Genomic DNA, 57,494 nt, shown 5'->3' on the forward strand with positions numbered 1-57,494 from the left:
CCCCAGGGTATGCGCATTGGGCGCCAGTTTGCGAAAACGCTGACCAAAGGGGTAGATGAACAGAATCATCAGCGCGCCCCATAGCCCGTAGTGCAGCGGCCCGGAAACGCCGTAGGTATAGCCGGAGGTAGCAGCAGCGTAGAAGGAGGCGGCCCAGATCCAGGTGGCGGTCATGCTGGCCGCTCCCATGCCGAAGCCAATACGATGATTAGAGACCATGAAGCGTCGGTGTCCTCCTTGCCTTTCTTGATGGTCAAGGTCAACAGATAGGTACCGCCATAGAAGGCTGCCAGCAGGAGCAGTACCGTGAGGGTGGAAAATTGATAAAAGCCTGCGTCGTTCAAAAGAGTATCTCTCGGTTGGGCTGAATGCCGAATTCTTGGCCACGGCATTGCGGCGATCATCTCGATGGACGGCATCAGCGTTGATGGACGGACCAGCGCAGAAACGTTGACGCTATGGTCGTAGCGGAATGTGGCTTACAAAACGCAGACCGACGCTAATCGATCAGGCCTAGACCTTTAGAGCTTAGGGCGATGCCAGAACTCACGGGTTCAAATAAGCAAAAGGCGTTGGTAGAAGCGACATGAAAAGACTGGTCGCTAGGAGCCAGTATTGCGGGGGGTCGCTAAGGATCGCCTTTCTGACGAAAGGAGGCATATGCTCGGGGATTCATGCGTTTGGGAAAGATATCGCCAATCACGGCAACAGCAATGAATAGGTACCCGACTAGAACAGGACTTAGCGAATTGTACTTTGTCATGAACTTTCTCTCCGGCGATAGCGTCATGTCGGTTGACGTTCGTTAACGCTGGTGATGCAGTCATCGGCAAAGCGAGACCAGCGGTGGAGCGAAATAGGCGCCCCACGAGGGCATGACATACTAAAGACAGAGCAATCCCATGTCCAGTTTCCCGGGAAAACTCTCAGCTACGTTCAGCATCAGGCAGTTTCGGTTTGAGCAGGCGATACGGACGACAGCAATGGGCTGCTCGTAGGCAACAGCATACGGATAGCACGTGGTACCAGTGTCACCTCGAATTCGCGCAGAAAACGCGGTTCACCGTCAAGATTGATTGGAAACGCACCATCCGCACGAAAGGCAACACGTGAAGTCCGCACCGTGCGTACAAAATCCCCGCTCTCGGGAATACGCTCGAGCTCGCTCATCAACTGGCGCATTTCACCCAAGGATGAGAAATGGCGCACGATCAGTATGTCCAGCAAACCATCATCAATCTTGGCTTGAGGCGCCAGCTGTTGGCCCCCTCCAGCCTGAGATCCATTGGCGATGGCGAGTAGGAAAAGCGGGGCATCTATCTCCTTCTCCTCACCGTCCTCGTGCCAGCGTATAAGCCCACTGTAGGGCCGATAATGCCAAACCTTGAACATGCCCATCAGTGCGTAGGCGCCGCCACCCAGTACACGCTTGAGCGCTCTTGGTGTCGAGGTGGTCACCTGAGCGCCAAATCCTCCGGAAGCAATGTTGATAAAAAAATCTTCCCCCAGATGCGCTACGTCCACGGCTCTGGATGAGGCGCTGAGTGCTTCGCGCAGAGCGATCGCTGGCTCGAGAGAGAGACCAAGACCTTGAGCAAGATCGTTGGCACTCCCCAACGGCAATATGCCAAGGGATGCACGCTCTGCCTCGTCAAGACGCATCAAGCCATTGACGACCTCGCTGACAGTGCCATCGCCGCCGCCTACGACCAACCGGCCGATTCCTTCATGGCAGGCTTCCTGCGCGTAGTACAAGCCATCTCCTGCCTCCCAGGTAACGCGCACCTGTAGATCGTAGCCCTCTTTACGCAGTGCCTTCACGGCCTCGCGGACTTCGAGATTCTGGGACGACTTGCCATTGAGAATCAAACGCGCCGTACCTGCCATTGTATCGGCCATTCCTGCGTTCCTTACTTATGATGTTGTGCTCTTCAGCAATCATGTCGACGACACTAGCCGATACTCTTGAATGGTATTCGAGTCCCGCAGATAGGCCGCCAGTCTGGCCAAATTCTGCTGATTGTTGGTTTGCAATACCATATGGTAACGATAAAGGGTGCCGCGTTCCCCCAGACTATAGCTCATTGATTTGATGGTGCATCCATGCTCGGTAATCATCTTACGTACCTTCACCTCATCGTCTACCGCATCAATGGCGTAGCACAGCATATGATCGGCGAAGAACTTGCTAGGCAGACGGTTTTCCACCCAGCGAAAGGTCGAAAGCGTCACCAACGTTGCAATGGTTGACACCACCGCAAGATAGAAAAAGCCGATACCAAACAGGATGCCCAACGCCGAGGTAACCCAGATCGATGCTGCCGTAGTCAGACCACGTACCGTCAAGCCTTCCTTGAAAATCACTCCCGCGCCTAGAAACCCGATGCCGGTCATGATGCCTTGCGCCATGCGAGTGGGATCGGTCCGTATTGCCGTCTCCGCCAGGCTGCTGCCTGCCATCCATTCACCCTGGTGTACGGAAACCAGCATCAGCATCGCCGACGCGCCGCATACCAGGGCATGAGTACGAAACCCTGCCGGGCGACCGTGATAGCTGCGCTCCAGCCCAATCAGGCTACCCGCAAGCCAGGCGGTGCCTAGATTGATCATAATCGCTAGTGAAACGTCGGACATGTACCTTCCCTGCATCAATCAACCATGTTTATCTAAAATACAGCTTTCCAAGGAACATCGTTCAGAATTTGATCCTAGAACCTTTTGAATGCAGTTGATCCGCTGAATAAGCGATAAGACGTTGCGGTACTGAATCTTATCGCCCACATTCAAAGACACCTGCTTTCTCCATTGGAAGGAATCGCCCCTTTGTCCACGATCAACGACTCATCTAGCGTCTCCGATTCAGAAAACAACTCTCAACAAACCGAAGTAGCCGCCATACACAAGACGATCCGTACTCAAGGAGAAAAAGAGCTTGGTCGTACCGTTTCGGCGCTGCTGTGGTCGGCCATTGCTGCCGGCCTGTCAATGAGTTTCTCGATGCTGGCCATCGGTTTGATCAAATCGCATCTTCCGGAAAACGATATCGGCGTATTGATTTCCTCGCTGGGATACGCCGTCGGCTTCATCGTGGTCATTCTGGCGCATCAACAGCTCTTTACCGAAAACACCGTTACTGCGGTACTGCCCTTGGTGACCGATCCGGGATTCTACAAGCTTTTCTGTCTGCTGCGTTTATGGAGCGTGGTACTCATCGGCAATCTGATCGGTGTCGCGATCTCCGCCTATCTTCTTTTGGCCATGCCCTTGTTCGATACCCAGACCCACGGCGTTTTCATTGCCCTGGGAGAAAAGATCATGAAAAACGACGTTAGCCAAATGTTCGCCAAAGGCGCCATCGCCGGCTGGATGATTGCGACCATGGTATGGCTGCTACCCGCAGCCGGAGAGGCCAAGGTCTGGGTGATCTTGATCATTACTTCTCTGATCGGCCTTGGGGGATTCACTCACATCATCGTGGGTTCCACGGAGGTGCTGTATCTGGTTTTCGACGGCAAGGCCAGCATGAGCGACTACGCCTTCAAGTTTGCGCTACCGACACTACTGGGTAACGTCCTGGGAGGCACCTTCATCTTTGCATTGATCAGTCATGCCCAAGTTCGCAGCGACAACTGAACAGTCGCGAGCCGCAGCGTGGTGTTTCAAAAAAATCGGCCGCCCTGAAGGCGGCCGATTTCATTAAAAAAAGATAGGCTTCATGAATTTTCAAGCATTCGCGGCCTGAGCCTGTGAAGCGCCGAGTATGTCAGAGGCGGCACTGCTGCGATTGATCGCCGAGAGCACCGCCTTGAGGGAGGCGCTCACCGTATCGCCGTCCTCGGCCATGCCGCTGACCCTTACCCCGTCCACGTTGAGCTGCACGAAGGCGATGGCCACGGCATCGCTCCCTTCCCCCAGCGCGTGCTCGCCATAGTCCACCACGTTGATGTTCTGGCCGGTATGACACTGCCAGGCGTCCATGAAGGCGGAAATCGCTCCGTTTCCCTGGCCTTCGAGCGCAATGGTATCGCCATTATGCATCAAGGTTGCCGTCAATCTTTCAGCGCCTTCCCGATCCAAACGATAGCCCTTTAGGGTCAACGGAGCATCACGCAGGAAGGTATCGAGCAGGATATCCCGAATCATCTGGCTCGAGAGTTCGCCATTGGTTTTTTCGCTGGCAGCTTGAACATGAGGCGCCAGTTCCAAGGTCATCCAGCGCGGCAAGCTGATACCGAAATCCCGCTCGAGCAAGAAGGCCATGCCGCCCTTGCCAGACTGGCTGTTGACACGAATCACCGCCTGATAGTCACGGCCCAGGTCCTTGGGGTCGATGGGCAGATAGGCCACCTGCCAGGCCTCGCCCTCCTGCTGCTTGTGCAGGCACTTGCGAATGGCGTCCTGATGACTGCCGGAGAAGGCGGTGTAGACCAGCTCACCGATCCAGGGGTGACGTGGATGTACCTCCAGGCCAGTGCATTCGGTGCACACCTGAATGATCTCATCCGGGTTGGAAAGATCGAGCTTCGGATCGATGCCCTGGCTGTAGAGATTCATCGCTAAGGTGACGATGTCCATGTTGCCGGTGCGTTCGCCGTTACCCAAGAGCGTTCCCTCGACGCGATCGGCGCCGGCCAGCAGCCCCAGTTCCGCCGCTGCCGCAGCACCGCCTCGGTCATTGTGGGTATGCAGCGAGATGATCGCGCTTTCACGGTTGTTGAGATGAGTGACGAAGTACTCGATCTGATCGGCGAAATGATTGACCGGCCCCACTTCGACGGTGGCCGGCAGGTTGAGAATGCAGGGCTTTTCCGGCGTTGGCTGCCAGACGTCCATCACCGCCTCGCAAATCTCCACGGCGAAATCCAGCTCGGTGCTGGTGAAGCTTTCCGGGGAATACTGGAAGGTCCAGTGGGTGTCCGGATAGCGCGCCGCGTGTTCCATGACCCAGCGAGCGCCCTGCTCGGCGATACCGATGATGCCTTCACGCTCCTGCTCGAAGACCCGCTCACGCTGCACTTTGGAAGTGGAGTTGTAGACGTGAACGATAGCGCGTTTGGCACCCTCCAGTGCGGCAAAGGTCTTCTCGATCAGATGCTCCCGAGCCTGCACCAACACTTGGATGTTTACGCCTTCCGGAATCTGGTCTTCCTCGATCAGCCAGCGCACGAAATCGTAGTCGTGCTGACTGGCTGCAGGAAAACCGATCTCGATTTCCGTCAAACCGACCTTGACCAGCAAGGCCCAAAGTCGCTTCTTCTGCTCCACGCTCATAGGCTCGAGTAGCGCTTGGTTGCCGTCGCGCAGATCGACGCTGGCCCAGTAGGGTGCCTGGGTCAAGGTGCGGGAAGGCCATTGACGATTAATGAGCGGGACCGGCTCTGCCGGCGCGTATTTGCGATGATCAAAAGCAGTAGAAGCCATGGGTCGTGTCCTTGCCGGAGACTGATGCCGGATGTCAGCTTGGCCGGCGAATGTTTGAACGATGTGTCAGACCTTGTGAGTCTAGCGCCGACAAGGGCTCTTGTGGAGCCGCTGCCGGCACAACGGGATTATCGCGATAACGACAGTGTCCAGCTTACGCCATTTGACTACACAGAAGATTGCGAAATAAGATGAGATTTTAGCCTTAAATGGCATAAAATAGCGCTATAAATCAATTGAGCGACACGGAATTTCTCTCTTGCCAACAAACGAGACTTCTACTGCGCTAGATCGCTATGATCGCTACATTCTCGACATCCTGCAGCGCGAAGGCCGCATCAGTAACCAGGAACTGGCGGAGCGTATCGGGCTTTCGCCGTCGCCTTGTCTGCGTCGGGTTCGGGCACTTGAGGAAAACGGGCTGATTACCGGCTATCGCGCTCTGGTGGACGCAAAACGGCTCGGCTACAGCCTGATGGTGCTGCTGCACATCTCAATGGATCGTCACACCCCGGAGCGATTTGCTAATTTTGAGAAGGAAATAGGCGCCTTGCCTCAAGTCCTCGAATGCCTTCTGATTACCGGCCAGGAGGCCGACTATCAGCTCAAGGTGGTGGTACGGGACATGGATGACTACCAGAACCTGCTGCTCAATCGCATCACTCGAATCGAAGGCGTCAGCGGCGTGCATTCAAGCTTCGTGCTGCGCCGAGTGATCGACCATCCCCCGGCACCAACAAGCTGAAGCATATGCATTGATGTCTTCATCAAGAGATGGGAATGAGCAGCCTTGATCAGCAGGAATGTGACATTCTATTCCGATACTCCCGACACACTCCATGGATGATTCATGCAAACTGATGGTTTTTTCAACTGGCTCGGTGAGAGCATTGGCGATGCAATTCGCGCCTTGGTCGATCTTTTTTCGGACTTTTTTGCCAGCATTGGCATTTTCATTTACGAATTCATCGAAGGATTATCCGGCTCTCTAGGTATCAACACGTCGCTGTTCAACATGGTGATGCTGGTGATCGGTCTGCTATTGCTGCTCAAAGGCATTCGCAGCTTCCTGAGTCGTTCCCTCATCGGGGGCATCGTCTGGACGGTGATCGGCCTGCTGGTGCTGAGCTGGCTCATGGCGTGATGAAAACCTTTCCACGCCCATGACGAAGCCCATTCGGTCACGTAAAGTAGCGGGGGTGGACCACAACCAGGGACGACATATCCTATGCTTTCTCGTTTCAAACTACGGCTTGGACTCTTCGCGCTGCTGCTATGCGGCGGGCTTCTCCCTCCAGCCTTCGCACAGCAGGGTCAAGCAGGCCCCAACATGAGCGTCGAAAACTTCCAGGACTGGGAGGTGCGCTGCCCTCAAGATGGCGGCAGTGCAGAACTCTGTTCAATGATGCAGCTGGTCGACAATCCCCAGGGCGGCCAGCCCATCATGCAGGTCATCATGGCCTATCCCAAGGAGCTGGACGCACCAGCGATGGCGTTCATTTTACCTTTGGGTACGCGCCTGGCGCCGGGTCTGCAGCTGGTCGTCGATAGCAACGAGCCAATCAACTTCCCCTATCAAATGTGCCAGGAGCAGGGCTGCCGTGCGGACATCCCGGTCACGGAAACCCTGCGCCAGCAGATGCGAAATGGCACCCGTGCCACCGTCAGCATCATGGGGCCGCGGGGAGAACGCCTAGATCTGCCGGTGTCGCTGCAAGGTTTTACCGCCGCCAACGACCGTATTGCCCGCTGATCTTCATATCAGTAGGCGTAAATAAAACGGGCCGCTCATTCGAGCGGCCCGTTTTATTCGGCATTGGCGAGCTTTCAACGTCAGCCTGCCAAGGCTTTTTCCACCACTTCATAGACGTTCGGCGACAGATCCTCGGCGCGAATACGCTCCAGTTCTGCCTTCATCAGCGCTTGGCGCTGCTCATCGAAGCGCTGCCAGCGGGTGAGCGGGGTGATAATGCGGGCGGCGATCTCCGGGTTGAGCTTGTTGAGCTCGATCACCACGTCCGCCAGCAGCTTATACCCTTCCCCGTCCAGACGGTGGAAGTTGACCCGGTTCTGACCCACGAAGGCGCCGATCAACGCCCGTACCCGATTGGGGTTCTTTAGGGAGAACGCCGGATGCGCCATCAGGTACTTCACGCGATCCAGCGCATCGGATTGCGGCCGGGTGACCTGCAGGCTGAACCATTGATCCATGACCAGCGGGTCATGGGCCCATTTTTCGCCGAAGGCCTTGAGTGCCGGATCGGCGATATCGCCCCTAGAGCTATGCACCAGTAGCGTCAAGGCGGCCCGCACGTCAGTCATGTTGTGATCCGCCTCGAACTGCTGCTGAGCCAGGGCGACTCCCTGCTCGTCCTCGATGCTCATCAGATAGGACAGCGCGACGTTCTTGAGACTGCGCTGGGCGATCTGCCCCGCGCTGGGAGCGTACGCCGCCTCAATCTGGTTGGCTTGATAGATCGCCAGGAACTCGTCCCGCAATGCATAGGCCAGGGACTGCTTGACGAAGCTGCGGGCGGCATGAATGGCATCCACGTCCACCACCGGCTGCTGCTCGGCGATATAGGCTTCGGAGGGTAGTGTCAGCATTTCCGCCAGCACCGCCTTGTCTTCCGTCGGCGTGGTCAGGAGGCTGCGGAAAGCGTCGACGACACGCGAATCCATGACCTTCTCCACCCCGTTGCGGTGGGCGGCGATCAGATCGTCCAGCGCCAGCATGGCCAGTCGCTGCCCGGCGTCCCAGCGATTGAAGCCGTCGACATCATGCATGAGCAGAAAGGCCAACTCGTCGCGCCCATAGGGAAAGCGCAGCTTGGCCGGCGCGGAAAACCCTCTCAGCAGTGACGGGATCGGCGCTTCATCGAGTCCTGTAAAAATAAACGTCTGCTCTTCTTGGCGCAGATGCAGTACGCCGCCCTTGTCCAGATTCGCCTGATCCTCCGGATCTTCCAATGTCAGCCTTAGATCCTCGCCGGACTTGGTACCCACCAGGCCGACCTTCACGGGAAGGTGCAGCGGTTGCTTGTCGGGCTGATCTGCCGTGGCCGGGGTGCGCTGACGCAGGGTCAGATGATACTCACCCTTGGCGTAGTCGTAGTCGCCGCTGGCATCGATTTCCGGGGTGCCGGCCTGGGAATACCAGCGCATGAACTGATCGAGATCGAGCCCTGAGACCTCTGCCATGCAGCCGACGAAATCCTCGATGGTCACCGCCTGGCCGTCGAAACGTTCGAAATAGAGATCCGACCCCTTGCGAAAGGTCTCCCACCCCAGCAGATGGCGCAGCATACGCACGATCTCGGAGCCTTTCTCGTAGATGGTCAGGGTGTAGAAATTGGTGATCTCGATGTAGTGATCCGGGCGTACCGGGTGTGCGGTCGGGCCGGAATCCTCCGCGAACTGGGCGGTACGCAGGAACGAGACGTCCTGGATGCGCTTGACCGGCGCCGAGTTCATGTCCGCGGTAAAGCCTTGATCGCGAAAGACGGTAAAGCCCTCTTTCAGCGACAGCTGGAACCAGTCGCGACAGGTGACCCGGTTGCCGGACCAGTTGTGGAAATACTCGTGGGCCACGACCCCTTCCACTCGCTGAAAGGCGGCGTCCGTGGCGGTCTGGGGATGAGTCAGCACCGCGGCGCTGTTGAAGATGTTGAGACCCTTGTTCTCCATGGCGCCCATGTTGAAATCATCCACGGCGACGATCATGAAGCGGTCGAGATCGTACTCCCGGCCATAGGTCTCTTCGTCCCACTTCATGGATGCCTTGAGAGAACGCATGGCATGCTCGGTCTTGTCCAGGTTCTGCGGCTCGACCCAGATCTGCAGAAGTACTTCGCGCCCGCTCATGGTGGTGAAATGATCCTCAACCTTCTCGAGCTGCCCCGCCACCAGGGCAAACAGGTAGCTGGGCTTGGGATGAGGATCTTCCCAGGTAACGAAATGCTTACCGTTTGGCAGCTCGCCCCGTTCCACCGGGTTACCGTTTGAGAGCAGCACCGGTAGTTGCGTCTTGTCGCCTATCACCGTAGTCGCAAAGGTTGCCATCACGTCCGGACGATCCGGATAGAAGGTAATGCGGCGAAAACCTTCCGCCTCGCACTGGGTGCAGAACATGCCGTTGGACACATAGAGCCCTTGCAGGGCGGTGTTCGAGGCAGGGTCGACAACCACCTCGGTTTCCAGTCGCATCCGCTCCGGCGGGTTGTCGATGGTCAGGGATTTCTCATCGAGCCGGTACTCCCCTTCCTGAAGCTCTTGCCCATCGATGGCAATGCGCTGCAAGGAAAGCTTCTCGCCGTTGAGGGTCAGCGGGCGGCCTGGATCGCTATCCGGATGACGTTCGAGATGCAGCAGGGCAGTTACTCGCGTGTTCGAAGGATCGAGATCAAACTTGAGTTCGGTATGGGTCACTCGAAACGCAGGTGGCTGGTAATCACTCAAATAGGTGGGTTGTGGTTTCTCATTCGTCGGTGCTGCCTGGGACATGGTCATCAACTGAAACTCCTGAATCGAATTGCCGATCATTGTACGCCCCGGGCGTCCCGAGCCTCAAAGAGAGGCCGAAGCCCTGAAAGCAGTGATCAGCGACTCGAGCGTTGGGTGGACAGACGATCACGACAGGATGTCTGGTTATCGGTAGTAGAGGCTTTTCCTGACATAGCGGGTTCTGGCGAGACAGATTCTGGCGAACTTGGGTCGGCACAGACTCCTTGGGTTGGCTCCGGCCGAGTGGCAAGCCACACACCTATCAAGGCAAGCCCCGGAATCAGAATCGCCTGCAACCATCGGGATTCAACACTCAGGGCTATCATCAGCATAGACAGCGCCAGCATGGCGCAGGCGAGATACTTGGCCTGGCGCGAGATAGCGCCTTCAGTTTCCCAGCTGACGATCGGCGGGCCGAAGCGAGGGTGGCAACGAATCCAACGCGCGAACCGAGGCGAGCCCTTGGATGCCAACCAAAGCGCCAACAGCATGAATACCGTCGTGGGCATCAGCGGCAGAAAGGCGCCAATGATACCCAGACCGAAACTGAGGCCCGCCAGGCTCGTGTAAAGCGCGCGTCTCAGCTTCGACATGACGGCCTCCTGATAAAGAGAAGATCACCCTTCCCCGGCAGATTCTCACCTCTTCATTCTAGTCGCGAAAATTATTGAACTGCAGCGGCATGTCGATGGATTTATCGTTCTTCAGCAGCATCATGGTCTCTTGCAGGTCGTCGCGCTTCTTGCCAGTGACCCGTACCTTTTCACCCTGAATCTGGGCCTGCACCTTGAGTTTGGCATCCTTGATCGCCTTGACGATCTTCTTGGCCAATGGCTGATCGATACCTTGACGCAGCACGATTTGTTGACGAGCGCGCACCCCGCTGCTGTCCGCATCCTTTTCTTCCAGACAGCTCACATCGATGCCTCGCGCAATCAGGCGCCCCTTGAGGATGTCGATCATCTGACGCAGCTGGAAATCCGCATCCGCCTCCAGTTTCACGTTCTCGCCTTCCTCGCTGAAGCTTGCGGTGACACCGCGGAAATCGAAGCGAGTTGCAAGCTCCCGATTGGCCTGATCCACTGCGTTGGTCACTTCGTGCTTGTCGAGTTCAGAGACGATATCGAAAGAAGGCATGAAAACTCCGCAATATTCATGGAAAGCATCATGCTAGCCCAAGCGATCATGGTTCGCATCCTCGATCTGGCGAGTGTGACTCTCTAAAATGAGGCCTCTACAGAGTCGTTTGGTTCCAATACTTTATCCATCTGCCAGGCAGCGCAGCCATCACTGTAGTAGTTCTCCAGCCAGCGCCTGGGCAAAAAACCAAGCCGGCGATAGAGGCCGATCGCGCGGCGATTGTCCGCACGTACCTCGAGGATCATCTTGTGTCGGTTGCGTTCAAGAGCTTCCTGTTCAAGCCGCTCTGCCAATCGGCGTCCTATGCCTTCTCCTCGGGCCTCTGGATGAACGCAAAAGGAGTAAAGCCTGGCGCTGGCGCTATTGCGGCGCAAAAGCAGGGTTCCATAGCCAAGCAGGATGCCGCTGTCGTTCTCGACAACCCAGGTGACAGCATGGGCGCGGGTGAGCAAGTGGGTCAGCTGACGACGATTGAAGCGATCTCCCTCGAAGGACTCGATTTCCAGGCGGCAAAGACCATCAAGATCTTCCGGGCGAGCCGGACGCAGTTGGGGCAACACGGCGATTTCATCTCTTGCTGACATGACTATCGTCGGCATTGTGGGGGGTGTTTCGGGGTTTGTCATCACTTTGATTTGAAGCGGATTTCCTTGCAGCAGCGTATTGAACCTGGAGTGAAGCCGGTGCATTCTAGCGCCATTCACGAGCCCCTTACGGGCCGCCAAGGCCTTTGCTTTCTTGGCCTCTTCTTCAGGCAGGATATTGACCCATGTCGCTACTGCGCATCGTCGTCGACCGTATTTCCGACTGGCGCCCTTACTTTCCCACGGATGACCTGATCACCGCTGGTGACTATCTTGCTCAGGCACCCAACCCCCAGCAGGACAGTGCTACCCATGTCATCAATCTGTGTGGTGGCCTGGAGTATCTCGAGACCGGCTATTACGTCTCGCTGCTGGCCCAGGCCCGGGGGCAACGGGTACTGCCGACAGTGGAGACCCTCAATCAGCTTTCGCGCAAGGCGCTTGTTGATCTACAGCTCGAATCCCTGGCCCCGTTGATGGATGAGCTTTCCCGGCGCGGCGCCTTGCAAGGTGATGCGTTCCAATTGAGGCTGATGTTCGGTGAGTGTCTGCAGCCAGGGCTAAGCAAACTGGCCCGCCGACTGTTCGACCGGCTGCCCTGCCCCTTGTTGGAAGCGCGCTTTCAGCATCGCCAGGGCTCTGGCGCCTGACCCGACTCAAACCTGTTTCGCTCTCATCCCTGAACGGTGAAGAGCAGGATCTATTCGCTCAGGCACTTAATCGACATTCTCGCCGGGTATGGCGTACGCCAAAGGCACGGCGCCGCTACCGCTATGACTTGGCAATTTTGATCGATCCGGAAGAAGCCTTACCGCCGAGCAACAAGAGTGCGCTGAAGCAGTTCATTCGCGCCGGGCGCCGGCTGGGCATCGATGTGTCGTTGATCACCAAGCGTGATGAAAGCCGTCTGGCGGAATTCGATGCGCTATTCATTCGCGAGACCACGTCTCTTGATCATCACACCTATCGCATGGCTCGACGCGCCGAGCATGAAGGTCTGGTCGTGATCGATGATCCTCGTTCGATCCTGCGCTGCACCAACAAGGTCTATCTGCATGAGCTGCTCGGCGCCAAAGGCGTACCTACGCCCGGCGGCATACTGCTGCATCGAGACGATCTCAAGCGCCTGCCGGAGAAAACCGCAGGGCTGCAGTTCCCGATGGTGCTCAAGGTGCCGGACGGCGCCTTTTCACGAGGCGTGGTGAAGATCACCTCCGCGGATCAGCTCCCGGCGGAAGCCAGCCACCTGTTCGAGTCCTCCGCCCTGCTGCTGCTACAGGAATGGCTGCCCACGGAGTTCGATTGGCGCATCGGCGTACTCGACGGCAAGGTGCTGTTCGCCAGTCGTTACTACATGGCCCGGGGCCATTGGCAAATCTATGATCATTCCCGAGGCAAGACCCGCAGCGGCGGCTTCACCACTCACGATCCCAAGGAAGCGCCCAAGGCCGTGGTTAGGGCAGCGCTCAAGGCGACTCGCCTGATCGGTGATGGTCTTTATGGGGTGGACATCAAGCAGATCGGCGATCGAGTAGTGGTCATCGAGGTCAATGACAATCCCAACCTGGATGCGGGAATAGAAGACGTCGTATTGGGGCGCGACCTTTATACCAAGGTCATGGAAGTATTTCTGGCAAGAATGGACGCTCGTCGATACCAAGCTTCTTGAAAGCCATTCAAAAACCTGTGCCAACTTCCATACTCGTAAACACGGCTCGCTGCGTTATAGTTTAATTCGCGCAAGTCGAGCCGGGTTTATCATTCCTTTTTCGAGGGTTGTCGTTAGTTTGCGCTGTCACCGGCCTCTAGCCAGCCGTCCACCAGCTCGCGATTTTCCTCGATCCACTGTCGAGCACCTTCCGCCGGATCGCCGGTTTCCTCGATGACTGCCATCAGACCACCGAGGGAGTCATCGTCCATTTCCCAGGCATTGAGTACTGCAGTCAACCAGGGATCGTCTTCCGCGAAACCCTTACGCGAGAACCAGTAGATGGCTTCTTCTTCGGCGCCGTAGACGTTCTCAGGGTCGTCGAGATACTTGAGATCGTATTCGGCAAAAGCCCAGTGCGGATTCCACAGGGTCACCACCATGGGCTCCTGGCGCTTGTAGGCATCCTTTAGCGCCGCCATCATGGCGACCTCGGAGCTACTGAGTTGACGCATCGGCAGGTCATAGGTCTCGATGGCGTCTTCGGTGGCCGTCGAGATCGTCGAGCCTGGGTCGATGCCGACAATGGTAGCGCGACCTTGATAGTCGAAATCGTCGGCTTTTTCGGCAAGTTCGGAAATCGAATCGATATCCACATAGGCCGGCACCACCAACCCCAGTCCCGGGCCGTCGTACCAGGTTTCGTGAACGGTCAGCTGCTCCTTGTGAGGCTCGATGTAGTCCTTGTCGGTGGTGGGCAGCCAGGTTTCCAGGGAAATATCCATGTCGCCGTTGGCGATGCCGCTGAAGGCCACGCTCTTGCCAACGTTGGTAATATCCACCTGGTAATCGTAGGGCGCCTGCTCAAGCACGAGCTTCCACATGTTGGCCGCGGCGATGTTCTCGGCCCAGTTGAGGGTGGCGATATTGACCTGCTTTTGTTCCTGGGCCTGAGCGCCCAGCGTCGTCGCAGTCAATCCAGCGGCGAGTAATATCCTTGTTATTCCTGGCATTGTCGCACCTCGTTGATGATTGTTTGTTCAACATATCATGATGCGACGGCAAGGCTACTGAACGCTCACTTCATAACCGGAGAACTTGCGCAGGTTGATGACGCCGGTATCGAGCATCACATATTGTCCTTTCAAGCCGAGCAAGGTGCCGGAAACATCAGGATTCTTGTCGAAGTTATGAGATACCACCTTGGTCGGCGATTGAAGCACCGGATACTTAAAGCTCATGGGTTCTGCGTCGAGAAAGCGCACAAAATCATCGCCGAAGCGCTCACGTAGATTGGCAAGTCCGCCTGCAAGGGATTCCAGCAGGCGATCGCGCTCAGCGCGCAGGTCCATGGGGGCCACCTCGCCTTTGAGCATGGCGCGCCAGTTGGTACGATCCGCGACCTGCTCTTTGAACAGTACCTCGACGAAACCGGATTGCTGACGGGTATCGACCTCGAGAATCGGCAGCGCCTGGATTGCCCCTTGATCCAGCCAACGGGTCGGCATCTGGGTCTTTCGGGTGATACCTACCTTGAGCCCGGAAGAGTTGGCCAGATAGATGACATGGGGCTGGAAGCAGTGGCGCTCGCCCCACTCGGGCTCGCGGCAGGTGCCGGCAAAATAATGGCAAAGCTCCGGCTTGACGATGCAGGTATCGCACTGGGCCAGGCGTTTGAAGCAAGGATAGCAATGACCTTGAGCAAAGCTCTTGCGGATAGGGCGTCCGCAGTGTGTGCAAGCAATGGCCCCGGTATGGCGTAAATGCAACGATTGGCCGAGACGCGCGTTGAGATCGAGACGCTGCTCACCGGCGCGCAGCGTATACTGGGCCGGCTGATCCTTGTCACCCGGTGTGATGCCCATCTTGCTCAAGCAGCCGCTGAGCGCGATCAGTTCACCCACGTGATGCTGTCCTCATCATCGTTCTTGTCACTGCCGCAGGTCGATTTCCCTACGAAGCCAATACGCTCACTTTCCGGCACTTTGTGCTCGACTTCGTAACGCATCACCGCTTCCAGACACAGCTCGGTCTGCTCTTCGGTGAGACGGCGCCCGTCGGGCCATTTGCGCAGGGATACCGCCTGCTTGAGGCTCTCATAGATGGTGGGTGTCATCTGCTGGATCATGCGCTCGAAGGTCATGTCGCTCATCGTCTGCTCTCCAGGAATTGTCATGAAATGCGCCGGGCACGACTGCTGGCCAGCCACCCCATTATCAGGCCGCTAATGAGTCCGCCCAGATGGGCCTCGTTGGCCACGTTGCCAAAGCCGATGGGTTCGGCAAAATCCGTCATGGTAAAGACCATCCAGCCCAGCATGAACACCACCAGCATCTGCGGCACGAAAAAACCGCTTTTCGGCGCTCGCCAGGCCATTAACCAGACATAGCCGAGTAGCGCATAATCCACCCCGGACATGCCACCGAACAAGACGGTACCGGTAGCGTACTGGGCCAGATTGGAGACCAGCGCGCTGAGAATCACTATGCCCAGCAGTCTAAGCGACCCCTGCAGCGCTTCGATCTGACGCCCGAAATACCATAGCCATAGCATGTTGAAAATCAGGTGCGTCCAGCCGAAGTGCAGGAATGCCGGCGATATCAGACGCCAGATCTGCCCCGAGAACAGGGTGTCACTCAGGGTGCCGACGCTAAGCTGGTTCCCTACCACGCCAAGAGGCGTGATGGTCATGGCCGCAATGACCAGATCACCCAAGATGGCCATCAACCCGAATACCGCCAAACACAACAAGATCAGCCCCGCCGCCAGGGGTGCCTCGGCCAGTATTCCTTGGCGCCAGCCTCGCGACCTAGAGCGCTGCTCGGCGTTCAGGGTCAATGATTCACCGCGCTTCCAACGCTCGACCAGCTGCATCAGATCTTCCTGCTGGCGAGGATCCGCCAGCCATAGTACCTGGGCATCATTTTCCTCGGTAAAGCGATGGCCGATACGCTGGGCCCAGAGCGCTTGGCGTAGCGCCCGGGTATCGGTATCCCTGGGCAGCATCAGCACCTTATGCATCCGTTCGCCCTCTTGTTGTCGGTACGCTCAAGCAATGATCTAACGCGACTAGTATCCCACACAATAAAAAGTCCGGCGGAGAGGGCCGCCGGACAACGAGCAAGGAATCATTCAAGGGAACACCTATTGAGACGATGATCGATACGACAAGTTTCCCATGCGGGCAACTATTTGCGTAATAAATTGTAAGGCTTCTAATCCAGGTCGATTTCCCAGGGCCGAGGCCTCGCCTGCTCATCTCGCGGCACCCGCACCCAAACGAACTTGTCGGCGCTCAAGACTTGCTCGCCGTCCCAGCGATAGGCAACCAGACGCCCGAACTTCACCGCGCTGTAATCCACGCAGGCGATATTGGGCGCGGGCAATGCCGGTATTCCCTCACACCAGTAATGGCCGATGAAAAGCGGCCGCTCCTCGGGGCCATAGTAAGCCAGACGAGCCTGCTCCCGTTCCGACAGGGGGCGCTCCTCGAGATCATCGGGCAGGTTGTCCGGCTGAAAGATGACATCGCCGTAAGTGCGCGGCGCCTGGGCCCAGAAATGGGCGCGGAAGGTTCGCCGAGTGAAGCCATCACCGGACTGAATCTTGATGCCTTCCGGCAGGCGGATATGGGTGCCTCGAGTCAAACGCTCCAGCACCTGGAAGGCAAAACTGCCCGGGGTCGCCGAGTCATCGAGAAACGCTTCATCGATGCGCGCGTCTGGATAGTGAGCCAGAAACTGGTTGATGAGCGGCGCATCCCAGCAGGCGTGCACGACCCTGAGACCGTCGAGTTCGAGTAGCAAAGGTATTTCCATGAACCAGGCCAGGGTATCCTCCCATTCGCCTGGATGATCGCGATACTGCTCAAGGGTTTCCTGAATGACCCGGTTATGGCGTGGCGTATGTTCCCGCAGCCATTCACAGCTCTGACCTGGCGGACAGCGGCGGCTGTAAGCCAGGGCATTGATCTCATGATTACCCATGACGATGAACGCTTCCCCTGCCTCGACCATGCTGCGAACGATGGACACCGCCAAACGAATTCGAGGCCCGCGATCGATGAGATCACCTAAAAAGATGGCCTTGCGCCGGGGATGCCGATAGACACCCCCGTCATTGTGATAGCCCAGTTTTTCCAGCAATGCCGCCAGGGTCGCGCCGCAGCCGTGCACATCACCTATCAGATCGTAGCCCTCGATGTCGTCGATCATGGACGTATCACTCTCCAAGCCGGCTGCTCCAGCCCAGTTTGCTGCGACAGATTTCGAAATAGTTGTGTCCTCGCGGATGAATCAGCATGAGTTTGTGTGGTTTACGACGCACGTGAACGATATCACCCGGGGTCGATACTACCTGGGTCTGACCATCGCAGCTGACGTGGGGGTAGGTTTCGTTGGTCTCGCCGATATGCACCATGATCTCGCTGGCCGCATCCACCACAATGGGACGACTCGATAGCGTATGCGGGAACATCGGCACCAGGGTGATGGCATCGAGTTTGGGATGAACGATGGGCCCGCCGCCGGACAAGGCATAGGCAGTCGACCCCGTGGGTGTTGCAATGATAAGGCCATCGGAGCGCTGGCTGTAGACGAACTGACCATCGACGAACAGTTCGAACTCGATCATGCGCACTGCCTTGCCCGGATGAATGACCACGTCATTCAGGCTTTCGCCACTGCCGACCAGGTTATCGCCGCGAAGGACTTCAGTATCCAACAAGAAGCGCTCTTCGATCTCATAGTGACCGGCCAGCACGTCGCCTACGCGCTCTTCGACCTCATCCGGCGAGATATCCGTCAAGAATCCCAGACGACCCCGGTTGATACCTAGCACCGGTGTACCGCTTCGACACAGGGCTCGTCCCGCTCCCAGCATGCTGCCATCGCCACCCACCACGATTACCAGATCGCAGATATCTCCCAACAAACGCTTGCTGGCTTCTTGCTGTCCATGATCGAGCAGTACCGTGGCGGTGCGCTCTTCGAGGATGACGTGGTAATGCGCAGCATTGAGAAAACGAACCAGTCGTTTGAGCGTCTCGACCACTTTGGCGCTGCCAAGACGCCCGATCAGACCGATATTCTTGAAGGATGCCATGGGCGCTCCGTTACCCCGTCGAGATGCGACATTATGCGGGCTCATAACAAGATGGAGCAAACCCGGTCCGGACCCGCCTACCACTAGGGAAGGTTTGAAATGCATCCTCTGCTTGCCGCAAACTGCAAGCTCAGCTCTTCACCGATGCACCGTCGATGTCCTTGCTACCGCTCACCTCCCAGGACGCCATGACTACCGATCTGGCCGGGCTACGTCACCCGTTGGTCCGGGACCTTGCCTGGCTGCTTCACGCACCGGACATACTGACAACACCGATTGCCGGACGCCCCTCACTGCAAGAACTTGGACTCGACGACCCTCAGCGGCGGCGCGACTGGCTGAGTGCATTCGAACACAAGCCCCGGACGATCGAGGCCCAGGTAGGACCGAGCCTGGTCAAACGCCTGGGCCACTATCATGAAAAGCTCTGGCACTTCCTGCTGGAGCATGCCCCGGATACGCAGCTACTGGCGCACAACCTCACAGTACGCGACAGCACAAGACGTACCCTTGGCGAACTCGATCTGCTGTATCGCCATGAAAACGATAGACAACCGGTGCATCTGGAACTCGCCATCAAATACTATCTTGGGCTGCCCCAAGGCCCCCAGGCGATGAATAGCCAGGCACGCTGGATCGGCCCCGGATGCGCCGACTCACTGGCCGTCAAGCGCCGGCACAGTCTCGATCATCAACTGCCTTTATCCTGTCGTCCCGAGGCAGCTGATATATTGGCGTCCTTTGGCGCCCCGCCGCTCACCCATCGTTTGGCGCTACTTGGCGTGCTGTTTCGTTCCTGGCCTGACGGGGCTTCACTCGCCTCGCCCCAGGAAATCGCACCCGATGCCCTTTTCGGTGACTGGCTACCCCTCTCTCGCTGGCCCGACTTTTGCGCCCCGCTCTATGAGAAAAATGCTATTCGTGGCGCCTTTCTCGACAAGCCGCATTGGCTGGCGCCACCGGTCGACACAGACTTGATTGAATTGAACCGACTGAACGAAATGCTTGGGCAGCACTTCGTTCAGCGTCGATCGCCTCGGCAATTGATACTCAAGCATTCCGAAAGCCACTGGCAGCGCTTGTTCATCGTTCCTGATGACTGGCCCCACCGGATTCCGCTTCCGCCTTTTTCTTACGCGGGAACGAATAGCTTCTAGTAGTCGCTAGTAATCGCCGGTTTCAGGCAACGGTGGTTGAGTGGCGCTGATCGCGGCGGCGTACCCACCACTCATTGATCAACAAGGACGCGACGATGATCGCACCGCCCAGGGCCAAGCGCGCAAGGTCCGCGTCACGATTCCAGATCAGTAGATTGACCAGTAGTCCTGCGGGAATCAGCGCATTGTTCATGATGGCAAGCGCGCCTGCGTCGACCTGAGTCGCCCCCTTATTCCACAGAAAATAGCCCAGCCCCGAGGCCATGATTCCTAGCCAGCCAAGAACACCCCACTGCACGCCGGTAGTCGGAAGCTTTTCAGTGGAGCCAAAAATGAGAAAGGCAATGATCACCAGCGCCAGCGCTCCCAGGTAGAACCAACCGAACACGCTGCGCTGAGGAATGTTCCGCGGCAGGCCATTGGCAAGATGCCGGTAGGCGACCTGGCCCGTGGCGAAGCATAGATTGGCACCTTGCACGACCAAAAATCCAAGCCAGAAATCGCTGCTGATACCTTCATAGCGAATGACCGCCGCACCTAGCACGGCCACGGCTGCGGTGAGCAGATAGAATGGTGAAAAGCGCTTGACCATGGCATCGTCGAGCAACGTCACGTAGAGCGGTGTAAAGATGGTGAACAGCAGTACTTCAAGCACTGACAGCAACAGAAATGACTGATAGAAGAAGATGTACATCAAGCCCAGCTGGATCGCCCCGATGCACATCATGGCAAGCTTCATGCCGTTGGAAAGCGCCGAGGGCCGCAGAAATGGCAAGAACAGAAGGCTCGCTAGCGCAATGCGCACCAGCACGGCAAAGTAGCTGTCGACCTGGCCGGCAAGATAGGCGCCGATCAGAGAGAACGAGAAGGCCCACAGGGCCGTGACACCAATCAGGTAGCTCATGTTGTTAGGTAGCTCATGACAGTTCAACCAGTGGATTTAGTAGCGACGGCGCGCATTGTACAACTAAAGGCGCGGCTGTCATCTATCTCGAGTCTCACCTTTCACTCACGCTCCGGCACCGGCTCAACCTGCGGCTGGTCCGGCGAAGGCCAGGGGTCTGTCGTGGTCACACGTCATGCGGATGACAGCGTGACCTTCACCGAAGCCGGCCACTTCCAGCTTGATTCACAACCAGCCGATTCCAGCACAACGCCGCCACGTTCGCTGCCCTTTCAGAACGTCTTTCGCTGGCGCCCTTGTCGTGATCATGTCGCTCTTTCTCATGAGCGTCGTGGACCCGAAGCGGCGGTATGGTTATTCGATATAGTGGCCGCCGATCACGAACATGGCTGCGATCTCATTTCCCGTAAGGCTCACCTGTGCGGTAACGACCGCTACCGGGCGCGTATGACCTTTATGGATCAAGGGTTCGATCTCGAATGGACCATTCGAGGGCCGCGTAAGGATGAGCACCTTTATTATCGATATCGGTAAAGGGCGCATTTTAAAAAAACCGCATGTTCATCCAAGTGCTACTTAAAACACATGTATTTGTAAGACATCGCCGACAAAACGTATAAGCCAAATATGACGATTCGCAATCACTATTTTTATTGAGCAAATTATCGTATAGATTGTGTAACTTTGTGTTTCTTGCAAGGATTACACATGGTTTCTTCGACCGGCCTTCAATTCACCCTGCAACGTGCTAGCGGCGCCAATGACGACACGACCGACGCTCCGGCAGTCATCGACTTCCACTTGGAAGAAACGCTCTCCACGCCTTTCGCCCTCACCGTGAACTTTGCCAGCCGCCAGCATGATCTCTCGGCCAGCGACTGGCTCGATCGCGAGGTATCGTTAGCTATCTGGCAGGACGGCGCCGTGGTGCGCCGCATCCACGGCGTTGTCAGCGAATTCGCTCAGGCGACCGCGGCCATCGGCGTACCCATTACGCCATCACCGTCAAGCCGGCCCTGTGGCGGCTCTCCTTGCGCCACAACTCGCGCATCTTCCAGAACGTCTCGCCGCTGACCATCATCAACACCCTGCTCGATGAGCGCGGCATTACCGACGTTGCCTTCGCGGTGACCCGGGAGCCAGAAGTCCGCGAATACTGCGTGCAGTACCGCGAAACGGATCTGGCCTTCATCCAGCGCCTGGCCGCGGAAGAAGGCCTGTTCTATTTCCATGAGTTTGAAGATAAGGCAGGTAGAGCGCATCGCCTGGTGTTTGCTGACGACCCGCAGGTGCTCGGGAATTTGGGGTCACGTTCCTATCATAGCCACCTTCATCACAGCCCTTCTGGCGGCACGGCCCTGGCGCGCCATATCCGTCGCTTGCGCCAGACCGCGCGGGTGCGCCCGGCGTCGGTGACGCTGAAGGATTATTCCTTCAAGCAGCCGGCATACGCGCAACTGCATGAACAGGTCGGCAGTGGGCTGGAAGACCATGCTCAGCGTGGCGGCGCTGATAAAGGGTATGAACACTTCGATTATCCCGGCCGCTACAAGGCGGACGCCTCGGGCAAGGCGTTCACGAAGGTTCGCCTGGAACAGCTGCGCAGTAACGCTACGATTGCGAGCGCCGAAAGCGATCTACCGGAGCTGTTACCCGGGGCGCGCTTTGCCCTCACCGATCACGATAGCGATGCCCTGAACCGCGACTGGCAGGTCATCAGCGTCATGCATGAAGGCAGTCAACCCCAGGCCCTGGAAGAGGATGCCTTCGGTGCTCACCTGCAGGGGCGGGCAGGCTCAGAGGGCATGACGACCTACCACAACACCCTGGTGCTGATGCCCGCCGACCAGGCCTGGCGGCCCGCACTCTATACAGAACAGAATCCCAAGCCCCGGGTCGATGGCCCCCAGGTGGCCTTCGTGGTTGGTCCCGAAGGCGAAGAGATCCACTGCGACGAACACGGCCGGGTCAAGGTGCAGTTCCCCTGGGATCGCTATGCCGCAGGTGATGACACCAGCAGCGCCTGGATTCGGGTCTCCCAAGGTTGGGCAGGCGGGGGCTATGGCTCGATGGCAATTCCTAGAGTCGGTCATGAAGTCATCGTGTCGTTCCTCGAAGGCGACCCGGATCAGCCGCTGATCACCGGGCGTACCTATCACGCGGTAAACACCCCGGCCTATTCCCTGCCGGAACACAAGACACGCACCGTGATCCGCACCCAGACCCACAAGGGCGACGGCTTCAACGAACTGCGCTTCGAGGATGCCACCGACCAGGAACAGATCTGGATTCACGCCCAGAGGGATCTGGAACTCCTCACCGAGAACGACCGCACCGAGGAGATTCGTCGCGACAGCCACCTCACGGTCAAACGCGACCGCATCAGTGAACTCGATCGCGACGATCACCTTAGCGTGCATGGCGAGCGCCGTACGAAGATCGACGGCAATCAGAGCCTGATCGTCCAGGGCAGCCTGCACCTCCAGGCAGGTCAAGCCTGGCTCTCGGAATGCGGGCGCGAGCTGCATATCAAGGCAGGTCAGAAGGTCGTACTGGAAGCCGGCGACGAACTCAGCCTGAACGCCGGGGGCAGTTTTCTGAAGATCGACAGCAGCGGGGTAACACTCGGGGGACCCAAGGTCCGCATTAATGCCGGCGGTAACCCAGGCAAAGGCAGTGGACAAAAGGCCAACATGGCGATGCTGCCAGGGCAGGCCCAACCGGAAGTTGCCAAGACTATCGTACCCGTCTCTCATGAACAGCTTTTAAGCGCTGCCGTTTACAGTGCTAGTACTGTAGAAGCCTGTCAAATCCAGGATATTGCACTGGCGTCCGGACCCAGCAACTGCGGCTTGGGAGCACAATGCCGATGTGGATAAGCCGCTTCCTGGTCGATCTCTCTTTGCATAAAGAAGCATTGCGCCGGATTTTCGAAATCGAACCCGCGCCTCGTTATCAACTGCTCTATCTGCAGACTGATCAGCACGAGCAGGCCAACGTCGGTCCACTGCTCATCGACCCCTGCTCACCGGTCGCTCATCGGCACTATAAAGAGTGGGTTCAACAGGGGTTGGCAATCGAGCTACAGGGTCAGCAGCGCTTCGAAAGCGTCGCCGAACATCTCAAGACATTGACCATGGTGGAGCGTGAACGGGCACCATTAGCCCTGTTTCGCTACGCTGACCCACGGCTTTATGCGGGGCTTGAATCCACGCTCAATGTTCATGACCTCAGGCGGCTACTGGGCCCCAATGATCGTATGCGCAGCGTCGTATCGGGCCAAACCTGGACATTGCAACAGGACAGTATGGAGGCCGATAGCTATACACCTGCCAGCGCTCCTTTCAGACTTACGCGGGATCACCTACAAGGTATCGATGAGTGGCGCAGTCAGACGATGCTGCAAGCTCTGGCCGAGCACTACGCCCTTCCTGTGGAGCACATAATCGGCTGGTATCGGGAAATACGCACAAAAAGTCATAACAATGAACAAGCCTGTCTCGAGCACTGTCATCGCCTAGCGCGGAACGCTCGGAACAGTGTTACCTCTGCTCATCTAGAAGAAATAACCTCATGAATGATCTCGTTCTTCCCTTCCAACCCAGCTGCCAGAACGGTGGCGGCGCCGTCTACCGGGCCGAATGCGTATCCAAGGTCCTGGTCACTATCGAGCACAAGGACACCCTGGGGCGGCCTCTGCCCGCCGGCAACATCGTCGAGCTGTGCGATGCCCATCGCTACCCCCATACCGGCGTGACCGACGACCGTGGCCACAGCCATCACCCCGGAGTGATCGCCGGCCCCTTCGCCTGGCAGTTGCGAGATGCCCCCGGGCGTCATCTGATCGCCATCGACGAAGTGCCGGTACATCCGGTGGCGTCGGGCCTCAGCGCCCCGGAAGCCCTGGCGGTGATGAACGAGACCACCGTGGTCGCGACCTATCTGCCGCCGCCGATGCTCATCGACCTGCACACCCCCTCCGAGGGGGTGACGCCGGATCTACTCAGTGATGATCAGCTGGAACAGCTGCGCCTGGCCGGCAACAATGCCACCCTGTTCCTGCACGGCTATAACGTTCCCCGGGGCGACTGGGCCCGCTTTGATGCGGCGGCGGACGCCGCAAGCGCCCGCCCACCGCCCCTGCTGGGCACGGCGCTGCTTCATCCGAGCGGCGCAGCGGCCATATCGACGCTGTGTCAGCGCCAGTCAATCGACGGAGACGAACAGGGGCTCAACGGCACCGGCGCCTGCGGCTGGCTGACCAGCATGGAGTATCAGCTCAACCGGGCGGCGGGAATGGACGAGAGCGACTGGCGCCCCTACAGTCGCGTGGTGGGTATCGCCTGGCCCGGGGATACCGGCGCCACCGCCTTCACCGAGGCCGAGTTCATTGCCACACACAGTGGCCGCCGGCTGGTCAACGTGCTCAAGCAGCTGCTCGACGCGGGTATCAAGATCAATCTGATCGGTCACTCTCTCGGGGCTCGAGTGGCATTGACCGCCCTCAACCTGCTCGGCGAGCGCGGTGTGCAACAGCGTATCGACCATTTGTTCCTGTGGCAGCCGGCGGTGGCCGACAACGCCCTGTCCCCGGACACGCCCTTCAGCAAGGTGCGACAGCGCGACGAGCTGTTCAAACCTGATCCCCGCCGTCCCGGCCGAGAAGTGCATCCGCTGGGCATGGGCACCTTCCCCTATGCCCATCGCGCCGTCAGCAACATCGTAGTGCTGCACTCTCATGAAGACGGCGTTCTCGGCCCCTCCAATCGAGAAGCTTCTGGCGCGTGGTACGACCCCAGAGACTGGGTGCAGCGATTGCGCGATATCGCGACGGATTCCAGTGACGATCGCACCGGCACGTTGGGCGGTGCCTATACCAAGAAATGGTGGACCTTTCCGCCGATCATTGCCGGCGGCCTGGGCTACTTCCGCGAGTACTATTTCAATCGCGGTCGTGCGCTGGCCCCGGGCCAGTGGGAGGCGGCCTTGCTGTTGCGTACCCAGGACGATGCCAGCGACCAGTATCGTGTCGATCGCGCCTGGGAGGCCTTGACCCAGGCCCTCGTCGATGAAGCCCGGCGCATTCTGGCCGCAACACCGCCCGGTCCCTTGCATGCGGACACCTGTCTGCCGGACTACGACCTGCTCAAGCCCCTGGCCCATCATGCCCGCATCAGCGAACAAATGGCGCTAACCTTCGCCCAACACCTGCGTGAACTGGGGCAGAAGCACAACTGGCAGCCGGGAGATGGGGAGGTACGTCCGGCGCTGGGATTGGTGGGGTTCAAGGATGTGGAAACCGAACCTTTCTTCGAGACCAAACTAAGATTAGAAATCTTCGACGAAGTCGACCAATCTACGTGGCTCTTCGAACACTCAGCGATGAAGTATCCCAGCAAGGAAATTTTTACCAAGAGTTACAAGCTGGGCATCATGGACAGAATCAAAGGAGGATCGGGCTTTGGACAGTATTGAGTACAAAAAAGCACTGTTGGCTACCAAAGCCGTTTTCGCTTTCGTCATGATCTTGGTATTGACAGCTTGCAGCGCTGCCAGTTCTCAGCCTGGCGGAAAGCTAGGGCCCGTGATGGTATTGGGTGTTTCCAGCGATGGTCGCTATGCCATCAGTACACACAAGTCCAAGCACTTGGTGCTGTGGGATCTGAAGCAGCAAAACCGTGAAATTCTCTCAACCAACGCCAATATCTATAGCGCTTATTTCATCCATGATCGCAATGCTTTCTTGTGGCAGGATCTCGACAACCAAGTGCGAGTGCAAACCGTTGATGGTGACGTGCTCAAGCAGTTCGCGCACTTCCCTACTTATGGGCACATAATGGATACCTCGCTCGAGCACTACATTGCCTCCGACGATGAGTGGAATCTTTTCCATGGTCATGGCAACAACATGCAAACCATTTTGAGCGACGGGGATGTTCCCGGTGTCGTGAGTGCCGGGAAACTACTCCATATAAGTCTTTCCGAGAAACGTGGCCTGTTCACCACGGCTGGCTATGACAATCGCGAACGCTTTGATCTAGAAGAGCACCCTCTCATTGTGGAAGGACAGTCGTTCGGCAATTACGGCGGCGTTTTCCTCTGGGATATCAATACTCTAAAGCCTATCGCACAACTACCGGGTAATAGCGTCAAGGTCGATGCCGCCATCAGTCCTGATGGCCAATGGGTTGTTACGGGCGATGAAAACACCATTGGTCTCTATTGGAATACCGACCAGTTGGAACAACGCAATTACATGGCAAGTTACTACAATGGTATTTTCCTCGACGACACACCATATGAAGATGGTGATAGCCGCCAATGGGACAAGAGCGCCCTCATACCTGTGCCTGTGGCGGATAAACCAAACCGTTGGGGAAATCGTCATTTGACTACCACCACCACCGTTGCCCTCGCCTTCATCAACGACAGCCAGGAATTCCTTCGCTTCGGTTACCGCTCCCACTGGGTTGCACTGTTCGAGGCCGGTAACCCCTGGCCGCAGAAATACTTCGACCTCGGCGACGACCCTTATCCTTCGACGGCGTCCTACCTGCGCAGCCTGAGCATCGCAACCTCGCCCCAGGCCAAAGTACTGGTCACCGGACACCGCTACGATGGCGGTATTACCGTCTACCGTTACGACCCGAACGCGCGCACCCTGACCAAGGAGTGGGTGGGTGAGTGAGTGACTGGCGTCAACGATCGCATCAGCACGCTGGGGGGTGCCTATACCAAGAAATGGTGGACCTTCCCGCCGATCATTGCCGGCGGCCTGGGCTACTTCCGCGAGTACTATTTCAATCGCGGTCGTGCGCTGGCCCCGGGCCAGTGGGACGCGGCCTTGCTGTTGCGTACCCAGGACGATGCCAGCGACCAGTATCGTGTCGATCGCGCCTGGGAAACCTTGACCCAGGCCATCGTCGATGAAGCCCGGCGCATTCTAGCCGCAACACCGCCCGGCCCCTTGCACGCCGATACGCGTTTGCCGGACTACGACCTGCTCAAGCCCCTGGCCCATCACTCACGCATCAGCGAGGCAATGGCACTGACCTTTGCCCAACACCTGCGTGAGCTGGGGCAGGAACACAACTGGCAGCCGGGAGGTGGGGAGGTACGTCCTGCACTGGGACTGGTGGGGTTTAAAAAGATAAAAAATGAAGAGTTTTTTAGATTGAGAATAAGTTCTTTAGATTTTGATGATGTTGATCAATCAACTTGGTTGTTCGAGCATTCGGCGATGAAATATCCGACCGAAGAGATTTTCGTGAAGAGCTATCAGGAAGGGATCATGCGAAGAATGCAAAAGAACTCTCAGTTTGGTCGGTACTAATTGGACTAGAGCACTCAGCATAATGAAAAATATACTTATCCTAGCCGTTATACTAACGCTCACTGCCTGCTCTACTGCCAGTAACCAGCTTGGAGGACGACTTGAAGAAGTCATGGTCTTGGGGGTTTCCAGTGACGGGCGCTATGCCATTAGTACACACAAGTCCAAGCACTTGGTTCTTTGGGATCTGCAGCAGCAAAGCCGTGAAATTCTCTCAACCAACGCCAATATCTATAGCGCTTATTTCATCCATGATCGCAATGCTTTCCTGTGGCAGGATCTCGACAACCAAGTGCGGGTGCAAACCGTTGATGGTGACGTGCTCCAACAATTCGACCACTTCCCGACCTATGGGCACGTGAGGGATACCTCGCTCGAGCACTATATTGCCTCCGACGATGAGTGGAATCTTTTCCATGGTCATGGCGAGGCTATGCAACCGATCAAGCAGGATGGCACTGTTCCCAGCTTTATGGGTGTAGGGAAATTATTTAGCTTGAGTCTTTCCGAAGAAAAGGGGCTATTGGTTTCCGCAGGCTCCAGCAATGACGAAGACTTCGATCCCAAAGAAATACCTCCCATTCTGGACAACCAATTATTCAGCAATTATGGAGGAGTTATTCTGTGGGATATCGAAACGCTTGAACCCGTTGCTCAACTGCCAGGCAATAACGTCAAGGTCGATGCCGCTATCAGTCCTGATGGACAGTGGGTCGTTACCGGCGATGAAAACACCATCGGGCTTTATTGGAATACCGACCAGTTGGAACAACGCAATTACATGGCAAGTTACTACAACGGTATTTTCCTGGAAGATTCTCTTTATGATTTGGATGATCCACGCAAGTTCGATAAAAGTGGCTTGATACCTGTACCCATGGCGGATAAACCGGATCGCTGGGGAGACCGTCATTTGACAACCAATACCACCGTTGCCCTCGCCTTCATCAACGACAGCCAGGAGTTCCTGCGCTTTGGTTACCGCTCCCACTGGGTTGCACTGTTCGAGGCGGGCAACCCTTGGCCGCAGAAGTATTTCGACCTCGGCGACGACCCTTACCCCTCGACGGCGTCCTACCTGCGCAGCCTGAGCATCGCAACCTCGCCCCAGGCCAAAGTACTGGTCACCGGACACCGCTACGATGGCGGTATTACCGTCTACCGTTACGACCCGAACGTACGCACCCTGACCAAGGAGTGGGTGGGCGAATAGACTCAAGCCTATTTTAAATGAGACATGGCTGTGAGCGTTTGCGGTGCGTCACTGTCTTATCGATAGACCACCCCGTGTTATCATCTGCACATCAATTCTCGACCAGGATTTCAGACACTCATGTCCCTAGAAGATCTCCATCTCAATCTGCGCAACCTAGAGTCGGAGGATTACCCACAGTTAAAGACCCTTATGGACAGCATCTACGACGACATCGGCGGTGCTTGGTCCAAGCTCACCATCGACAAGCTGGTCAGCGAGTTCCCGGATGGCCAAATCCTCATCGAGGATGATGAGCGGATCGTTGGAGTGGCGCTGACGGCACGCGTCGACTACGACGATTTTTCCAATCCACACAAGTACGACGATCTGATCGGACATCGTGAGATCATTCTCAATGCAGCCGATGGTGATGCCCTCTACGGTCTGGACGTACTGATCGATCCGTCCTATCGCGGCCATCGTTTGGGACGGCGCCTCTACGAGGCACGCAAGGATCTCTGCCGGTCGATGAATCTGCGCGCGATTCTCGCCGGTGGGCGCATTCCCAACTACTATCTGCATGCTCACGAGATGTCGCCCAGTGCTTATCTCGATGCCGTCGCTCGAAAGGAAATACACGATCCCATTTTGTCCTTTCAGTTGGCCAACGATTTCCTGGTCAAGCGTCTGCTACACAAGTACTTGCCGGAAGACGAAAAGTCCCAGGGCTACGCGACGCTACTCGAATGGAACAACATTCTTTATGAGCCCGCCGAACGGATCATTGAGTCGCGCAAGACCCAAGTACGCGTCGGTGCGGTGCAGTGGCAGATGCGTGAATTCGCTTCGGTAGAATCAGTATTGCAACAGGTCGAGTATTTCGTCGACGCGGTCGCCGACTATCAAAGCGATTTCGTGGTGTTTCCCGAATTGTTCAACACGCCGCTGATGGGCTTGACCGATCAGTCCGATCAAATCCAGGCGATTCACTTTCTTGCGGGCTTTACGGAGCGTTTCAAGACCGAGATATCGCGTATGGCGGTCTCCTACAATATCAACATCATCGCCGGCTCGATGATGGAAGTGGGCGAAAAGGATCGGCTCTACAATGTGTCGTACCTGTGCCATCGGGACGGCAGCATCGAGCGTCAGTCCAAGCTGCATATCACCCCTCAAGAGCGTCGTGACTGGGTGGTGGAAGGCGGCGACGAACTACAGGTCTTCGATACCGATGCCGGGCGGGTGGGCATCCTGATCTGCTACGACGTCGAGTTCCCGGAGCTGCCTCGGCTGCTCGCGGAGCAGGACATGGACGTTCTGTTCGTGCCCTTTTGGACCGATACCAAGAACAGCTATCTACGCGTGCGCCACTGCGCTCAAGCCCGCGCCATCGAGAACGAGTGCTATGTGGTGCTGTGTGGCAGCGTCGGCAACGTGCCCTCGATCGAGAACCTGGACATCCAGTACGCTCAGTCCTCGGTGTTCTCACCGTCGGATTTTGCCTTCCCCCACGATGCAGTGATGTCAGAATCTACGCCGAATACCGAGATGGTGATCTTCTCCGATCTGGATCTGACGCGCCTCAAGCTGGTGCGCTCGGAAGGCTCGGTCACCAACCTGAAGGACCGGCGCAAGGACCTGTTCGATTTGCGTCTGCGGGACTGGTCCTGGAAGTCCGGGAGCCGGCAGGACGAGAGTTAACAAGCGCCATGCTGCGCTGGTGGCGTCAATGGCGGGCGAAGCGGTTTATCGCCCGCCATCCGTTTCCAGAGCAGATTTGGCAGAAAGTACGCTCACGCCTGCCGCTTATAGCGGCACTGAACGATGATGACGCGCAGCGTCTGGGCCTGCGTGCTTGGCGCTTACTGCACAAAAAACGCCTTTCGGTCCCTGAGGGTCATGACGTCGACCTGCCGACCCGTCTCGGGCTGTTCGCCCAGGCGAGTCTGCTGACCCTGGGATGGAGTGATGCGGACGCGAAAGATGCCTTTGCCAATGTGCATGAAATACTGCTGTTGCCGGATGTTTTTCGCCGTCGAGGGAGCTCCATGGACGACGCCGGAGTGATGCATGAATATCCCGACGAGCGTGTTGGCGAGACCTGGTATCAGGGGCCAGTGGTGCTGTCTTTAGTGGATGTCTTGGCCAGCGGCAATTGGAGCGGTTTCAATGTCATCCTCCATGAGTTCGCCCACAAGCTCGACATGGGCAACTCACAGGATGCGGATGGCTTTCCACCCTTGCCGGCGGACATGTCCGCGTCGACTTGGCATCGGATATTCACCGCCGTATGGGATGATCTACAGGAACATCAGGCCCGGGGCGAAACGCCTCCCATCGATGATTACGCGGCGAGCCATCCAGGTGAATGCTTTGCCGTGTGCTGCGAATATTTCTTTAGCGCACCGCAAGTATTGGCCCGCGCCTACCCGGAACTCTACGATCTGCTCGAGCACTACTTTCGTCAGTCACCGCTCAAACGCCTGCCTTCAAACAGCCCATTCGGTCATTCTGGCGACGTGGACCAGACTTGGGAGCGCTCCGGCGGCTTCGAGTCAGGGCACTTCTGATCCCGCGTCGACCAGGTCGTACCGCTGGCTTGATGACAGATACTGGGGCCGCTTTCTTTCTCACCCTGTTCCCTTTCCCTATCGTCATTGCGACGTTCCCCGGGCATCGTCACAAGACGCGAACCATCGATATGGATCTCGACCTCCTGTTGCCAAGCATGGCCCTGGGGTCCACGTCCGATTTCGGCGGCCGTTGACTGATTCGGCGAACCCAGCATCAGCCCACCCATTAGTGCGCCCATCATCACGATGATGGCCTTGTCACGGGTGCGCTGCCCCATTTGTGGCTGCACTCTCCATCGCACTCTCCATCGCACTCTCCATTGCACTCTCATGTCTTCACCTTTGGCTTACCTCAATACTTGGCCAGACTCCATCACTTAGCCACTCCCATAGCAGCACCGCTTCCGATCGAGGTTCACGTTTTACCGGCCTGACCAGCCAGAATCCCTCCTCTGTGGGCGCAGCATGAAAAAAAGGCGCTACCAGATCGCTCCGCTCTCCCAATAATCCTTGGTGAATCAAGGCTACTCCACCTCCCTGGGCGGCAAGGTCAGCGTCATGATTTGGCTATCGCAGGATAGCGCCAGGCACTGCTTTTCGAGTCCATCGATGCCGGCCTCTTCGAGCCAGGCGGACCAGCCCACCGCAAAGCCCGGTGCATGCAAGAGCGTCTCGCCGGCAAGATCTGAAGGCGTATGCAAGCGCCTGGCGACGTCTGGCGAACAGACGGGCAACATCGTCTCGCGACCCAATGACAGGCGCTCCACTCCTTCCCAATGACCCAGCCCATAGCGGATTTCGATATCCGCCCCCTCGGCGCTGAAATCCTCTTGCCAGATCGCGCTGACCACATGCACCACGATATCAGGATGACGCGCATGGAACGCCACCAGGCGCGGCGCCAGCCATATCTGTTGCATGACCGGCGTGGCACGCAGGGTCACCGAGGCTTCAGGGCGGGCGCCGAACACTTCCGCCGTACCTTCCCATAATCGCGAGAAGGCCTCCTGAACGCTGGGAAGCCAGGCCTGGCCCGCGGGCGTCAACGCCAGACTTCGTGGATAGCGTACGAACAGTGCTTGCCCCAAGCGGTCTTCGAGCAGGCGGATGCGTTGACTGATGGCCGACTGCGTCACTCCAAGCTCATGCCCTGCCCGGGTGAAACTGAGCGTGCGGGCAGCGGCCTCGAAGGCCTGCATCCAAAGAATCGGTGGCAATACGTTCATGAGCAAGGGTGCCATAAGCTGAGCTGGGCCATAGCCCCCAGATTAATCGTTTGTCCGCTCCCTGCAAAGAGAACAGGATAGACCGGCGCTTGAGTGATATTCCAATCTGCCAGGAGTCGACGATGAACACGCCCTTGATCGAGATACCCACCGCCCAGCCCCGCATCGATATGGGCGAGCTATCGTCCTATGCCAGCGGGCCAGCGCTCATGGATATCAAGGGCGATAACGGATGCATCTCCCTGCGCTGGAATGATGCCAGCCAAGCGCATTTCCCTGGCTATGGCTGCGGGATCACTGCCCGTGCACTCAATGTCGTCATCCATTGACCCGGGAGCGCCTGTTTTTACCCTTGGCGGATATCGAGAAAGCATCCCAGACGGCCCTAATTGAAGGCAATCTTCGGCTACAGTGGGCCGATGGCCACGTCAGTCTGTTCGATGCAGTCTGGTTACATCAGCGTCGACCAGATAATGACATCGACCCTGTCGGCGAGCTGATCCGGATCCGGCGCCCCTGGCCCATGAACTTTGCACCGACTCATGTTAAGCACGCGGATTTCATGGCTCCAGCAGGAGAACGCCACTGGCTCGAAACGCTACTGCGCGACGGCCTGGTACTGCTTGATGAAGGCCCGCTTGCAGACGAGGAGGTCAGTCGGATTGCAAGGCGCATCGGTCCCATGCGGGCTAGCAATTTCGGTGCACGTTTCGATGTGTATTCCAAGCCCAACCCTAACAACGCCGCCTATACGTCGATCGGCCTTGCCTTGCACTCCGATTTGCCCAACTGGCGCCAACCGCCGGACATTCAGCTACTCTACTGTCTGCAAAACGACGCAAAAGGGGGCCAATCGATCTTCTCCGATGGGTTTGCGGTAGCTGAACAACTGCGTAAAGAAGACCCGGAGGCTTTTCGAACACTTTGCGAGACGCCCATTGATTTTCGTTTCCAGGACGAAGAACAAGACATCGCCACCCGGGCGCCGATCATCGAACTGGACGCTAGCGGTCAACTGAAGGAGATTCGTTTCAACAACTGGATTCGTGACACGCTGCGTTTGCCGCTGAACGAGATCGAGGCTTGGTACACTGCTTATCGACGGTTCTGGCAACTGCTGCACGACCCGAAACACCAGATCGAGCTTGCCCTGCTTCCTGGCCAGATGGCCGCCTTCGACAATCGCCGGGTATTGCACGGCAGGCGTGCCTTCGATCCCAATACCGGCAGGCGCCATTTGCAGGGCACTTATCTAGATATCGACATGATCGAATCACGGCTGCGAGTGCTGCAACGCCAACCATGACAAAACAGACATTGGCCAGCGCGGATGGCGCGAGTATCCTAGGCGCGACTTCCATGAGCGGATCTTATCATTGTCATGTCGCGCCAGCTGATTATCGTTGTTGTCCTGCTAGTTGTGCTGGCCAGCCTGGGGCTGCTGTGGCAATGGCTTGCCATGCACGACGTACTGACCGCTGAACGTCTGTATAGCCTTGTCGATTACGCCTCTGCCTGGCGAGATTCCCCCCTAGCGATACTGGTCGTGACAGGTGTCTATGTTCTTGCCTCGCTGGTGATGTTTCCACTTAGCATTCTGGTCGCCGTCACGGGACTGCTATTCGGCCCCTGGTGGGGATTTGGCTATTCGCTGGTCGGTAGTTTGGCGACGTCGGTGGCCACCTTTTGGCTGGGGCATCGACTGGGTCGCGACGCGCTGTTGCGTTACGGCGGGCAGCGACTGAACAAGGTGGCCCGACTGCTTGCGGGTCGGGGCATACGTACCATGACGCTTATCAATTTACTGCCCCTGGCCCCTTTTACGTTGACCAACATGCTCGCCGGGGCTTTCCATCTGAAGTTTCGTGATTACATGCTGGGTTCGTTGATTGGTATCATTCCGGGTTTGATCGGCATTTCCCTGCTGGGCAGCCAACTGGGGTCGCTTTTCACCGCGGGGAACCGCAGCGAGTTGCTGTATGCTCTGGGCGGCATCGTGCTGGCGGTTATCGTACTGATAGGCTTGAAGCGTTACAGCACCCGAAAACAACGGTCCCAACGCCTGTAGCAACTGCATTTCGTCTTAGGTCGCTACCCTAAAGCGCCTTGGTTTCTTCATCGACAGGATTGATCAATCCCAGCATGGGTTGATCCTGAAAAACCGAGCGCAGCACGCGCCCGCGGTGACGCAAAAGTTGCCATTCCGCTCCCAGACGCTTGCGCACCCGCTCCCAGGCATCCTGATCGGCGTGGCTAACCGGCCCGCCGGCGGCAATGGCGCGACGATAGACCTTAAGACAGCGCTCCGCACAACAGCTTTCATCGAATGCTCTTGCAGTCTCGAGAGCCCCCTTCCGCAACTGATCGCGATGGGTTTTCTCCTGCAAATTGCTCAGTGTCGAGGCAAGTGCCTGAGCATCATTACCTGCAAGCAAATAGCCGTTTTCGGCATTTTTCAGCACCTCCCGCACCCCCGGCGCGTCCAGGGCAACGACGGGCAGCCCGGCAGCCATCGCCTCGACCAGCACCATGCCTTGCGTCTCACTGTGAGAGGCGAAGGAAAATACATCCATGGCATGGTAGGCATCGATCAATTCCTGATCGTGCAGCTTGCCAGTAAAATGGAAACGATCTGCGACGCCGGCGCCCACCGCCATTTCATGCATCGCCATCCGGGCATCGCCATCGCCGACGATCAAAAAATGCGCCTTGGGTTCTTCGGCCAGCAAGCGCGCTACGGCATTGGCCAGAAACGGCAGGTTTTTCTCCTGAGCCAATCGACCCACATGCCCCACGACATAGGCGTCATCGCCGATTCGCAAGTGACGGCGCAACCAGGCACCGTCGCCGCGAGAAAAGCGCCGGGTATCGACGCCACTTGGAGCAACATAGACAACATCGTTGGCGCCGCGCTGAAGCATGAGATCTCGAACGCTGCTACTGGGCGCAATCACCGCATCGCACAGCTTGGTGTATTCCGTGGGTAGTGCCACTGCGAAGCGCTGCATGCGAGGCGAGCTGCCTGGTACGTAGTGAGTGTAATGCTCATAAAGCGTGTGGTGGGTAAAGACCAGCGGCAGGCCGTAGGTTTCTGCCGCTCGGGCAGCCGTATCGCCAAGTAGAAAGGGATGATGCGAGTGTACGATATCCGGCTCGAAGGCTTCGATGGCCTCGTAAAGCTGTCCTGGAATCGGTACGGGTAGCGAAAAATCGCTGCCATTGAAATGTTGAACCGCCGCAACACGAATTACATCTTCCTCATGACGTGGCTGTCCTTCAAGCTTCGGCGCCACCACCAACACCTGATGTCCTTCCGCCTGCAGGCGAGTCTTGAGCCGCTGCACGGACTCGCTCACACCGCCCACGATTGGTCGGTAGGTATTGGTAAACATGAGAATATTCAAGCCATTGTCTCCCTTGGCCATTGACGCCGTTCGCTTGCTCGCTGCACATGATACGTCGCTATCATTCTGCTGCCAGCGTCTTTTTCCTTTCGTGTCCAACGCTCGGTCATTTACATACCTTCTCAACATAATAGATGAATGTTGCTGGCTGCAGCGCCTCAGAACAGCAATCAGCAAAACATTACAAATGCCCGCCTTGTCTTGCCCGCCTCCTCGAGAAAAGTTTGTCAGCCGGGCTGCTAGACTAAGAAGCCACTCGGTGCAGGAAGTCGTCGCGTCGGCGCTTGATTGGTTTCTAAGTATACCGACACATTCATAGCACGCTATCTTATCAAGTGAATGAGGAGTTTTTCATGGTTTATCGCATTGCGGTCATTCCTGGCGATGGCATCGGCACTGAAGTGATGCCGGAAGGCGTGCGCGTGCTGGAAGCCGCCGCCAAAGGGGTTGGCATCAAGCTGACCTTCGAATACTTCGATTTCGCCAGCTGCGACTACTACCTGGAACATGACCAGATGCTGCCGGATGACTGGTTCGACATCCTATCCGAGTTCGATGCGATCTACTTTGGTGCCGTTGGCTGGCCGGAAAAGGTGCCGGATCATATTTCGCTATGGGGCTCGCTACTGCAGTTCCGACGTGGCTTCGATCAGTACATCAACCTACGCCCATGCCGACTGATGCCGGGCATAAAGAGCCCGCTGGCGGATCGTGAACCGGGAGACATCGACTTCTATGTGGTGAGGGAAAATACCGAGGGCGAATACTCAAGCGTCGGCGGCAGGATGTTCGAGGGCACCGAACGCGAAGTGGTCATTCAGGATACTGTCATGACCCGGGTGGGTATCGATCGAGTGCTTGAATACGCTTTCGAACTCGCCTCCCGGCGGCCGCGTCATTCTCTGACCTCGGCGACCAAGTCCAACGGCATTTCCATCACCATGCCCTATTGGGATGAACGGGTGAAAGCGATGGCCAAACGCTACCCGGATATCAGCGTCGATCAGTTTCATATCGACATTCTCGCCGCAAACTTCGTGCTGCACCCGGATTGGTTCGATGTGGTGGTGGCCAGCAATCTGTTCGGTGACATCCTCTCGGATCTCGGCCCGGCCTGCACCGGCACCATCGGTATCGCTCCTTCGGCCAATATCAATCCGGAAGGCCGTTTTCCCAGCTTGTTCGAGCCGGTACACGGTAGCGCTCCGGACATCGCCGGCAAGGGTCTTGCCAATCCTATCGGTCAGATCTGGTGTGGCGCCATGATGCTCGAGCATCTGGGTCACGAGGAAGCCGGCAAGACCATCGTTCAGGCCATTGAAAGTGTGTTGGGCGACAGCGCCCAGAAAAGCGTACTCACCCCTGACATTCGCGGCGAAGGCACGACGCAGACCTTGGGCAAAGCCATCGCCGAAGCGGTGACGTCTGCATGCCCAGGTAAATAGAGTGCGCGAGAACGAACAAGCGTCATTCAATGACCGCGATTGAATCGTATAATTGGACAATAAAAATGACTTGTATAGAATTTGCGTAGGTTTTGGCAAACCTGATTCACCTGATTAGCTCATGCAAGGCTTGAATCATAAAAGGAGATAACCGTGACATTGTTCGAAGCACTTCGTGATGATCATGATACGCAACGTACCCTTCTCGATCTTCTGGTCAAGACAGAAGGTAATAGTGAAGGACGCGACGAGCTGTTTCACAAGGTAAAAGCGGAACTGCAGAATCATGCGGCAGCAGAAGAGCGCGCGCTTTACATTCCGATGATGGAACACGATTCTACTCAGGAAAAAGCCCGTCACAGTATCGCCGAGCACCATGAGATAGATGAACTGATCGAAACCCTCGAGAACACCGACTATAGCTCTTCCAGCTGGGTTACTTCTGCTCAAAAGCTTCAACACCTGGTGACGCATCACCTTGATGAAGAAGAGCAGGAGATGTTCCAGGCGGCGGACAAAGTACTCAGCAACAGCCAGGAGAAGGAATTAGCCGACGTCTATCGTAAGGAGATGGACGCTCATCGCAAACATTAGACGCGATCAAGGCTGTAACAGTGCTCTATCGACCTTGGCTTTCCCAATACCGGGCCAAGGTCGATTTTTTACGCTCGACAAAAAGGAACTCTCATGCCTCCCTCGATTTCCCATAGCGCACTTGCAGCGACTCTTTGCGTCGCTACATTGAGCGCCGGCTGTACCGGCATTCCAGAAGGTACCCAGGCGGTACGGAATCTCGATCTCGACTCCTATCTCGGGCGCTGGTACGAGATCGCGCGTCTTGATCATTCCTTCGAGCGCGGTCTTGACTGCGTAACCGCGCAGTACAGCTTGCGAGACGATGGCGGAGTAAAAGTGATCAATCGCGGCGTGAATCTTGAAGAAGGCGAGCCGGATGTTGCCGAGGGCAAGGCCTACTTCCTTGAAGACGAAAACGTGGGGCATCTCAAGGTCAGCTTCTTCGGTCCCTTCTATGGCGGTTACAACATTCTCGAACTGGACGAAAATTACCAACACGTGCTGGTCGCGGGACCCAATCGAGACTATCTATGGATTCTGGCGCGAACTCCAACTTTGGAGGAAGACGTTTATCAAGGCCTGGTGGAGCGCGCCGAGGCGCTTGATTTTGCAACGGACGAACTGATCGAAGTAGAGCAAGGTCAGGTCTGTAACCCTTATCGCCAGTGAATTTCATTTTCCTACCGATTTTTTCACCTGCTCGACCTCTCGGGTTGTGACATTGTCTTCCGTCCTGTATTCAACGCTTGTCTGGTATTCAAATTTCATCCCGTCAGAGTATCGCCATGCTTGTTGATTGGCTCGATCTAACCTTGGAAGAGCGCGCACCGGCAAGCCATGAAGGCCGCTTGCCGAGCGCACGCTATATCATCCATGCCCCTGGGGTTCTCGAGCTTCTGCCGGATGCAGCTAAGCCCCAGGCTCGAGCCTGTGTATTCTCGGCGGGCATCCATGGTAACGAAACAGCTCCCATCGAACTGCTGGGCGACGTGCTTGCGCGGCTGGAAGCCGGCCTGCTCAAGGTCGGGGCGCCGATATTGATCATTCTCGGTAATCTACCCGCCATTCGACTCGGCCAACGTTTTTGCTCCACCAATCTGAATCGGCTATTTCAACGCGAACTCACGGTTGAGGGTGACGAACCAGGGCGCGCACGCGAATTGATGGCCGCAGTGGACGGCTTCTATGCGCGCCATTCGCAACCACGCCTGCACTACGATCTGCATACGGCAATTCGCGATAGCCAGTACCCGCGTTTTGCCGTCGAGCCGTTCGATGATGACGTTGCCACCAACCCTGAACAGTGGCGCTGGATGGCCGGTGCCGGACTCCAGGCCGTACTGCATCAACATCAACACAGCTGGACCTTTTCCCACTACTCGAAACACTATCACCAGGCCCAGGCGTTCACTTTAGAGCTGGGTAGAGTGCATGCCTTTGGCAATAACGAACTTGCCGTCTTGCAGCCCATGCGGGCACTGCTCGAGGCGTTGATTGCCGGAGACGAGCCTCAGGAGAAGAACCCCGGTAACATGGTTTTTTTCCAGGTCGCTCATGAGCTGATGCGTGAATCCGAGGATTTCGCTTTATGCTTCCCGGATGACACCCCCAACTTCAGCGAGTTTGATGTCGGTACTCGGCTCGCTCGGGATGCAAGCGCAGGGGATTTCACCGTATCCGATGCTCCCTTGGCGGTGGTCTTTCCTAACGCCAAGGTGGAAATTGGCGCTCGGGCTGCTTTACTGGCCCGCAAGATATCGTCACCGAACCAATAATTCAGGACTGCTTTCAAATGTCTTGCCTTGAAGGGCGAGCCACAAAAACAAAAAGCCAGAGGCTATTTTCATGTTCCATTCAACCATACTCAGACATTCCTCACTGCTCCGAATAGACTGCTCCTACACCCAGCGCACTTTGTGCAGAACGATCTGAACAGCCGTTGATCGTCTGTTAGAATCGCTGCGTTTTAGTATTGGGTGCCTTACAAATCCGACATTCCCCTGCCATTTCGGAGCCCCTATGGTCGACACCCCCTTACCGCTTGAAGTGCGTAATCTCAAGAAACGCTTCGGCGACAACGAAGTCCTCAAGGGCCTGTCGCTTCAGGCTCGACAAGGCGATGTCATCACCCTGATCGGCGCCTCCGGCTCCGGCAAGAGCACTTTCCTGCGCTGCATGAACCTGCTCGAGCAGCCCAATGAAGGCGAACTGATCGTTCATGGTGAGACGATTCGCTTCAAGGAAACTCGTCACGGTCGCGAACCCGCGGATTGGCAGCAGGTCGTCAACATGCGTGCCAAGCTGTCCATGGTATTTCAGAACTTCAACCTCTGGGCTCACATGACGCTGCTGGAAAACGTCATCGAGGCGCCGGTGCATGTGCTCAAGAAATCGCGCAAGGAAGCCGTCGAACACGGCCGCGCCCTGCTCGATCGCGTTGGACTCCTGGAGCGTGCCGACTACTATCCAGCCCAGATGTCCGGCGGCCAGCAGCAGCGCGGCGCCATCGCCCGCGCCTTGGCCATGGACCCGGAGGTGATGCTGTTCGACGAGCCCACCTCGGCCCTGGATCCGGAACTGGTGGGCGACGTGCTCAAGGTCATGCGGGATTTGGCCAAGGAGGGACGCACCATGATCGTAGTCACCCATGAAATGGCCTTTGCCAAGGATGTCTCCAGTCAGGTGATCTATCTGCATCAGGGCATGGTAGAGGAAGCCGGGCCGCCAGCGGAGGTGCTGGGTAACCCTCGCTCCGAACGCCTGAAGCAGTTTTTGGCCCCCAAGCACTGAGCAGGAGAAAGATATGATCGACCTGCAGGGTTATGGCCCGCGACTGCTCGAGGGCGCCTTGGTCACCATCGAACTGGCGGTGCTCTCGCTGATCGTGGCCATCGTTTTAGGTCTTTTGACCGCCAGCGCCAAGATGTCGCGCAGTTGGCTGCTGCACAAGATCGGCACCCTCTATACCACCGTCATTCGCGGCGTACCGGACCTGGTGCTGATGCTGCTCCTGTTCTTCGGTGGCCAGATCGGCATCAACATGATCACCGACTCGCTTTACGATCGCTTCGGTATCGACATCTTCATCAACGTCAATGAGTTCATTGCCGGCGTCATTACCATTGGGCTGATTTTCGGGGCCTACATGGGTGAAACCTTTCGCGGCGCTTTCATGGCGGTAGATAACGGCCAGATCGAGGCCGGACGCGCCTATGGCATGTCGGAAAGACTGATGTTTCGCCGTATCCGCTTTCCCCAGATGATGCGCCACGCTCTGCCCGGTCTTTCCAACAACTGGATGGTGCTGCTCAAAACCACCGCCCTGGTCTCGATCATCGGACTGACGGACATGGTGCGGGTGGCTGCCGAGGCCTCCAAGGCGACCCACGAGCCTTTCACCTTCTTGATTCCGGTAGCGGTCATCTATCTGCTGATTGCCAGCGTCTCGGAATGGATCTTTGCACGCCTGCAAAAGCGCTATAACGTTGGATTCGGGGAGGCTGACGAATGGAACAACTAAGCGCCTGGTTCACTCAGCTGCTGGCGGATAACAGCATCTTTACCGCACGCACCCTGGGCTATTACGGCGAAGGCTTGGTCACCACGGTACAGCTGGTGTTCCTGTCCTTGATCATCGGGCTGGTCATGGCGGTACCGCTATCCATTGCCCGCGGCTCGAAGCGCAAATGGATCAAGCTGCCGATCTTCTTCTATACCTATGTGTTTCGCGGCACGCCACTGCTGATCCAGCTCTACATCATCTACTACGGCGTGGTTTTCATCGATGGCATCCAAGAGTCCTGGCTATGGCTCATCCTCGAAGAGCCCTTCTATCCAGCGTTGATCGCTTTCACATTGAATACAGCGGCCTATACCACCGAGATTTTCCATGGCGCGATCAAGGCGACCTCAAAGGGGGAAATCGAGGCAGCCCGAGCCTATGGCATGTCGAAAAGCCTGATGATGCGCCGCATCATCCTGCCCAGCGCCTTTCGTCGTGCTCTGCCGGCCTACGGCAACGAGGTGATCTTCATGCTGCATGCCAGTGCCATCGCAAGCGTGGTGACAATCATGGATCTCACCGGTGCAGCGCGCCTGGTCTATGCGCGTTTCTATGCCCCCTTCGATGCCTTCCTGTTCGTCGCGGCCCTCTACCTGTGCCTGACCTTCGCCATTCTTTACCTGTTCCGTTATCTGGAGAAACGCATGCTGGTTCATCTCCGACCCTGACATTGATCTTGATTGAAACGTCAAACGAACGTTGGAACACTGGCTCAATCAAGGGCTTGCTCCTCTATCACCCAGGGCCGGGCTAGGCTAATGTAATCTGGTACTCATGTTTCAGCGATATGCCTGTAGAACAAACAAAAGGGATACTGACGTCATGAAAAAACTGCTGACCGTTACGTTGCTGAGCGCTGCCATGCTGGCCGGTACTGCTCAGGCTAGGGATTACGATACCGTGCGCTTCGGCGTCGACGTGCCCTACGAGCCGATGGAATATCGTACCCCGGACGGAGAGCTGACCGGTTTTGATATCGATCTGGGCAACGCCCTATGCGATGAAATCGGCATCGAGTGTGAGTGGATCGTGCAGGGCTGGGACGGCATCATTCCCGGCCTAATGTCGCGCAAGTACGATGCCATCATGTCTTCCATGACCATCAACGACGATCGTCGCAAGCAGGTGCTGTTCTCCAACCCCTACTTCACACCTCCTTCCGCCTGGTTCGTCCCCGGTGACAGTGACATCAGCGATCCGAGCGAAGAGGCTCTGACGGACAAGAACATAGGCGTGCAGCGCGGCACTCTGCAGGACAACTATGCCAGCGACATGTATGGCGACGTTGCGGATATCAATCGTTATGCCACCGCCGACGACATGGTGCTGGACATGGAAGCCGGTCGTCTCGACATCGTCTTTCTCGATTTCCCGGTCGGCAAGTCCACGCTGCTGGACAGCGAAGACAATGACTACAAGGTCGTAGGAGAGATGATTACCGAACCCAAGGAGTATTTTGGTGACGGCTTTGGCATCGCCTTTCGCAAGCGCGACGAGGATCTGGCCAAAAAGTTCAACGATGCCTTGTCTACCTTGAAGGACAACGGTACTTACGAAGAAATCCGCCAAAGGTATTTCGAAGACAACGCGAAGTAATGCTTCAGTGAAACTTCGATAACAAAAAAACACCGTGAACCCCTGGTTCGCGGTGTTTTATTTTCACGACCACAGTTAAGCGATCATTCGACAGGAATTCTCATGCAAGCTCATCGATTACTGCTCACCGCCACACTTGTTGCCCTTAGCGTCTCCCTGGTATCCGGTCAGACCTATGCCCGGGATTATGACGAGGTGCGCCTGGCCGTCGACGTGCCCTACGAGCCTTCGAGTACAAGACGCCCGATGGGGAACTGACCGGATTCGAGATCGACCTGGGCAATGCGGCCTGCGCCGAGCTCGACATTCAGTGTAGCTGGGTCGAGCAAGCCTGGGATGGCATGATTCCTGGCCTTCTGGCACGCAAGTACGACGGCATCATGTCTTCCATGGCCATTACCGAAGAGCGCGCCCGGCAGGTGCTGTTCTCCGAGCCCTACTACACTACGCCGAGCGCCTGGATCACTGCCAAGGATCGCGATATCAACATCGAGGACAAAGAGAGTCTCGAAGGTCTGACCGTGGGCGTTCAGCGCGCCACGCTACAGGATCGTTATGTCTCCGACCTTTACGGCGACGTACTGGAGGTTCGCCGCTATGCCAGCGCCGGTGATGTGATCGCTGACATGCAGACCGGCCGTTTGGATCTGACCTTCATGGACTATCCCATCGCCGAAGCCGCCATCGACATCGATACCGAGCAGAGTGAGTTCAAGCGCATAAGCGACTTTATAAAAGAACCAAAAAAGTATTTCGGTCAGGGAGTCGGTATCGCCTTTCGCAAGCGTGACAAGGAGCTGGCCGAGAAATTCAACGAAGCGCTTGCCACTCTCAAGGAGAATGGCACCTACGACGAGATCATGAAGAAATACTTTTCCTACGACGTAAAGCTGTAAGCGCCTATATCACCGTTGATCGGAATGCTCCTGACGCAGCGCCCGGCGCATGAAATTGAGTATCCAGCGCACCATCAGATGATCGTCCACCGGGGCATTGAGTGATGCCATGCCCTCGCGTAGACGGTTGCCTGGAATGACACCCTGGCGCATTGCCATCACATCCGCCGAATAGGTCTTGGCAAACTCCGGATGCCCCTGCACGCCCAGGAACGTCTCTCCTACCTGTATGACGTAGAACGGGCAAAAATTGCTTTCCGCCAGCACTACCGCGCCTTCCGGCAACTTTGCTACCTGATCCTGATGGCTGACCACAAGATCGAGCCCTTCCTGCCAGGGCTCCATCCACTCGGCGCGCTGGGTGAGACGATTGAAAGACATGCCGACGCCCCAGCCACGTTCGCTCTTGACCACCTCACCGCCAAGCGCCTTGGCAATCAGCTGATGGCCGAAGCAGATGCCTACCAGCGGTTTGCCAGCCTCCCAAAGCTCTCGAACGAAGCCGCAGAGTTTTTCGATCCATTCGTCGCCGTCGTTGACCCCATGCTTGGAACCGGTGGTCAGCCAGGCATCCACCGCATCGACATCCGTAGGCAGCTCGCCGTCCTGACAGCGCCACACGCGAAACTCAAGCGTCGGGTCCACCGCCGTGAACAAACGCTCGAACATCTCCGGATAGTTACCGTGCTGAGGCTGCAACGCCTCCATCACATCGTCGCACTGCAGCAGACCAATACGCATAGCATTCCTCCTTGAGATCGGCAAAGCCGCAATTGTCGCTTTTCCGATCCGCCAATGCCAACTCGACCGCTCTAAGCAAGAAAACTAAAGCCGCCCTTCTACCGCGCTGATAAGAATATCGCGGTATTGATTGGCATCAAAAGGAACAGGGTTGCTGGAAGCGGAAGGGTCCACGACCGCCATCTGGCCAACCTTGTCTGCCTGGATGGCATCGATGCCAAGCTCTGCCAGGGTGTGAGCAATGCCCAGGCGTTCGCGCAGATCCAGCACCCAGTCGATAACCGGACCAATGCCTGGCTGGCGCAGATCCAGATAGCGCCCTAGGCGCACCATGGGCTCGCCGATAGCAGATTCGTTGGCCTTGAGTACATAGGGCATCAGTACTGCATTGAGGGTGCCGTGATGGGCGTCATATAATGCCCCCAGCGGATGCGCCAGTGCGTGCATGGCGCCCAGGCCACGTTGAAAGGCGGTGGCGCCCATCATCGAGGCCACCAGCATGTGCTGTCGCGCTTCGAGATTTTCACCGTCGACAAACACTGCCGGCAGGTAGTCGCGAACCCGGCGCATTCCTTCCACGGCGATCCCCTCCGCCATGGGATGATAGTTAGGCGAGCACCAGGCCTCCATGCAATGTGAGAGCGCATCCATGCCGGTCGCCGCGGTAATCGAGGGGGGCAAGCCAACCGTCAGCGCCGGGTCGAGGAACACGATGGCCGGCACCATGCGCGGATGAAAGATAATGCGCTTGATCCGGGCCTGCTCATCGGTGATGACCGATGCGCGACCGACCTCGGAGCCGGTACCGGCGGTCGTGGGTACCGCCACGATCGGGACGATAGCGTCACTGTCAGCACTCTTCCAGTTGTCACCGACATCTTCCAATGACCACAGCGACAACCCCTCACGCTGTCGGGCCATGAGCGCCACTGCCTTGGCCGCATCGAGCCCGGAACCGCCACCGAAGGCGATCACGCCATCATGATTACCATCGCGGAAGGCGGCCACCCCGTCCAGCACGTTCTTGCCGGTGGGGTTGCCCTTGATCTCGCTGAATACCGCGCAGTGCAGTCCTGCCTCACGACAGCCAGATAGCGCCTGCTCGACCATCGGCAGCTGCGCCAGCCCCGGGTCCGTGATCAGCAGCGGTGCTCGCATCCCGAGCGCCTGACAGGCCTCGGGCAACTCCCGAACGCGCCCGGCGCCGGTGCGAATCTGTGCAGGATAATTCCAGGTCGTGGTAAAGCGCTCAACAGTCATTCTATTCTCCCCTCCCTGGCTCAGGCATGTTTCAGGTGGAACGACTTGGGCCGGGTCAGCATCTCATAGCCGATACGCGACAGCGAACACCCCCGGCCGGACTGCTTGATGCCGGTCCAGGCAAGCTCCGGGTCGAGGTAGTCGCAGCGATTGGTAAACACCGTGCCCGCCTCGAGCCGTCGAGCAATGGCCTCCCCTGCTTCGATATCTTGAGTAAACACCGCTGCGGTCAAACCGAAATCGCTGTCGTTCATAAGGTTTACGGCTTCCTCATCCGAGGCCACCGCCATGATGCCGATCACCGGACCAAAACTTTCTTCATTCATTATGCGCATCGAATGATCGACCTGGGTCAGCACCTGGGGCGCCAGATAAGCGCTGCCCGGCGTTGACAGCGGGTAGTCGCCGGCGTCGATCCACGCCCGAGCACCGGCGGCCACCGCCTCGTCGATCTGACTGCGCGCAAGATCCGCCGCCTGAGGGCGCACCACAGGCCCGAGCGTCGTCTGCGAATCGGTAGGATCGCCCAGGGCGAGCTCCTTGACCCAGGCCACCGCCTGCTCGACGAAGGCATCGAAGATCGACTCATGCACATAAAGACGCTCGATGGCGCAGCAGCTTTGCCCGGCATTGAAAAAGGCGCCGTCCATCACCCCGGCCACTGCCTCTTCCAAATCGACATCGCCGCGGATATAGGCAGGGTCCTTGCCCCCAAGTTCCAGCCCGGCAGGAATGAAACGACCGGCCAGATGACGCTCGACGGTTTCGCCACCAGTTACGGAGCCGGTAAAGGAGACATAGTCCACCCGAGAATTGCGCATGACGGCCCCAGCATCCTCATGGGATAGATGCAGATACTGAAACAACCCTTCGGGCATCCCCGCCTGATCGAAAGCTTCTTGAATGCGCTCGGCGCTCAAGGGTGTCTGTGCCGATGGCTTTAGAATCACCGCATTGCCCGCCATGATTGCCGGCACGATGGCATTCACCGCGGTCATGTAGGGGAAGTTCCAGGGCGCGACGACAAAGGCCACCCCCAGGGGCTCCCGAGTGATATAACGGGTAAATCCCGGCTTGTCCGCAAGCCGGATCGGCGCAAGCGCTTCTTCAGCCAGCGTGATCATGCCTCGAGCGCGCTCTTCGAAGCCGCCGATCTCGGCGCCTGCCGCACTGATCGGGCGCCCCATCTGCCAGGTCAGCTCCTGGGCCAGCTGATCGCGCCGGGCCACGAATGCATCGACCATGGCTGAACACAGTCGCGAGCGCTCATCGAGGCTCACTTCCCGCCAGGCGCGCTGGACCGCCCTGGCCCGGGCCAGGGTCTTCTCGATCAGATCCGCCCCGGCCAATTCCCGCTCCACGTAGACACTGCCATCCACCGGAGAAATCGTCTTTTGAATCGCCATCGTCTGTCAGTCCTTTACTCGCCAAAGCCAGAGGTCCGAGCGCACGTTGTCAGAGCAAGGCGGAGCAACGAGAAATCGCGGAGTTGGCTCTCACCAATGAGCAGATTTCGAGGCACTCCAACGCAGCTCTGGCAGCGTGCAGCCGGACCAACCATTAGATGATTTCGAAGTAGCGGTTCAACTCCCAGTCGGTAATATGCTTGCGAAACTCCCGCTCCTCCCACTCCCGGGTTGCCGCAAAATGCTCGACGAACTCATCGCCGAACAGCTTCCGGGCAGGCTTTGATGCCTTGAGCCGCTGAGCGGACTCCCAAAGCGTCTGCGGCAGTGCCTGATGCTCCGGATGATCCACGGTGTAGGCATTGCCCTTGATCTGCTCGTCCGGCTCCAGCTTCTGCTCGATGCCGTACAGGCCCGCCCCGATCGCCGCCGCCATCACCAGATACGGGTTGGCGTCGGCGCTGCCCAGGCGATACTCGACCCGCTGGGACTTGTCCGTGCCGGGAATCACTCGCAGCGCCGTGGTGCGATTCTCCACCCCCCAGGTAGCCTCGGTAGGCGCCCAGAAGCCGGGAATCAGCCGGGTGTAGCTGTTGATGGTGGGGGCAAACATGGCCAGAAACTCCGGCATCAGCTTCTGCTGACCGGCAACGAAATGGCGCTGCACGTCGCTCATGGTGTAGGGCTTGTCCGCATCGAAAAACGCCGACTTGCCGGACTCATGGTCTTTCAATGACAGATGCACATGACCGCTTTGACCAGGGCAGTCCGGCGACCACTTGGCCATGAAGGTGGCCATCAGGCCCCGACGCTGGGCCCAGATCTTGACGAAAGTCTTGAACAGCGCCCCCTTGTCGGCGGCAGCCAAGGCATCATCTACGGCGATCGCGGCTTCCAGCACCCCGGGCCCGGTTTCCGTGTGCAGGCTCTCGATGGGAAAATCCATGGTCTCGGACAGGGAGATCAGTTCATGATACAGCTCGCTGTGCACGGAGCTTCGAATCATCGAGTAGCCCATCATGTCCGGAGTCAGCGACTTGAGATTACGATAGCCCTTTTCGCGCACCGACTCCGGCGTTTCCTGGAACATGAAGAACTCGTACTCAAGCGACCCGGACACGTCGTAGCCCAGCTTGGCACCGCGCTCGAGAATTCGCCTCAGCAACCCCCGGGGGCATATCTTTTCCGCTTCGCCCTCGAACTCCGCCATGAACAGCAGCATATCGCCCTCGAAAGGAATCTCTCGGCAGCTGTCCGGAATGATCCGCAGGGGCGCATCCGGATAGCCGGTGTGCCAGCCGGTGAACTGTACGTTGTCGTAAAGCTCATCCTTGCTGTCCCAGCCCAGCACCACATCACAGAAGGCAAAACCATCCTCCAGGGCAGACAGGAACTTCTTTTGCTGCATGTACTTGCCTACCATCACACCGTCGATGTCGAAAAAGCCCACCTTGACGTGGCTCAAACCACGCTCCTCGACGATGCGTTTTGCATCTTCAGCGGTCTTGATGTCTCGGGTTTTCATTGCGCTCATCACGTCATTCTCCATCAAGTCGTCAGCGTTGTTGTCTTGTCGGACAGGCCCCAGGGGTGGTGCCTACTTTTTCTTGGCCTGCTCTTCTTTCGAGAGCTCCTGTTCGGCGCTTGTGATGGCGGCAAACTCCTCTTCCGGCGCCTGGGCCACCAGATGATGGCGGCTATAAAAACCAAAGTAGGCCAGCATGATGGCGTAGAAGACCGCGGACCATAGCGCGGCCTCGACGCTGACCACGAAGGTCGACAAGAACGCCACGATAGCCAGCACGAAGGCGATTCCAGCGGTCACGACGCCGCCTGGGGTGCGGTAGGGGCGCTCGAGTTCCGGTTCATTGCGGCGCAGTACGATATGGGACAGAGTCATCATGGCGTAGGAAATGGTGGCGCCGAACACCGCCATGGTGATCATCAGATCTCCCTGGCCGGTCAAAGACAGCAAGAACCCAATCATTCCAGGCACGATCAGGGCCAGATAGGGCACTTTGCGACCACCGGTGACGGACAGCCAGCGCGGCAGATAGCCGGCTCGAGAGAGTGCAAAAGTCTGGCGGGAATAACCGAATATGATCGAGAAAAACGAGGCGATCAATCCTGCCAGCCCTACCAGATTGACGAAGCCCGCGATCAGGGAGTTCGTGCCATAGACCGCCTGCAGCGCCCCTACCAAGGGGGCGGCATGGTTGCTGATCGTCTCGGCGCCGGCGCCGCCAGGGGCCAGCAGCAGCACGCAGGCGGCAAACACCAGCAGCACAAGCATGGCGGTAATGATGCCTCGGGGCATGTCCTGGGCCGGATCGCCTGCCTCTTCTGCGGCCAAAGGCACGCCTTCCACGGCTAGAAACAGCCAGATGGCGAAGGGCAGCGCTCCCCATATGCCGATATAGCCTTCCGGCAGAAAGGCAGACGCTCCGATTGCGTCGGTATTGGGGGCGATATCGAACAGATTGGCGATTTCAAAGTGCGGCAGCATGCCGATCGCAAACACTAAAATGGCGATGACTGCCAGGGCCGTGATGCCCATCATGATCTTCAAGGCTTCCCCCGCACCCCACAGATGAATGCCGACGACAGGGTATAAAAGGCGGCATACACCAGGGGCCCATCGATGCCGATCAGCGTATTGACGTAGCCGCCGATGAAGATCGCGATCGCCGCAGGCGCAATGGCGTACTCCAGCAGAATCGCGGTTCCCGTGATGTAGCCACCCAAGGGACCGAAGGCCCGACGGGCAAAGCTATAGCCGCCACCGGCAGTGGGCAGCGAAGAAGAGAGTTCCGCGATCGACAGCACCATGCAGGTATACATGGTGGCCATCAGCAAGGTAGCGATCAGCATGCCGCCAAAGCCACCGGCGGCAAGGCCAAAGTTCCAACCGGCGTAGTCGCCGGAAATCACATAGGACACGCCAAGGCTTGCCAGCAAAATCCAGCCCGCAGCCCCCTTTTGCAGTTTGCGTTTATCCAGATACTCGGACTCCACGGACTCGTAGCCGGACGACGCCGAGGATGATTTAGAAGCGCTCATGAGACCCCCTGGGTCTATTTGTATTTGTTGTGGCGTCGAGTAGATCCTGTGGTATCTACCGCATCCTCGCAGGGCGCTGATCGGATGGCTCAAATCCTGGTCCGCTTTCGAAGCGTAGTAGGGTTTGTGAGAAAATCGCCAACAATATCGGAGTGGCCAGGCTGTCTAGACATTGCGTCTATGTCGGTCTTGTACTGGCGATTTGGGGTGATGGTCGCTATCGTAGCGCGTTCGTCATTTTTCAGCGGATTCTCCATCCGCTCGCAATACACCGGAGACCAAGATGCGTGCGCCATCATCCGCCTCGACAACTCAGGCGACACTACGACCCTCCTCGGCCTGGACGGCCTGGGGTCAGTGGATTGCCTTGATTACCATGACCGTGGACCATGTCACGCGTTATCTGTTTCCAGGTAGCTGGGACATGGGCTGGGCCAGCTCTTCCCTTGGACGTATCGCTTTTCCCTTGTTCGCCGGCATGGTGGCTTGGCACGGGCTGTTCAACACTCGCGATCCCTATCGCTATGCCAGACGGGTACTCATCATCGGCCTGATCGCGCAGCTGCCTTACATGACCATGCCTCGGGACGGCTTCCAGCTGAACATCTGCTTCACCCTGGCTCTAGGGCTGTGCTGGGGCACCTGGCTGCGAAGTCTTGCCCGTCGTGTCGATGTGGATACGGAAGCGCCGTTGCAGCGCCCCTTGTTGTTGGGAGCATCGCTACTGGCCTGGTGGCTGCTGAGTCCGTGGTTCGAGTATGGTCACGAAGGCCTGCTGTTGATTCCTTGTTATATGCTGGCACTGCAGGCATTGACCCAGCGCACGGACTCCTTCCAGGAGCATTTATTGATGGTAGCGGCCAGCGTGCCAGTACTGCTCGTGGCCGGTCTGATGAACAACTCCGACATGGCCAAGTCCTTTACTGTGGCAACGACGCTATTGATTCTGCTGTTGGCTGCCGGCGAGGCCAATCGGGTACCGCAGATCAGCCCAGGCGCGAGAATGCCGCGCAAGGTATGGCTGGCCTGGTACCCTGGGCATTTTGCGGTGATCGCGCTGCTATTGCATGGCCCTTGGTGAGCTGGGCCTCAATGAACCGATCCGAGGCGAGTAGCTTCTTGATACGCCCTAGCACAAGGGATCGCTTCAACCCGCCTCCAGTAAAAACACCTTGAAGGCCTGCCATAAAGGGCTGCGATAGCGGTCCGGGTGCCATACCAGAGAAAAGGTGCGACACAAGCTGAGCTTGCTGTCGAGGGCGATCAGCTCCCCGCGCTTGAGTTCGCCGGCCACACTCAGACGCGATAGACACCCAAGTCCCAGGCCTGCCCGCACGGCCTGCTTGATTGCTTCATGCTGGCCAAGCTCCATGCGCACCCGCAAACGCTCGACGTAAGGCCGCACCGCCGCCTCGAATATCGCCCGGGAACCCGAGCCGTGCTCGCGCAGAATCCACTGAGCCCGCTGCAGCGCCTTATCATCAAGATGATCGCTTCCGGCCAGGGGATGATGCGACGCACAGACCAGTACCATCTCGTCCTGACGCCAGACCTGACTCGTTAGTCGTGCCTCGCTGCACTGCCCCTCAATCAATCCCAGATCCGCATTGAAGCGCAGAATATCGTCCAGGACTTCACCGGTGTTGCGCAGGCGCAGCTGCAGATCGACCTCTGGATGATGCTCGCTGAACTCCCCGGCCAGCGTCGGCAGCAAATAGGTGCCGATGGTGGCGCTGGCGGCAATCTTGAGGGTGCCCTGCAGGACACCATCCGGCTCCTTAGCCGCCTCGACGAACTGTACCAGCTCATCAAGCATGCGCTCGGCCCGGGGCAGCAGACGCCTTCCGACATCGTTGAGCTGCAGCCGTCGACCAAAGCGGTCAAACAGCATCACCCCGAGATGGCGCTCCAGATCCGCCAGGGCCTGGCTGGTGGCGGATTGGGACAGATGCACGTGCTGGGCAGCGCTCACCACGGTGCCTTCCCGGGCCACTGCCACGAAGACCTGAAACTGGCGCAGGGTCACGCTAACGTTCATATCGATTTTTCCGAACTGACATATCGTTATTACATGCTAAGCCATTTAACGCACCGGCCTTACCCTTGTCGTCAACAACCACTGAAAAGGAGATGGCACCATGTGGCAAGGTTTATCGATCTGTGTCGCACTGACTCTGGCCGGTTTCGGCCTTACGTTCGTGCCCGGTCTTGCAGGCACCGGTATCAGCCCGCTTGTGTTCGCCATGCTGTTGGGGCTCGTGGTGGGCAATCTGCCCGGTGTCGCCAGAGTCGCCTCTGTCTCGGGGCCGGGTCTCAAGTTCGCCACCCGCTGGCTTTTGCGTAGCGGCATCGTGCTGTTCGGGCTGTCTCTAACCTTGCAACAGGTCATCGGCCTAGGGCCCAAGGTACTGGTGCTGGACACCCTGGTCATCGTCAGCGTACTGGTCGCCGGCTACTGGATCGGCACCCGCCTTCTGGGTATGGACAGCGAAACCACCCTGCTGACCAGCGCCGGCAGTGCCATCTGTGGCGCCGCCGCGGTACTCGCCACGGAAGCCACTATTCGCTCTCGGCCTGCCGCCACTGCCATGGCGGTGGCCACGGTAGTCCTGTTTGGCTCCCTGGCAATGCTGGTCTATCCGCTGCTCTACTCCTTTACCGGCATGGATGAGAGCCTTTTCGGCATTTATATCGGTGCAACGGTTCACGAAGTTGCTCAGGTGGTGGCCGCGGGCGATGCGGTGGGTAATCAGGCCCTCGCCAACGCGGTCATCGTCAAGCTGGTGCGGGTCATGCTGCTGGTGCCCTTTCTGTTGATCATCGGCCAGTGGTGGATGCACCGGATTCGCCGTCTGTCTCAAGGCAGCGAAACCGTGGCGCCAAGTGGCGGTCTGGTCATTCCCTGGTTCGCCTTCGGCTTTCTGGCGATGGTGGTGGCCAACAGCTACATCACTCTGCCTGCGCCGATGCATCAAGGGCTAGTCGTCATCGGTCAAGTTGCCTTGACCATGGCCATGGCGGCGCTGGGCTTCGAGACCCGTATCGAGAAGCTCAAGGCATTGGGGATCAAACCCTTCATACTGGCACTGATTCTGTTCGTCATGCTGATCACCGGGGGCATGTTCGCAAGCCAGCTGATCATGGGTTGATTTCACCTCTAATGCAGAACGAAAAGACCGCTGCCGGGTTTAACCGGCAGCGGTCTTTTGTTTTGACGGTTTTTTTCCTACGTCAGCTTCCTACTCCACCGATCAGAATGAAGCCAAGCACCAGCAGCAGCAGGAACGCCGTCTCGATTAGCATCAAAATGATCGGCTTCCAACCTACCACCGCGAGTTTTTGAAAAGACGTCTTGATGCCGAGTCCGGCAATGGCCGTGACCAGACACCAGCGGGATACCTCCGTGAAGCCCTCTACAGCGACCTGAGGAATGAGGCCAAAACTGTTGATGATCACGATGACGATAAAACCGACCAGGAACGTCGGCAGCATGGGCACCTTACCGCCGGCAGCGTTTTCCGCCTGACGCTGCTGACGATAGATGAAGATGAAGCACATCACCGCCGGCACCAGCATGGCCACCCGCAACAGCTTGACGAAGGTAGATACGTCTCCGGTGTGCTGGGAAATGATATAGCCTGCCCCGACTACCTGAGCCACATCATGAATGGTACCGCCCAAAAACACCCCGGCCTGGTCGTCGCTCAATCCCAATACGCTGACGATCAATGGATAGGTGACCATGGCCATGGTCGAGAGCGCGGTAACTGCCACCACCGTGAGAATCGTATCCCGTTCATGATTTTCATGGCGAGGCATGGCGGCAGAGAGCGCCAGTGCCGCAGATGCGCCGCAAATGGCGACGGAGCCGCCAGTGAGAAGCCCCATCTCCTTGGTAAGACCTAGCATCCTGGCCACGAGATAGCCCAAAAGGATCGTCAAGGTGACACCGATGATTACCGTGACAATAGGGCCAAGTCCAAGTTCGCTGATTTGTGCAATGGTAATGCGCACCCCCAAAAGCGCCACCCCGATGCGCAGGATCGTGCGTGAGGCAAACTCCACTCCAGGCAGACAGGGTCCCTCCAAGGAGAGAAAGTGCAGCGATATGCCGAACAGCAGCGCATACAGCATCACCGGGCCGCCGTAATGATCAGCGATGAAGGTGGTTGCCAAGGCGATGGTGACGCACACCAGCACACCGGGCACCAGCTCGGAGAAGCGTTCGGCGCGATGCCCACCGAGTCGATGAAAATGCTTCTTCAGCGGATTCTCAGGCAGAGAATTGGGGTCTTGCTGAGCCATGACATCACCTTTTTAAATAAAATCACCGATCGGTATCCAAACCGACCGGTCGGTACTAAGTGAACATCTTCAAAAACGTCGTTACGCGGGACGCTTTCACGCAGGTCCCGGCACCACTATTACGGGAATGTGCGCACGCTTCAGCACGCCCTTGGCCACTTTGCCCGCATAGGAGGCCGTCAGCCCGTGCTTGTTGGCCGCAATCACGATGAAATCATGAGAATGCTTTGCCGCAACCTCGTTGATCACCGCCGCTGGATAGCCTTCGAGCACCTTTAGGGCGACCACCCTAGAAGCCAACGCCTGCTTTTCTTCAGGACGTTGCAGGAAAAAGTCATCGATTTTTTCCTGCAGCTGCTCCCGGGCCAGATCGATACGCTGATGCACGAATCCTTCGAGCGATTCCCGGTTACGGATATTGGCCTTGAGCGTATTCATCACATCCTCGGCCAGGGGTTTGACCACGTGTAGTACGTGCAACTCGGCACCGGTGCTCAACGCCAGTCTCGCCGCCTGCTCCAGCACTCCATGAGAATCACCGCGCAACCCCACGCAGCAAAGAATGCTTGTAATCCGATGTTCCATGTCCCCTCCTCACATAGTTGGCTGTACGAGCGCCTGCCTGGGAAGCGACGTCTTCGAACACACCGTCACTTGACTAATAGCCCATTATTCGAGGCAACCATAGCGATATTTCGGGAAAATAGGCGATAAGAAACACGGCGAAGATAGACCCCCCCGCGAAAGGTAACGCTTTGAGGGAAATTTCCTCGATCGACGAACCGCCTATACCTGACGCCACGAACAAGTTTTCTCCCAATGGCGGGGTCTGAAAACCGATGGCCAGGGCACAGACCACGACGATGCCGACCTGTACCGGGTCCACTCCCAGCATATACATGATTGGCAATAACACCGGCGTCAGAATCATGATGGCGGCCAGTGTCTCCATGAACATGCCGACAAATAACAGGAAGACGATGATCATCGCCCAGATCAGATAAAGGTTGTCGGTGAACGCCAGCATGGCCTCGGCGATGTGCGCCGGCACCCGCTGTTCCACCAGCAGTCGGCCGAAGACGGTCGCGGTGAACAGGATCAGCAGTACCCGTCCGGTGATCCAGGTCGTCGTCTCCAGGGTGCGCATGGCGGGTTTCCACTTGAGTTCCTTGTGCAGGAAGATACCCACCACCAGAGTATAGACGATCGCTACGACAGCCGATTCTGTGGGCGTGAACAGCCCCGTGTAGATGCCGCCGAGGATGATGATCGGTGCCAGCATCGACCATATGCCCTTGCGCAGCGTCGCGCGAATATGCGGGAACGACCAGCTATCCGTCAGACCGCGATAGCCCTTTTTGCGTGAGATAAAATAATTGATGGTCAGCAGACAGGTGGCGATGACCACACCGGGCAAGATACCGGCGATGAACAGCTTAGGGATCGATAGCGTCTGGAACGAGCCATGCATTGCCACTGCCTCGGGCGGCGGCTGCAGTCCCATCCCTGAAATGCCAAAGATGACCATGGGAATAGAGGGCGGAATGACCACACCAAGCCCCCCGGAGGAAGCGGTAACCGCAGAGCCGTAAGCACGATCGTAGCCTCGATTGGCCATGGCGGGGATCATTAGCATGCCGACCGCGGCAGTGGTCGCCGGCCCTGAACCGGAAATGGCGCCGAAGAACATACAGGCAAACACGGTCGCCGCGGCCAGGCCGCCGGTGACCGGTCCGGCAAAGGCTTCGGCGATATCCACCAGACGCTTCGAGATCCCCGCCGCCTCCATCAGCGCTCCTGCAAGAATGAAGGCGGGTAATGCCATCAAGGGGAAGGAGCCCACGGAGGTGAAGGCCATCTGCACGAAAGCCATGGGGTTTTCGCCAATGGAAAGATAAGTAATAAGCGCTGCCACGCCCAGGGACACCGTAATGGGAGCTCCCAGCAGCAGTAACAGCAAAAAGGCACCGAATAGAATGTAGACGATCATGGTATCAGTCATGGCTCAGCGTTCCTGCTTGTTGTCATTGGTGTTATTCATGCGACTGGAGCGCTTCATCTTTTCCACTTCTTCGGTCTCGGGATCGACCACATCCACCTTTTTCACATATTTCAGGTAATCGTTCTGAATGATGCGAAACGTCATTGCGATAAACGCGATGGGTAGAATCAGATAGAAATACTTCATCGGAACCCCCAAAGTCTGGGACTTCCAGAACAGGTTCATCTTGTTGAACACAAAATCGTAGCTCAAGTAGATGAACACGGCGTTGAATGCGATCCAGATGGCGTCGGTCAGAAGAGTGCAGAACGTCTCGACCCATTTTGGAAAGAACTTGAACTGGAAGGTGACCCGGTTATGGGCTGCCATCTTCGCTGCATAGACCGCCCCCAGATAGGCAAACCAGACGAAGGCGTAGGTTGCCAGCTCGTCACCCCAAGCCAGTGAATAGCTG

General features: G+C 57.4%; 54 protein-coding genes and 4 pseudogenes (1 of these 58 running past the window's edge). 30 read left to right on the top strand and 28 right to left on the bottom strand.

The window, feature by feature from the left end:
- The 3 genes and pseudogenes from CH74_RS18120 to CH74_RS03375 form a co-directional block, all read right to left on the bottom strand.
- Positions 1-344 (bottom strand): annotated as a pseudogene (locus tag CH74_RS18120) (sodium:proline symporter); the annotation flags it as partial.
- A gap of 598 nt (positions 345-942) precedes the next feature.
- Positions 943-1,899, bottom strand: coding sequence for a lipid kinase YegS (yegS, locus tag CH74_RS03370; protein ID WP_048306077.1), 957 nt, complete (start codon positions 1,897-1,899; stop codon positions 943-945).
- 39 nt (positions 1,900-1,938) lie between these two features.
- Positions 1,939-2,634: an MgtC/SapB family protein gene (locus CH74_RS03375; protein WP_048306078.1), complete on the bottom strand. Its 696-nt coding sequence runs from the start codon at positions 2,632-2,634 to the stop codon at positions 1,939-1,941.
- A 189-nt stretch (positions 2,635-2,823) separates the two neighbouring features.
- Here CH74_RS03375 and CH74_RS03380 point away from each other — a divergent pair, with 189 nt between their 5' ends.
- On the top strand, positions 2,824-3,633 hold the full coding sequence (locus CH74_RS03380) for a formate/nitrite transporter family protein (protein ID WP_082140268.1): 810 nt from the start codon (positions 2,824-2,826) through the stop codon (positions 3,631-3,633).
- Between the two features lie 90 nt (positions 3,634-3,723).
- Here the strand turns inward: CH74_RS03380 and CH74_RS03385 are convergent, their stop codons facing one another.
- Positions 3,724-5,421, bottom strand: a complete 1,698-nt coding sequence (locus CH74_RS03385; protein ID WP_048306079.1) for a 2-isopropylmalate synthase — start codon at positions 5,419-5,421, stop codon at positions 3,724-3,726.
- Between the two features lie 259 nt (positions 5,422-5,680).
- On the opposite strand from CH74_RS03385, the gene CH74_RS03390 reads away from it, so the two are divergent.
- The 3 genes from CH74_RS03390 to CH74_RS03400 all read left to right on the top strand — a co-directional run bounded on the left by CH74_RS03390 (position 5,681) and on the right by CH74_RS03400 (position 7,174).
- Positions 5,681-6,166: an Lrp/AsnC family transcriptional regulator gene (locus CH74_RS03390; protein ID WP_048306080.1), complete on the top strand. Its 486-nt coding sequence runs from the start codon at positions 5,681-5,683 to the stop codon at positions 6,164-6,166.
- Positions 6,167-6,271: 105 nt separating this feature from the next.
- A complete protein-coding gene (locus CH74_RS03395; RefSeq protein ID WP_048306081.1) occupies positions 6,272-6,565 on the top strand; it encodes a hypothetical protein in 294 nt (97 codons plus the stop codon).
- A gap of 186 nt (positions 6,566-6,751) precedes the next feature.
- Positions 6,752-7,174 (top strand): invasion associated locus B family protein, encoded by a 423-nt coding sequence (locus CH74_RS03400; protein WP_253272923.1) that lies wholly within the window; start codon positions 6,752-6,754, stop codon positions 7,172-7,174.
- Between the two features lie 80 nt (positions 7,175-7,254).
- Here CH74_RS03400 and pepN read toward each other — a convergent pair whose 3' ends face one another.
- The 4 genes from pepN to CH74_RS03420 all read right to left on the bottom strand — a co-directional run bounded on the left by pepN (position 7,255) and on the right by CH74_RS03420 (position 11,648).
- Positions 7,255-9,924 (bottom strand): aminopeptidase N, encoded by a 2,670-nt coding sequence (pepN, locus tag CH74_RS03405; protein ID WP_048306123.1) that lies wholly within the window; start codon positions 9,922-9,924, stop codon positions 7,255-7,257.
- Between the two features lie 95 nt (positions 9,925-10,019).
- Positions 10,020-10,517: a YbaN family protein gene (locus CH74_RS03410; protein ID WP_082140269.1), complete on the bottom strand. Its 498-nt coding sequence runs from the start codon at positions 10,515-10,517 to the stop codon at positions 10,020-10,022.
- Between the two features lie 58 nt (positions 10,518-10,575).
- Complete coding sequence (locus tag CH74_RS03415; RefSeq protein WP_048306083.1) at positions 10,576-11,061, bottom strand: YajQ family cyclic di-GMP-binding protein; 486 nt, start codon at positions 11,059-11,061, stop codon at positions 10,576-10,578.
- Positions 11,062-11,144: 83 nt separating this feature from the next.
- A complete protein-coding gene (locus CH74_RS03420; RefSeq protein ID WP_048306125.1) occupies positions 11,145-11,648 on the bottom strand; it encodes a GNAT family N-acetyltransferase in 504 nt (167 codons plus the stop codon).
- A gap of 185 nt (positions 11,649-11,833) precedes the next feature.
- Here CH74_RS03420 and CH74_RS19940 point away from each other — a divergent pair, with 185 nt between their 5' ends.
- Positions 11,834-12,298: a RimK-like ATPgrasp N-terminal domain-containing protein gene (locus CH74_RS19940; RefSeq protein ID WP_367379083.1), complete on the top strand. Its 465-nt coding sequence runs from the start codon at positions 11,834-11,836 to the stop codon at positions 12,296-12,298.
- Between the two features lie 128 nt (positions 12,299-12,426).
- Complete coding sequence (locus CH74_RS19945) at positions 12,427-13,317, top strand: RimK family alpha-L-glutamate ligase (protein ID WP_367379084.1); 891 nt, start codon at positions 12,427-12,429, stop codon at positions 13,315-13,317.
- A gap of 113 nt (positions 13,318-13,430) precedes the next feature.
- On the opposite strand, the gene CH74_RS03430 is transcribed toward CH74_RS19945, so the two are convergent.
- From CH74_RS03430 to CH74_RS03455, 6 genes are all read right to left on the bottom strand, one after another.
- Positions 13,431-14,309 (bottom strand): glycine betaine ABC transporter substrate-binding protein, encoded by an 879-nt coding sequence (locus CH74_RS03430; protein ID WP_048306084.1) that lies wholly within the window; start codon positions 14,307-14,309, stop codon positions 13,431-13,433.
- Positions 14,310-14,363: 54 nt separating this feature from the next.
- On the bottom strand, positions 14,364-15,161 hold the full coding sequence (locus CH74_RS03435) for a DUF2797 domain-containing protein (RefSeq protein WP_048306126.1): 798 nt from the start codon (positions 15,159-15,161) through the stop codon (positions 14,364-14,366).
- Positions 15,162-15,187: 26 nt separating this feature from the next.
- On the bottom strand, positions 15,188-15,448 hold the full coding sequence (locus tag CH74_RS03440; RefSeq protein ID WP_048306085.1) for a YeaC family protein: 261 nt from the start codon (positions 15,446-15,448) through the stop codon (positions 15,188-15,190).
- Positions 15,449-15,468: 20 nt separating this feature from the next.
- Complete coding sequence (locus CH74_RS03445; protein WP_048306086.1) at positions 15,469-16,317, bottom strand: rhomboid family intramembrane serine protease; 849 nt, start codon at positions 16,315-16,317, stop codon at positions 15,469-15,471.
- A gap of 194 nt (positions 16,318-16,511) precedes the next feature.
- Positions 16,512-17,510: a metallophosphoesterase gene (locus CH74_RS03450; protein WP_172656297.1), complete on the bottom strand. Its 999-nt coding sequence runs from the start codon at positions 17,508-17,510 to the stop codon at positions 16,512-16,514.
- Between the two features lie 7 nt (positions 17,511-17,517).
- The gene (locus CH74_RS03455; protein ID WP_048306087.1) at positions 17,518-18,399 is read right to left on the bottom strand and encodes an NAD(+) kinase; all 882 of its coding nucleotides are present in this window, start codon (positions 18,397-18,399) and stop codon (positions 17,518-17,520) included.
- A gap of 155 nt (positions 18,400-18,554) precedes the next feature.
- On the opposite strand from CH74_RS03455, the gene CH74_RS03460 reads away from it, so the two are divergent.
- The gene (locus CH74_RS03460) at positions 18,555-19,556 is read left to right on the top strand and encodes a DUF1853 family protein (protein ID WP_253272924.1); all 1,002 of its coding nucleotides are present in this window, start codon (positions 18,555-18,557) and stop codon (positions 19,554-19,556) included.
- Positions 19,557-19,578: 22 nt separating this feature from the next.
- Here CH74_RS03460 and CH74_RS03465 read toward each other — a convergent pair whose 3' ends face one another.
- Positions 19,579-20,460 carry a carboxylate/amino acid/amine transporter gene (locus CH74_RS03465; protein ID WP_048306088.1) on the bottom strand — a complete coding sequence of 294 codons (882 nt, stop codon included), beginning with the start codon at positions 20,458-20,460 and terminating at the stop codon, positions 19,579-19,581.
- Between the two features lie 15 nt (positions 20,461-20,475).
- On the opposite strand from CH74_RS03465, the gene CH74_RS03470 reads away from it, so the two are divergent.
- The 9 genes and pseudogenes from CH74_RS03470 to CH74_RS03510 all read left to right on the top strand — a co-directional run bounded on the left by CH74_RS03470 (position 20,476) and on the right by CH74_RS03510 (position 31,558).
- Complete coding sequence (locus tag CH74_RS03470) at positions 20,476-20,994, top strand: DUF6314 family protein (RefSeq protein WP_156181335.1); 519 nt, start codon at positions 20,476-20,478, stop codon at positions 20,992-20,994.
- A gap of 174 nt (positions 20,995-21,168) precedes the next feature.
- A pseudogene (locus CH74_RS03475) lies at positions 21,169-23,339 on the top strand (type VI secretion system Vgr family protein).
- Complete coding sequence (locus CH74_RS03480) at positions 23,324-24,037, top strand: DUF4123 domain-containing protein (RefSeq protein ID WP_082140270.1); 714 nt, start codon at positions 23,324-23,326, stop codon at positions 24,035-24,037. Before CH74_RS03475 ends, CH74_RS03480 begins: the two are co-directional and overlap by 16 nt.
- Positions 24,034-25,935, top strand: coding sequence for an alpha/beta hydrolase (locus CH74_RS03485; RefSeq protein WP_048306091.1), 1,902 nt, complete (start codon positions 24,034-24,036; stop codon positions 25,933-25,935). Before CH74_RS03480 ends, CH74_RS03485 begins: the two co-directional genes overlap by 4 nt.
- Complete coding sequence (locus CH74_RS03490; protein ID WP_053070607.1) at positions 25,922-27,148, top strand: WD40 repeat domain-containing protein; 1,227 nt, start codon at positions 25,922-25,924, stop codon at positions 27,146-27,148. Before CH74_RS03485 ends, CH74_RS03490 begins: the two co-directional genes overlap by 14 nt.
- Positions 27,149-27,793 carry a hypothetical protein gene (locus CH74_RS03495; RefSeq protein WP_048306092.1) on the top strand — a complete coding sequence of 215 codons (645 nt, stop codon included), beginning with the start codon at positions 27,149-27,151 and terminating at the stop codon, positions 27,791-27,793. It abuts the gene before it with no gap.
- 22 nt (positions 27,794-27,815) lie between these two features.
- Positions 27,816-29,006, top strand: coding sequence for a WD40 repeat domain-containing protein (locus CH74_RS03500; protein WP_048306093.1), 1,191 nt, complete (start codon positions 27,816-27,818; stop codon positions 29,004-29,006).
- A 120-nt stretch (positions 29,007-29,126) separates the two neighbouring features.
- On the top strand, positions 29,127-30,689 hold the full coding sequence (locus tag CH74_RS03505; RefSeq protein ID WP_048306094.1) for a bifunctional GNAT family N-acetyltransferase/carbon-nitrogen hydrolase family protein: 1,563 nt from the start codon (positions 29,127-29,129) through the stop codon (positions 30,687-30,689).
- Between the two features lie 8 nt (positions 30,690-30,697).
- Positions 30,698-31,558 carry a zinc-dependent peptidase gene (locus CH74_RS03510; RefSeq protein WP_082140271.1) on the top strand — a complete coding sequence of 287 codons (861 nt, stop codon included), beginning with the start codon at positions 30,698-30,700 and terminating at the stop codon, positions 31,556-31,558.
- On the opposite strand, the gene CH74_RS18550 is transcribed toward CH74_RS03510, so the two are convergent.
- Together CH74_RS18550 and CH74_RS03515 are read right to left on the bottom strand one after the other, a co-directional pair.
- A complete protein-coding gene (locus CH74_RS18550) occupies positions 31,495-31,839 on the bottom strand; it encodes a hypothetical protein (RefSeq protein WP_156181337.1) in 345 nt (114 codons plus the stop codon). The genes CH74_RS03510 and CH74_RS18550 overlap by 64 nt on opposite strands.
- A gap of 246 nt (positions 31,840-32,085) precedes the next feature.
- The gene (locus tag CH74_RS03515; protein WP_367379085.1) at positions 32,086-32,787 is read right to left on the bottom strand and encodes a LysR family transcriptional regulator; all 702 of its coding nucleotides are present in this window, start codon (positions 32,785-32,787) and stop codon (positions 32,086-32,088) included.
- A 122-nt stretch (positions 32,788-32,909) separates the two neighbouring features.
- Between CH74_RS03515 and CH74_RS19950 the strand changes: the two genes are divergently transcribed.
- The 3 genes from CH74_RS19950 to CH74_RS03525 all read left to right on the top strand — a co-directional run bounded on the left by CH74_RS19950 (position 32,910) and on the right by CH74_RS03525 (position 34,855).
- On the top strand, positions 32,910-33,116 hold the full coding sequence (locus tag CH74_RS19950) for a hypothetical protein (RefSeq protein WP_367379086.1): 207 nt from the start codon (positions 32,910-32,912) through the stop codon (positions 33,114-33,116).
- Positions 33,113-34,093 carry a clavaminate synthase family protein gene (locus tag CH74_RS03520; protein ID WP_367379087.1) on the top strand — a complete coding sequence of 327 codons (981 nt, stop codon included), beginning with the start codon at positions 33,113-33,115 and terminating at the stop codon, positions 34,091-34,093. The genes CH74_RS19950 and CH74_RS03520 overlap by 4 nt, the downstream gene beginning before the upstream one ends.
- Before the next feature lie 75 nt (positions 34,094-34,168).
- Positions 34,169-34,855 carry a TVP38/TMEM64 family protein gene (locus CH74_RS03525; RefSeq protein ID WP_048306095.1) on the top strand — a complete coding sequence of 229 codons (687 nt, stop codon included), beginning with the start codon at positions 34,169-34,171 and terminating at the stop codon, positions 34,853-34,855.
- A 28-nt stretch (positions 34,856-34,883) separates the two neighbouring features.
- Here CH74_RS03525 and CH74_RS03530 read toward each other — a convergent pair whose 3' ends face one another.
- Complete coding sequence (locus CH74_RS03530; protein WP_048306131.1) at positions 34,884-36,191, bottom strand: glycosyltransferase; 1,308 nt, start codon at positions 36,189-36,191, stop codon at positions 34,884-34,886.
- A 353-nt stretch (positions 36,192-36,544) separates the two neighbouring features.
- Here CH74_RS03530 and CH74_RS03535 point away from each other — a divergent pair, with 353 nt between their 5' ends.
- The 9 genes and pseudogenes from CH74_RS03535 to CH74_RS03575 all read left to right on the top strand — a co-directional run bounded on the left by CH74_RS03535 (position 36,545) and on the right by CH74_RS03575 (position 44,266).
- A complete protein-coding gene (locus tag CH74_RS03535; RefSeq protein WP_048306096.1) occupies positions 36,545-37,636 on the top strand; it encodes a tartrate dehydrogenase in 1,092 nt (363 codons plus the stop codon).
- A gap of 153 nt (positions 37,637-37,789) precedes the next feature.
- Positions 37,790-38,230: a hemerythrin domain-containing protein gene (locus tag CH74_RS03540; RefSeq protein WP_048306097.1), complete on the top strand. Its 441-nt coding sequence runs from the start codon at positions 37,790-37,792 to the stop codon at positions 38,228-38,230.
- A gap of 93 nt (positions 38,231-38,323) precedes the next feature.
- Positions 38,324-38,881: a lipocalin family protein gene (locus tag CH74_RS03545; RefSeq protein WP_048306098.1), complete on the top strand. Its 558-nt coding sequence runs from the start codon at positions 38,324-38,326 to the stop codon at positions 38,879-38,881.
- Positions 38,882-38,997: 116 nt separating this feature from the next.
- Positions 38,998-39,987, top strand: a complete 990-nt coding sequence (locus tag CH74_RS03550; protein ID WP_048306099.1) for a succinylglutamate desuccinylase — start codon at positions 38,998-39,000, stop codon at positions 39,985-39,987.
- Between the two features lie 244 nt (positions 39,988-40,231).
- On the top strand, positions 40,232-41,002 hold the full coding sequence (locus CH74_RS03555; RefSeq protein WP_048306100.1) for an ABC transporter ATP-binding protein: 771 nt from the start codon (positions 40,232-40,234) through the stop codon (positions 41,000-41,002).
- A 13-nt stretch (positions 41,003-41,015) separates the two neighbouring features.
- Positions 41,016-41,732, top strand: coding sequence for an ABC transporter permease (locus tag CH74_RS03560; protein ID WP_048306101.1), 717 nt, complete (start codon positions 41,016-41,018; stop codon positions 41,730-41,732).
- Entirely contained in the window at positions 41,720-42,442 is a 723-nt protein-coding gene (locus CH74_RS03565; RefSeq protein WP_048306102.1) for an ABC transporter permease, read from the top strand. The genes CH74_RS03560 and CH74_RS03565 overlap by 13 nt, the downstream gene beginning before the upstream one ends.
- A 154-nt stretch (positions 42,443-42,596) precedes the next feature.
- Positions 42,597-43,370 (top strand): transporter substrate-binding domain-containing protein, encoded by a 774-nt coding sequence (locus tag CH74_RS03570; RefSeq protein WP_048306103.1) that lies wholly within the window; start codon positions 42,597-42,599, stop codon positions 43,368-43,370.
- Positions 43,371-43,472: 102 nt separating this feature from the next.
- Positions 43,473-44,266, top strand: a pseudogene (locus CH74_RS03575) (transporter substrate-binding domain-containing protein).
- Positions 44,267-44,275: 9 nt separating this feature from the next.
- Here CH74_RS03575 and CH74_RS03580 read toward each other — a convergent pair.
- The 5 genes and pseudogenes from CH74_RS03580 to eat form a co-directional block, all read right to left on the bottom strand.
- A complete protein-coding gene (locus tag CH74_RS03580; RefSeq protein WP_048306104.1) occupies positions 44,276-45,007 on the bottom strand; it encodes a gamma-glutamyl-gamma-aminobutyrate hydrolase family protein in 732 nt (243 codons plus the stop codon).
- An 84-nt stretch (positions 45,008-45,091) separates the two neighbouring features.
- Positions 45,092-46,267, bottom strand: coding sequence for an iron-containing alcohol dehydrogenase (locus CH74_RS03585; RefSeq protein WP_048306105.1), 1,176 nt, complete (start codon positions 46,265-46,267; stop codon positions 45,092-45,094).
- Between the two features lie 20 nt (positions 46,268-46,287).
- Positions 46,288-47,673 (bottom strand): aldehyde dehydrogenase family protein, encoded by a 1,386-nt coding sequence (locus CH74_RS03590; RefSeq protein WP_048306106.1) that lies wholly within the window; start codon positions 47,671-47,673, stop codon positions 46,288-46,290.
- Positions 47,674-47,827: 154 nt separating this feature from the next.
- Positions 47,828-49,207, bottom strand: coding sequence for a glutamine synthetase family protein (locus CH74_RS03595; protein ID WP_082140272.1), 1,380 nt, complete (start codon positions 49,205-49,207; stop codon positions 47,828-47,830).
- Between the two features lie 63 nt (positions 49,208-49,270).
- Positions 49,271-50,733, bottom strand: a pseudogene (gene eat / locus CH74_RS03600) (ethanolamine permease).
- Between the two features lie 283 nt (positions 50,734-51,016).
- Between eat and CH74_RS03605 the strand changes: the two are divergent.
- The gene (locus CH74_RS03605; protein WP_048306107.1) at positions 51,017-51,814 is read left to right on the top strand and encodes a TraX family protein; all 798 of its coding nucleotides are present in this window, start codon (positions 51,017-51,019) and stop codon (positions 51,812-51,814) included.
- Positions 51,815-51,880: 66 nt separating this feature from the next.
- Here the strand turns inward: CH74_RS03605 and CH74_RS03610 are convergent, their stop codons facing one another.
- Positions 51,881-52,771 carry a LysR substrate-binding domain-containing protein gene (locus tag CH74_RS03610; RefSeq protein WP_048306108.1) on the bottom strand — a complete coding sequence of 297 codons (891 nt, stop codon included), beginning with the start codon at positions 52,769-52,771 and terminating at the stop codon, positions 51,881-51,883.
- A gap of 100 nt (positions 52,772-52,871) precedes the next feature.
- On the opposite strand from CH74_RS03610, the gene CH74_RS03615 reads away from it, so the two are divergent.
- Positions 52,872-53,882, top strand: coding sequence for a YeiH family protein (locus CH74_RS03615; RefSeq protein ID WP_048306109.1), 1,011 nt, complete (start codon positions 52,872-52,874; stop codon positions 53,880-53,882).
- An 82-nt stretch (positions 53,883-53,964) separates the two neighbouring features.
- Here the strand turns inward: CH74_RS03615 and CH74_RS03620 are convergent, their stop codons facing one another.
- From CH74_RS03620 to CH74_RS03635, 4 genes are all read right to left on the bottom strand, one after another.
- Positions 53,965-55,038, bottom strand: a complete 1,074-nt coding sequence (locus CH74_RS03620) for a YeiH family protein (protein WP_082140273.1) — start codon at positions 55,036-55,038, stop codon at positions 53,965-53,967.
- 96 nt (positions 55,039-55,134) lie between these two features.
- Entirely contained in the window at positions 55,135-55,623 is a 489-nt protein-coding gene (locus CH74_RS03625; protein WP_048306110.1) for a universal stress protein, read from the bottom strand.
- 73 nt (positions 55,624-55,696) lie between these two features.
- Positions 55,697-57,040 carry a TRAP transporter large permease gene (locus CH74_RS03630; protein WP_048306111.1) on the bottom strand — a complete coding sequence of 448 codons (1,344 nt, stop codon included), beginning with the start codon at positions 57,038-57,040 and terminating at the stop codon, positions 55,697-55,699.
- Between the two features lie 3 nt (positions 57,041-57,043).
- Positions 57,044-57,494, bottom strand: partial view of a TRAP transporter small permease gene (locus CH74_RS03635; protein WP_048306112.1) — the 3' portion only. It continues 113 nt past the right edge of the window; only the last 451 of its 564 coding nucleotides appear in the window; its start codon lies beyond the right edge, outside the window; it ends in the stop codon at positions 57,044-57,046.

This window comes from Halomonas sp. PR-M31 (genome assembly GCF_001039575.1).
Taxonomy (GTDB): Bacteria; Pseudomonadota; Gammaproteobacteria; order Pseudomonadales; family Halomonadaceae; genus Modicisalibacter.

Coding starts and splice junctions, on each gene's coding strand:
- yegS (WP_048306077.1), bottom strand. CDS start 1,899: ATGGCCGATACAATGGCAGGTACGGCGCGTTTGATTCTCAATGGCAAG.
- CH74_RS03375 (WP_048306078.1), bottom strand. CDS start 2,634: ATGTCCGACGTTTCACTAGCGATTATGATCAATCTAGGCACCGCCTGG.
- CH74_RS03385 (WP_048306079.1), bottom strand. CDS start 5,421: ATGGCTTCTACTGCTTTTGATCATCGCAAATACGCGCCGGCAGAGCCG.
- CH74_RS03395 (WP_048306081.1), top strand. CDS start 6,272: ATGCAAACTGATGGTTTTTTCAACTGGCTCGGTGAGAGCATTGGCGAT.
- CH74_RS03400 (WP_253272923.1), top strand. CDS start 6,752: ATGAGCGTCGAAAACTTCCAGGACTGGGAGGTGCGCTGCCCTCAAGAT.
- pepN (WP_048306123.1), bottom strand. CDS start 9,924: ATGTCCCAGGCAGCACCGACGAATGAGAAACCACAACCCACCTATTTG.
- CH74_RS03410 (WP_082140269.1), bottom strand. CDS start 10,517: ATGTCGAAGCTGAGACGCGCGCTTTACACGAGCCTGGCGGGCCTCAGT.
- CH74_RS03415 (WP_048306083.1), bottom strand. CDS start 11,061: ATGCCTTCTTTCGATATCGTCTCTGAACTCGACAAGCACGAAGTGACC.
- CH74_RS03420 (WP_048306125.1), bottom strand. CDS start 11,648: ATGTCAGCAAGAGATGAAATCGCCGTGTTGCCCCAACTGCGTCCGGCT.
- CH74_RS19940 (WP_367379083.1), top strand. CDS start 11,834: ATGTCGCTACTGCGCATCGTCGTCGACCGTATTTCCGACTGGCGCCCT.
- CH74_RS03430 (WP_048306084.1), bottom strand. CDS start 14,309: ATGCCAGGAATAACAAGGATATTACTCGCCGCTGGATTGACTGCGACG.
- CH74_RS03435 (WP_048306126.1), bottom strand. CDS start 15,161: ATGGGCATCACACCGGGTGACAAGGATCAGCCGGCCCAGTATACGCTG.
- CH74_RS03440 (WP_048306085.1), bottom strand. CDS start 15,448: ATGAGCGACATGACCTTCGAGCGCATGATCCAGCAGATGACACCCACC.
- CH74_RS03445 (WP_048306086.1), bottom strand. CDS start 16,317: ATGCATAAGGTGCTGATGCTGCCCAGGGATACCGATACCCGGGCGCTA.
- CH74_RS03450 (WP_172656297.1), bottom strand. CDS start 17,510: ATGATCGACGACATCGAGGGCTACGATCTGATAGGTGATGTGCACGGC.
- CH74_RS03455 (WP_048306087.1), bottom strand. CDS start 18,399: ATGGCATCCTTCAAGAATATCGGTCTGATCGGGCGTCTTGGCAGCGCC.
- CH74_RS03460 (WP_253272924.1), top strand. CDS start 18,555: ATGTCCTTGCTACCGCTCACCTCCCAGGACGCCATGACTACCGATCTG.
- CH74_RS03465 (WP_048306088.1), bottom strand. CDS start 20,460: ATGAGCTACCTGATTGGTGTCACGGCCCTGTGGGCCTTCTCGTTCTCT.
- CH74_RS03470 (WP_156181335.1), top strand. CDS start 20,476: ATGACAGTTCAACCAGTGGATTTAGTAGCGACGGCGCGCATTGTACAA.
- CH74_RS03480 (WP_082140270.1), top strand. CDS start 23,324: ATGCCGATGTGGATAAGCCGCTTCCTGGTCGATCTCTCTTTGCATAAA.
- CH74_RS03485 (WP_048306091.1), top strand. CDS start 24,034: ATGAATGATCTCGTTCTTCCCTTCCAACCCAGCTGCCAGAACGGTGGC.
- CH74_RS03500 (WP_048306093.1), top strand. CDS start 27,816: ATGAAAAATATACTTATCCTAGCCGTTATACTAACGCTCACTGCCTGC.
- CH74_RS03505 (WP_048306094.1), top strand. CDS start 29,127: ATGTCCCTAGAAGATCTCCATCTCAATCTGCGCAACCTAGAGTCGGAG.
- CH74_RS03510 (WP_082140271.1), top strand. CDS start 30,698: ATGCTGCGCTGGTGGCGTCAATGGCGGGCGAAGCGGTTTATCGCCCGC.
- CH74_RS18550 (WP_156181337.1), bottom strand. CDS start 31,839: ATGGGGCAGCGCACCCGTGACAAGGCCATCATCGTGATGATGGGCGCA.
- CH74_RS03515 (WP_367379085.1), bottom strand. CDS start 32,787: ATGAACGTATTGCCACCGATTCTTTGGATGCAGGCCTTCGAGGCCGCT.
- CH74_RS19950 (WP_367379086.1), top strand. CDS start 32,910: ATGAACACGCCCTTGATCGAGATACCCACCGCCCAGCCCCGCATCGAT.
- CH74_RS03525 (WP_048306095.1), top strand. CDS start 34,169: ATGTCGCGCCAGCTGATTATCGTTGTTGTCCTGCTAGTTGTGCTGGCC.
- CH74_RS03535 (WP_048306096.1), top strand. CDS start 36,545: ATGGTTTATCGCATTGCGGTCATTCCTGGCGATGGCATCGGCACTGAA.
- CH74_RS03545 (WP_048306098.1), top strand. CDS start 38,324: ATGCCTCCCTCGATTTCCCATAGCGCACTTGCAGCGACTCTTTGCGTC.
- CH74_RS03550 (WP_048306099.1), top strand. CDS start 38,998: ATGCTTGTTGATTGGCTCGATCTAACCTTGGAAGAGCGCGCACCGGCA.
- CH74_RS03555 (WP_048306100.1), top strand. CDS start 40,232: ATGGTCGACACCCCCTTACCGCTTGAAGTGCGTAATCTCAAGAAACGC.
- CH74_RS03560 (WP_048306101.1), top strand. CDS start 41,016: ATGATCGACCTGCAGGGTTATGGCCCGCGACTGCTCGAGGGCGCCTTG.
- CH74_RS03565 (WP_048306102.1), top strand. CDS start 41,720: ATGGAACAACTAAGCGCCTGGTTCACTCAGCTGCTGGCGGATAACAGC.
- CH74_RS03570 (WP_048306103.1), top strand. CDS start 42,597: ATGAAAAAACTGCTGACCGTTACGTTGCTGAGCGCTGCCATGCTGGCC.
- CH74_RS03580 (WP_048306104.1), bottom strand. CDS start 45,007: ATGCGTATTGGTCTGCTGCAGTGCGACGATGTGATGGAGGCGTTGCAG.
- CH74_RS03585 (WP_048306105.1), bottom strand. CDS start 46,267: ATGACTGTTGAGCGCTTTACCACGACCTGGAATTATCCTGCACAGATT.
- CH74_RS03590 (WP_048306106.1), bottom strand. CDS start 47,673: ATGGCGATTCAAAAGACGATTTCTCCGGTGGATGGCAGTGTCTACGTG.
- CH74_RS03595 (WP_082140272.1), bottom strand. CDS start 49,207: ATGAGCGCAATGAAAACCCGAGACATCAAGACCGCTGAAGATGCAAAA.
- CH74_RS03605 (WP_048306107.1), top strand. CDS start 51,017: ATGCGTGCGCCATCATCCGCCTCGACAACTCAGGCGACACTACGACCC.
- CH74_RS03610 (WP_048306108.1), bottom strand. CDS start 52,771: ATGAACGTTAGCGTGACCCTGCGCCAGTTTCAGGTCTTCGTGGCAGTG.
- CH74_RS03615 (WP_048306109.1), top strand. CDS start 52,872: ATGTGGCAAGGTTTATCGATCTGTGTCGCACTGACTCTGGCCGGTTTC.
- CH74_RS03620 (WP_082140273.1), bottom strand. CDS start 55,038: ATGGCTCAGCAAGACCCCAATTCTCTGCCTGAGAATCCGCTGAAGAAG.
- CH74_RS03625 (WP_048306110.1), bottom strand. CDS start 55,623: ATGGAACATCGGATTACAAGCATTCTTTGCTGCGTGGGGTTGCGCGGT.
- CH74_RS03630 (WP_048306111.1), bottom strand. CDS start 57,040: ATGACTGATACCATGATCGTCTACATTCTATTCGGTGCCTTTTTGCTG.